Source organism: Mesorhizobium sp. M0983 (assembly GCF_040318975.1).
Classification (GTDB): Bacteria; Pseudomonadota; Alphaproteobacteria; order Rhizobiales; family Rhizobiaceae; genus Mesorhizobium.
This window is the reverse complement of the sequence record NZ_JAMYNH010000008.1, coordinates 1-56341: the sequence shown is the minus strand read 5'-3', so window position 1 is coordinate 56341 and position 56341 is coordinate 1. Positions and strand designations below refer to the sequence as shown.

The following is a 56341-nucleotide window of genomic DNA, read 5'->3' as shown; positions in this document are numbered from 1 at the left end:
GACAGTCTGGCCGGGAGTGATGTTCAGATGGTCGAAAACCAATGCCCAAAGCGACGGCAAGCCGCTGTTCAGTCCGCGTTTTTCGTCAAGCAAGACCAGAACGTCGTGGTAAATCTCATGAAGTGCGGCTGAAGGGCTGGTATGGACCGCCCCGATTTGCAATCTCGAATGGATACGCCAAGGCCCGTTGCCAAGGTAGTGTTCGCGCGGAACCTTTGCGAAGGCCTCGATGACCGCAGGGTTGTGCAAGACAGGTGATGAGACACGCAGATCTTCGGCAAACCACCGGCGCGCTTCACTAGCATCGATTCTTGTCGGCATGGAATATCGGCTCCGGATCGCACGTACTCAATCATGCTCTCAGAAAACCGAACGACGGCAAAGGGGCGCTATCCCCGCATTGAAGGGCAATGCCCGCTATCCGTTTGCCATAGAGCGCAGCTTTGCCGAGTGCCCTGCCCTCTTTGCCTGTGGACCCGCCCGTTTCGGCGCCTGGCGTCTGACCGAATTTGGCGCACGGGTGCCCGGAACGACGCCAGGACATCAACTCGCGCGGCGGATTGATACTCATTCTCGTGACATAGGGGGATTTTATAGCAAAGCGCGGACACCGGCGGCAACCTCGGCCAAGTCGTCATTGAGCTGGTGGTTGCGGCCGTCGAGCCGATGCAGGAGCGCGCTGGGTATCGCTGCTGATAGAGATCAATATGCGCAAAAGCGCAAGTTCGTCCCTGCTGCCGTGATGGCTTTTTCGTGGGCGAGAACCATCAAAATTTCTGGCATTGTTCCGAAGGCCGACCGCGAGGCTGTAAGGCGTGGCGATATGGAAGACACGCAACGCTCCGCCCGACGATCACATCCTCCGGCTGGCCAGCAGCCTTGTGAGCCAGTTCGGATCCATTTCCGGCACGGAGGATAAAAGCCGCTCGGTATAGGGGCCGTGCGGCGGCGTGAGAATTTCGCTCTTTAATGCCCGCTCAACGACTTTACCTTGGTGCACCCCAATTTCGTCGGCGATCGCCCGCACGGTGGCAATGTCATGGGTGATGAAAATGCAGCTCATGCCGAGTTCGCGCTGAAGCCGCATTAAGAGCTTGAGGATTTCCTCTTGCACAATCTGGTCGAGCGCGGACGTGATTTCGTCGCAGATGATGAGTTCCGGATCGGCGGCCAACGCCCGGGCGCAAACGCGCTGCTTCTGACCCCCCCCGACAGTTCGGCCGGCAGACGATCCAGGTAAGTTTCGCTCATCTCGACCATGTGCATGCGTTCGCCGATCCCCCGATCCCACAACCAAGCCGTACTACTGCGCGGCAAGGTGATTGGCGGTTCGGAGCCTGTTGCCGGACCTTAACCCGGAGACTTAACCGCCCTTGTACACCCTAAGTTAAACGCAGTTTACCAAACAGACGAGGACAGTAGGCAAACCCGCCCCTAGGGTAAGAGGTCGTTCTGTCGATTTATCCGGGAGATACTATTGTCAGTCGTGTGGAAACAGAAGCAAACTTGCGATTCTCCATGCAGACACTATTGCAGTTCATGTGCTCTCATCCCATAGGGGGACGTTGTCGAAGAATGAGTGGGGGAACAACAATTTTCTCGGTGTTACCGCAAAAATCTATAAACCCCATTCGGTGATATGCCGGCAGGAGGACGACAACAGTGAGATATTCATTGTAAAATCGGGCTGGGGCATACTTTATCAGGCACTGCCGGACGGAGAGCGGCAGATCATAGACACTCCCCTCAAAGGGGATGTCGTCGGTTTCCGTGGCTTGGACGGACCCCGTCTTGCGTCGCTGGCGTCCATAACCGAACTAGCTGTTTATGAAATTTCCAGTAAGGAACTGGTCGAGGCCATCCTGTCGGACGGCCGAATCGGGAAGAAGATCGCCTGTTCGCTGGCGCGCCTGAACGCCATCCTTGCCGAACATCTGACAAATACCGGGCGACGGAACGCGATGAGGCGTACCGCCCATTTCCTGCTGGAGTTGGAAGAGAGGCTCTCCATGGTTGAGCTGTCGGTTGATGGAAGATATGAGTGTCCTCTTGCCCAGCATGAACTGGCCGACATCCTCGGAATGACCACGGTTCACGTCAACCGAACGTTAAGGGAGCTGCGCAAGGCCGATCTCGTCTCTTTCAAGTCAGGCCATGTAGAGGTGATCAACCGCAAGAAGCTGGTCGAAACAGCCGGATTCGACAGCGAGTATCTCAGGTAGCGGCTATATCTCTTTGAACGCCAGCGCATGGACACCAAAATGAAGACGGTCGTTCCGTCGCCGGAACAGTTCGAGACGACATTTACGGAGGGCTGGTCGTGCGCGGGACGCCTGACGTCTCGACGACAGCGGTATGCGGCTCGAGGCGGTCGACGGTTGGGCTGAGCGGAACGCAACCCAGCTCGTGCCGAGCAAAGCAAAGTGTGCGAAGGGAGATCATCATGACCCGACGGCAACACTTGTGAATCGGCGTGCAAAATTCGACGCCGATTTTGCACGCCGATTCACAGGCCGAAGCCTCCCAGACCGAGGACCGGGCGGTATGGGCTGCGAGAGGCTTGGCGGCGAAACACGCTGGCGTCATTGCCGTGGTCGCGCGATGCTAACCCTGCATTAGGCGAATACGGCGAGCCGACGACATTGTTCGTCAGCCGCGACGTGCCTGATATGGAATGAGCTTCCTTCGGAGACAAGAGCTACGGCGGCAGTAGCTTTCCCTCCTCTTTGGCGGCCTCAAGGAACGCTCTGCGAACCACATCGGGCTTCACCTGATCGATCATTGCATCCATGCAGAGTTGCACCGCGCTATGCCACTTAGGGCCGCGCTTGCTCCACTTCAGGAGCTGCTCAGCGGCCCTTCGACGTTGCTGCATTGGTAGATGACGCCGGGACGGCCGGTCTTTACGGGAATCGACGGTGAAAACCAATGGAGCGACATTTGTACATAAGCCTTATCTAAACTAAGAGTTCCGTCAGCCACGCCCCGGTTCGAGCCAAGGATCGGAAAACCGGCTATGGCCCAGCCCCGCGCAGCCCCTTCTGGCTGGCCATATCGGGGTAGGGACGCAGCGTAGACATCTATTTTAGGATGCATTGCCAACTCAGAGATGATCATTGCGGTGATGCGAGCCGCTTGGCTAAAGCCGTCGTGGCAACGCTGATGCAGCGGGGCCGGTGATGACGGTTGTAGTCTCGCGTCTCGGCCGCGGTGCGTTTCTCAGAGCCCCTTAGAGACTGCCCCAGCCATAGACCGTTGCGGCCGGGTCAGACGGCCTCGCGGTTGAGATGAACTGCAATTGAATTGCGCTCCACCAAGCGGGCCGCAAGGACACGGTGCTCGAAAGGTAACGTGGCCTCCGCCAACCTCTTCAAGAGAAGCTCCGCTGCCGCCGCTCCAATCAAATGTGCCGGCTGCGCGATGGCTGTGATACCCTGGGTCACGAACTGCATCCAGTCGAGATCGTCGAAGCAGAGCAGCGAAACGTCTCCTGGAATCGCAAGCTTCAATGCGGAAATGGCCTCCAGAACCCCTGTCGACATCACACCATCGGCCGTAAACAGAGCGGACGGTGCATTGCGCATTGTCAGCAGATCGAGCGCCTCCTTGCGGGCTGCCTCGCTAGAATAGACCGCCACGCGACGGATCAACTGCGGATCCGGCGTAATGCCCGCGGCGCGATGGGCTTCGAGATAACCCAATAGTCTCTGCCAGCTTGGATGATGGTAGCGAAGATCAGCGCTGGAGAGATCAACGTTTGCCACAAACGAGCCAACATCGTCGCGTTGGCCCGGCCCGAGTTCCGCCAATATTCCGATGCGGCTGTGTCCGGCCGCTATCATCGCCGCGATGCTGCTATGCGTTACAGAAACGTTGTCGACCACGACTGAATCGGTTTCCAGGCCCGCCACCATGCGGTCGAACTGCACGACGGGACAGCGAGCCGCGACTGCTTCACGAAGATGATCCGGCTCGTCCACGAAGGTCGATGAGACAATTAAACCGTCGACCTGCTTTTCCAGCAGCAGTTGCACCGCCTCTTGCTCGAGTTCGGCATTTTCATCACTGTTCGTAACGATAACCCCGAAGCCGCCACGGCGCGCGACATCCCCTATTCCGCGCAGCACGCTGGCGTAGAATGGGCTTTCGATGTCGCCAACCACAACGCCGATAGTCTGCGTTTTACCGGTGATCAGACCTTTGGCAAGGCGATTGGGGCGGTAGCCCAGCTCAGCTGCTGCGGCCCGCACCTTCTCCTGAACCTCGGGGCTGCTGTAGCCGTAGTCACCAAGAACACGCCCGGCCGTGGCGGAACTCACCCCGGCCCGGCGAGCGACCTCTATGATAGTTGCGTTTTTGGGTAATCTTTGAGTCACTCGGCAAACCTACCGCCCATGCGCGCGTTGTGCCGGCGACCTAGCGGCAGTTAAGCCCGCCCCGCAAGGCCGAACACCGGAACAGCCGCCGTTGCGCACACCATTGCAATCATAGCACCTCGGACAAAAAGCGCCCAAGACGCGGGCTTTGCGGGTTATCAAATAGGTCCTCTGGTCGGCCTGCCTCGACAATTCGCCCCTCGTCCATGAATACGACCTGGTTCGCGACCTTGCGGGCGAAATTCATCTCGTGTGTTACGACCACCATCGTCATCCCGCCCCGACCGAGATCGGCCATCAAGTTCAGGACGCCTTTGACCAATTCCGGATCGAGCGCGCTGGTGACCTCGTCGAACAGCATAATCTCGGGTTCGAGGGCCAGGGCGCGCGCGATGGCCACCCGCTGCTGTTGCCCGCCCGAGAGATTGGCCGGCCGATGGTCCTTACGCTCCAGCAGTCCGACTTCATTCAGCCTCGCCAAGGCCGCGCCCTCAGCCTCCTCGCGCGACATGCGTTTAACTTTGCGAAGCGCCAAGGTGATGTTGGCGAGCGCGCTGCGGTCGGGGAACAGATTGAACTGCTGGAAAACCATGCCGACGCGCCGCCGGAGTTGGTCAGGGGTCTGTTTGTAGATGCTTTCGCCATCGAGCAGAATGTCACCGGCTCGACACTCTACGAGGCGGTTGAGGCAACGCAGCAAGGTCGACTTGCCCGAGCCGGATGGACCGATGAGGCAGGTGACGGTCCCCGGCTCCACTTTCAGACTGACGTCATGGAGGACCTGGACGGCGCCATAGGCCATGTCGATATTCTTGACCTCAATACCGCCACCCTTGAAGCGTGTGGGCTCTGCTGCAGGCAACGTCGCTGTGCCCGGCACGCCCGCTTCGGCAAGCTCGGCGACTTCCTTGAGGCCACTTTGCACAGCGGTGATACGTTTGCCGACGCGCATGCGCGCGTCGATGTAATTGACGAGGTGGATTAGCGGCACCGTGATCACGAGATAGAACACGCCGGCCAGCAACAGCGGCGACAAGTTGCCGGTCAGCACGGCTTGGTCCTGGCCGACGCGGAACAGTTCGCGTTCGGAGGCGAGCAGACCAAGGAAATAGACCAGGCTGGAGTCCTTTACGTTGCCGATGAACTGGTTGACCAGTGCGGGCAGGACGCGGCGGATGCCTTGCGGGATCACCACCAAGCGCATGCCTTGGCCATAGGTCATGCCGAGAGTGCGGGTGGCGTCGATCTGACCACGCTCGACGCTCTGAATGCCGGCGCGGAAAATCTCCCCGATATAGGCGCCGGCGATCAGGCTGAGCGCCAGAATGCCCAGCGGATAAGGCGATGGACCGAACAGATCTCGGCCCAATCGCGCGAAGCCTTGGCCAATGATTAGGATTGTGACGATGGCAGGAAGCCCGCGGAAGATATCGGTGTAGACTCGGGCAAGGAGTTTCAGCGGCCGGTTCTCGGAAATCCCCATCACGGCGAGTACGATACCGATCAGCGTCCCGAAAAACGTCGAGGCAAGGGCCAGGATCAGGGTGTTCTTGAGGCCGACCATCACCATGTTCGGCAGAACTTCTGCCATCGCCTGGAAATCAAGAAAGCTGCGGGCGAAGTTGTCGAACCAGCTCATATCAAGTCCATCTATAACTCGGCCGGGCACCGTTGCTCACGGGCCCGGCCGGAAACGCTAACGAATACGCGCGAATTTACTTCTTTGGCAGATATTGATCCGGCATCGGGGTACCCGGGAACCATTTCTCGTGAAGCCGTTTCCAGGTGCCATCGTCCATGGCCTCTCGCAATGCCTTGTTGAGCGCTTCTCGGAAGGCGTCGTTGCCCTTCTTGACCACGAAACCGGCTGGCGCATCGAAGGACGGCACGTTCATTGTTATCTTCAGGTTCTTATAGCGCTCCACATACTGCTTGGCCGACTCATAGTCAGTGAAATGCCCATCGATCGTCCCGTTGTTCAGCGCCGCCACGGCAGTGTTGTTGTCCGGGAATTTGACGATGTCGCCCTTCAGATTCTTCTCGGCATAGATTTCCTGCAACGTCCCCTGGATCACGCCAATGCGCTTTCCGGCGGTGCTCTCATTGCTCGTCAGAGCCGGATCAGGCGAAATGATCGACAGGTAGCCAGCGAGATAGCCGTCGCCAAAATCCACGGTCTTCTTGCGCTCCGCGGTCGTGCCAATGGCGGCGACAGCGACGTCGAAGCGACCGTTGGCGACAGAGGGCAGCAGGGCCGAGAATTCCTGACCGGTGAAAACGACCTGCTCCTCCTTGAACCCGAGCCGGCGCGCTACGTCGCGGAAGAGTTCAGCGTCGAAACCGGTGAAGTTGCCGTTGGCGTCGGTGAAGACATAGGGTTTCGCATCGCCCATGGTTCCGACGCTGATCACCGTCGGGTCGATGAGGTTGTAGGGGTTGTCGGCCGCTTTTGCCTGCGTTGATGCGGCCAACGTGCCAAGTCCTGTCACCAGCGCGATCGTCAGCGCCAGACCGGATTTCACAAATTGGCGCCTGCTCGAATTCGTTTGCATGTCTTCTCCTCTTACGATTGGCCGAAGTCGGCCTGCGGTCCCACTCGACGACCCATCCATCAAAACGCTCTTTCATGGCGTTGGTTAGATGAATGATAACGTTATCACTTTGACTAGCATTGTCCATTTCTCGCGTCAATTGCTCAGTTGAATTCCCCAACTAGACGGTTCTCTCGTCTTGAATGCGCCGAGCTCCGCGGAGGACCTCCGGCGTGATCTTTCCTAGATCAATTGCTGCCGCATAGCCGATCGCCCCGTAGTACCGGCAGGTAGCAGCCGCCGCCTCCGCGGCTTGGCTAAGAATGTCCTGAGGCGCCTCTTTCTTAAGCAGGCCGAATAGCGTTCTTGCGATGAAGGTGTCGCCCGCGCCCAGGGTGTCGACGGGTTCGACCAACCGCGCCGGGGTTCGGTAAGAGACGGTGTCGCCGTGAAGCACCGCGCCGGCCCGACCGCGAGTCACAAGAACCCACCTTGAACCAAATGCGAGCAATTCGGCTGCGATTGCGGCCAATTCCTTGTCGTCGAGACCGTCACCCGAGACACAAGCCAGATAGCAATAGGGCCCAATCTCGCGTCGGTGTCCCGGTTCCCGGCGGGTGGAAAAATCATAAGACAACAGTGACTTACTTGATACAGCGGCAACCCACGGGTCCAAACCGCTGGACTGGCCGATGTGGACGGCCTGAAAACCCGAGAGAAAATCCAGATCTTCTTGCGTCGGCGTGAACACCGAAACTCCGAGATCGAAGTCCAGGAAAATCCGATCGGCGTTGCGGTGACCTATGAGGCAGCAGGCGGTCGGCCCTTCAAGGCGCCGCAATCGGGTGATGTCCACGCGGTCGGACTTGAGTGCGGCGTGGATCAAGTCCCCTGCCCGGTCTTTGCCGATCGCCCCAACATAGGCCGACTGCCCGCCGAAGCGGCTGACATACACCGAGACATTGAGGCAATTTCCGCCAGGATACATCTCGCCGCGAGCGAGATAACAATCGACCACGTTGTCGCCCATCGCGGCAATCTTGACCATCGCAGGACTTTCAGTTTAAAGGGTGTGATAACGTTCGCACAATGGCCCGCCATTGTCAATTGTGCGCCGGCCCAAGCTCTGTCAACGAGAAGAGGAACCTAATGATTTTCGCCCTCCCCGCCGACGTTGAACGCGCCCTGGCCGCTACGGCGGGCAGGCAGTTTTCGCATCTATTCCTCGTGGCGTGCGGCGGCTCGCTCTCGATCATGATGGCAGGCAAATACTTTGTCGACCGTCACAGCGGCACATTCGCCTGCGATATCTACAACGCGGATGAGTTCGTCTGCCGAGATCCGCGACGGTTGGGACCTGACGCGCTCGTTGTCCTTTGCTCGCAGACAGGCACCACCCAGGAGACCGTGCGAGCGGCCAATCATGCAAAGGATCAAGGCGCGACGACAATCGGCATGACGCTCGACCAGATATCGCCCCTCGCGCAGGCGGTCGACCACGCAGTCGCCTACCAGGCCTCCTACACGACGGGCAAACCGATCGATGCAGCCCGCAGCAACTACGGCGTGCTCTACATGTTGCTCGCCGGCCTAATCGATGCTCGGGAGGATGCCGGGCTGACCGCCGATCTGCTGATGAGCCTGAGCCATCTTCAGCCGGCGATCGAACGTGCGCACCGGACCTATGCCGACCGGTTTAAGGCCTTCGTACCCCGTTTCGCGCCGCGCAAAGCGATCTACACACTGGCCAGCGGTGCAAGCTACGGTGCGGCGTATTCCTACGCCATCTGCGTGTTGATGGAGATGCAGTGGTACGACTCGCAAGCCATACACGCCAACGAGTTCTTTCACGGCCCGTTCGAGGTGGTGGACCGGGATACTTGCTTCGTGGTCTTGATGGGTTTGGACGAGACGAGGCACCTTACGGAACGCGCTCGCGATTTCCTTTTCAAGCACGGCAGCCGGGAAAACATCCTGGTGCTCGATGGAGCGGAACTCGACCTCAGCGGTATGTCCGAACACATCAAACCCTATCTCGTGCCCTTGGTCTTCTTCGACACTCTATGGCGTTTTGCCTATACGCTGGCTGGTCTGCGCGGCCAGCCGATGCTCGAGGGCCGGCGCTACATGAAGAAGCTCACGGACTACTAGTTCCGCCGCGCTCTGCAGCCATCCAACAACTCCCAGCCCGGCTTCTGCGTAGAAGGATTTTTCTATGACTGCATCCCCAAAACCGCGCCAAGTCGTCGTCATCGGCGCTGGCATCTTCGGCATCTCTTCCGCGCTGCACCTCGCTCGTCTTGGCTTTGATGTAACCATTGTCAACGACGGCGCGCCGGCCAACGGTGCATCCGGCCGTTCACTTTCCTGGCTGAACTCAGCGCGACGTGCTGACACTGCTTACCACCGCTTGAGGCTTGCGGGCATCGACCGTTATCGGACCCTGGCGGCCACAAGGCCGGAAACGGCGTCGTGGCTTCGCTTTGACGGCGGCCTCACCTGGGATGCGGATGATGGGACGAACCAGATCGCCTCCATCTGCCAGCTGGAGCAGGATATTGGTTATGACGCGCTTCTGCTCGGCCCTGCCGAAGTCGGCGCAGTGACGCCCGGTGTCAACGCCAGCGCAATCACCCCGCAGGGTGCCATCTTCAATCCTGGCGAAGGATGGGTTGACCTGCCCTGCCTGATCGATCTGCTGCTCAATGAGTTCCGCTCCCGCGGCGGCAAGCTCGTCCAGAACGCCGGACGCGTGCGGATAGATGCCACAGGTGGTCGCGCGCGTGGCGTCGTCACTGCCGACGGTGTGCCGTTAAAGGCGGATGCAGTGGTCCTTGCCGTTGGGCCAGCGACGCCTGCCATGCTTGCGGAGATCGGAGTTCGTGTCCCCGACGCCACGCCGATTTCACTCCTCTTGAAAACCAAGCCGATCAAGACCGAGCTCCGTGCCGTGCTGAATACGCCGCGCGTGGCGGTGCGCCCGACGCCGGATGGCGAACTTGTTTTGGATTCGGCGTGGTCGGAGGAAGAAGTCGTGGTCAACTCTGATGGAACTTACACCGTGCACGACAAGACCGTCAAAGGACTGCTCGACGAGGCTAGTGCGGTGCTCGAGGGCAATCGGCGGCTCCAACTCGCTACCTATGCAGTTGGCCCGAAGCCCATCCCGGGCGACGGCGAGCCAGTGCTTGGCTCCGTCGAGACCGTCGCCGGGCTTCACGTCGCCTTTAGCCACAGCGGCGCCACGCTTGGATTGATCGTCGGCGAATTGCTTGCCAAAGAAATCGCCTCAGGCAATCCGCATCCCATGCTTGCAACGTTTCGCGCTAGTCGATTCAGCTGAAAGGGCAATTGCGGCAAGGCCGAACTGTCCAAGCGCGGACGCTCAAGGGAGAAGATGAATGCCCCGCAAACTATGGCCAGATAGCCGCTCGCGATCCACTGGAGTGCGCTGAGCGCGACAAGTTGCGCAAGCCTCAATTCAAAGCCAAGAAGATCGAAAGGCAGACTGCACCGAAGAGCCCGGCGGTCTACCTTGTGTGAATTAGGTGCAGTGCAGACTTCCCGCCCTTCACGGGCGCCGCTGACAGCTTGCGGTCAAAGCTGGCAAGTTGGCCGCCTCGCGCCTTGGCGAGCGCGAGAAGGTACGTATCCGTGACCTGTGCCGAAGTCAGGATTTTCGCTGCATCGATGTCGCCGGAGCCAACCAGGCTCACATCGTCGGGCCAGAAGCTGTGCCCGTGCAGAGCCCGCAACTTGGTAACGATTTGCGCAACGATGGCGGGCGAGCCGGGAGAATTAGGATATCTTTGGTTCCCGACGATGCGCAGGACGCCGTTTTCGGTGATCGGACAAGTAGCCCATGCCGCGTTGCCCGTCTCTTCGAACCAGCCATGCGCGTCGCCATAGGCGACGTGACCAGGATCGATCAGTGCGATCAGCACATTGACACCGAGCAGGAAGGTCAAGGCAGTTCGTTTCGCAAGGCGTTGACCGTCTCAAGCGTGACAGGAGGTGCATGCGGCCGAGGCGACAGAAGAGGAATCCCGTTGCGCTCGCCGCCAGCTTGAGGCCGGCGCAGCGAGCGCCGGGCGAGATCGCTAATGACCTCGCCGAGGCTACGACCCTGCTGCCGGGCCATGGCCCTGGCCGCGACCAGGACGTCGTCATCAATCGCCAGTGTGGTTCTCATATCACTCTCCTGACGCGCATCAAACATCACGCATGATGTGGACTAGCTACGTCGGACACTCAAGCGGTGCGAATACCCGGCGGATTTGCGTGGAACACGTTTTGCCGGAAAGATCGTCGCTCCGCGGCTTCAACCTTTATGCGACGAAAACTGCGCCCGCGGTAATCAGCGAAACGCCAAGCCAGTTCGGCAGGGACAATTGTTATCTGAGGAAAACCGCACGGAATACCGTGTCAAGCGCGACGCTTAGCGTGGCGTCACCGAGCAACTCGCCCTCCCACAATGCAGCACCAGGGCTGCGATGACATGTCTTGATCGTGTTGCTGAAGTCAGCCAGATCCTACGTCGATAACGGCCTTGATCAGACCGGACTTCTGCTGCGCCCAGATTGCGATGTCGCGTGGGCTGTCGCGCAGGGTGGTGCGGTGGGTGACAAGCTGGTCGATTGGTATTTTTCCAGCGCGGATCGAGGCAATGACGTGCTGGAAATCGCTACGAGTCGCGTTGCGACTGCCGATCAGCATCATTTCCCGTTTGTGGAACTCTGGATCGGAGAAAGTTATGTCGTCCGGCACGACGCTGACCATCACCATGACGCCGCCATGAGCAACATAGGCAAGGCAGACTGCATCGAACGGCTGTTTCCCGTTGCGTCGAAGACGACGTCGAAACCTGCTCCCGCAGTTCGCGCCGCTATCGTTTCGATGATCGAAGGTCAGCCGCTCGGTATCGACGTCCATGACGGTCACGTTCTGTTGCGCGATTCGCGCAAAAAGCGCCGTGCCGAGGCCGATCGGCCCGGCGCCGATAACCAAGGTGCGAATGCCCGGCCCCGCCATGCATCTGCGGACTGCGTGGGCACCGATGGCCAGAAACTCGACCGTGGCCGCCTCCACCAGTGACAGGCCGGCCGCTGGAATCAAGTTTTGCGCCGGCACGAGAATCTGCTCACTCATGGCACCGTCACGGTGCACGCCAAGCACCTCGATCGACATGCAGCAGTTAGGCTTGCCCTGGCGGCAGGCGGCACAATGTCCGCAGGCAAGATAGGGATTGACGAGGATTTGCTCTCCGACCGACAGGTCCACGGGCGCGTTGATTGCCGCGATTGTTCCCGAAACCTCATGGCCCATGATGCGCAGATAGGCGAGATAAGGATGCCTGCCCTCGAAGATGTGGTAGTCGGTTTCGCATATCCCGACAAAGGCGACATTGACCAGTGCCCAGCCTTCGGGCGGAGCGTCTGGTGCCTGCTGCTCCTCAAACACCAGTCTGCCGGGCTCGGAGCATCGCACGACTTTGATGGTGGGATCCATGACGGCAATTCCCCCCTTGCTAAGCTGGAGTCCGGCAACAGGAAGTGGTCCGGCGGTGCAATCCGGACCGCTGGTGGATCACTCGAAGTCCTTGACGTTCTGCAGCGTCACCAGTCCGGCGCCGGTATCCACATTGGCCTCGACGGGTTCCCCACGGATGGCCCTGACGACGGTGTCGATGCCAAGCTCGCCCATTTTTGCAGGAAATTGAGCTACGCTGGCGTCCTCCGCCCCTGACTTGATCGCTTCGATCTCACCGCAGCAGGCGTCAAAGCCGACCACTATGAGGTTGTCGTTGGCAATGCCTGCATTGCTGATCGACTTGACGGCTCCAGGGATCGGCGGGCCGCAGGCCGCGTAGATTGCCTTGAGATCAGGATTGGCCGTCAGAATGTCTTCGGTCACTGACGTGCCAAGTTCCAGCGTGCAGTTGGTTGCACCTTTGCCGACGACCTCGACCTTTACCTCACCCAGTCCCTCCATCATGCCCGTGACCCGGTCATCCAGAGCCGGCACCCCGGGAACGCCTTGCAGAATACCGATCTTGTCACCGCTCTTGAGCACCGTCTTCAGGTATTCTCCGGCGATCTTGCCGCCATTGAGGTTATTGGTCGATACCAACGCCGTCTGGCCTTTCCAGTTGGGGATGCTGTTGTCGACGAGAACCACCTTGATGCCGGCGGCCACCGCCTTGTCGAGCGCCGGCGCGACCGTCGGGTCGACCGGAGTGATTGCAAGCCCTTTGACGCCTTGCGTGATCATGGATTCGATCAGAGCGATCTGGCCTTCAATGTCGGTGGCCGCCTGGCCCTGGCCGGTGACCAGTTCGATCTCCGGATGAGCGGCCGCGTATTTTTTGGCGGCGTCCTCCATGGTCGAGTAGAACGGCACCGGGAATTTCGTGATCAGGCCGATCTTGATCTTGTCTGCGGCCGAAGCCGGCATAGAAAACGCAACGGCGATCGCCAGCCCTGCGAACAGTTTTCGGTTCATTGGCATTGTTTTCCTCCCTTGGATTGAGACGCCTCCCTGCGGGAGACGCTTCAGGCATTTGCGGACCGGAACGGTCCCCAAATCTCGAACGGGTCAGGCTCCAACGATCATGGAAACCAGCTCCTGTTTGTTGTCCTTGGTCGGCACCAGTTCGCCGACCCTGCGGCCCTGGCGAAGCACCACCGCGCGATCGGCGAGTTCGACGACGTGTTCCATGTTGTGAGTGATCAGGATGACGGCATTGCCCTGGTCGCGGAGCGCAGCAACCAGATTGAGCACCTGCCGTGATTCACGCAGGCCGAGTGCGGCGGTCGGCTCATCCAGAATGACAACCTTGCGGGCGAATACGGTCGAGCGGGCCACGGCAATGGCTTGTCTTTGTCCACCCGACATCATGGCGACGACGGCATCCAGCCGCGGCAACGTGACCTTGAGATTCACCAACAGAGCGCGGGTCTCGGCGTCCATTCGGCGCTGCTGCAGAAATCGCAGGCCGCGCGGAAGCCATTGCGGGCCAGCCAGCTCGCGGCCGGCAAAGAAGTTCTGTCCCGGTGTCAGATTGTCGAACAGCGCCAGGTCCTGATAGACGGTCTCGATGCCGGCGAAGCGCGCATCCGCAGGGGAGCGTATCTGCGTTGGCGCACCATCCAAAAAGATCGCGCCGGCATCGAGTTGGTGCACCCCGCTGATGCATTTGGTTAGCGTCGATTTACCCGCGCCATTGTCGCCGAGCAGGCCGACGATCTCGCCTCGCCGCACCTCGATGCTGACATCGTCCAGAGCCAGAACCGAACCGAAACGCTTGGTCGCACCGCGTACCGCCAGCACGGGATTGTCCGCGGTGACCGCATGATCGACGTTGGCCGCAGCAGCGCTCATGACTGCCTCCCGGCTTGCATGACACGCACACGCCCTTCGAGGTAATTGCGCAGCACGTCGGACTCGACCGCTATGACGATGACCACGCCGATGACGATGAGCTGGAAAAAGACGTTGACGTTGAGCAGGTTGAGCGCGTTGCGGATAACGCCGATCATGATGGCGCCGATCAAGGCATGGCCGAGGTGGCCGCGACCACCAAGAAAGCTGGCGCCGCCAATGATCACCGCCGCGATCGTATCCAGTTCCAGCAGATTGCCGAAGAGCGGCGAACCGGCGTCGGTGCGGCCGGCAAGGATGACTGAACCCATGCCGGCGCACAGCCCTGAGATGACATAGACGGAAACCAGGACCCAGGACACGGGAATACCCATGCGCAACGCAGCGTCGGGCCGGCCGCCAACCGCATAAATCCAGCGCCCCCAGACCATGGTTTTAGCCATGACAAAAAGCACCGCGGCAACGCCGGCAACAACGAAAACCGATCCAGGCAGACCCCAGACCGCGTCGCGGCCAAGCGCATCGATCGAATCCGGCATGCCAGGGATGGCGCGGCCATCGGCCAGTTGCAGCGCCAACCCCTTGGCGATGCTCAATGTTGCCAGCGTGATGATGAAAGGATGCGGCAGTCGGCCGAAGACATAGAAGAGCCCGTTGATCGCGCCGACCGCGGCACCGCAGCCAACCATCACCGCGATCACAACGATGGCGGGGGCGCCAGCATGAAAGCTCAGCGCGCCAACGACGGAAGCCAGCGCAAGGTTCGAGCCGACGGAGAGATCGATGCCGCGTGTCAGGATGACCAGATGCTGGCCCATCGCCACAACCGAGATGACGGCCGTCTGGGCGAGGATGTTGCTGAGATTGCGTCCTGTCAGGAAATAGGGTGACAGAAAGCTGAGGACGGCGACCAGCAGCACCAGGATGACGACCGGACCAGCGCTCAGCAGCATCAGGCCAAGCGCAAGGCCGGGGACGGCTTCTGACTTCCTGGATGCTGGCAACGCGGCCTCGCCGACAGTCGTGCCGGTGTTTCCCGTCTCAGGCAAATTTCCCCTCCCCGCCGCAGCTTGTGCGAGCCGCGTCGTCAAAAACTCAATTCGTGCCTCTTCTTATCGATAAAAAACAACCAGCAGGGCCGGGTCAAGTTGTTTTTTATGGATAAAGTTCATGCTAAAAAGGACAAGGTATTGTTCCAAAGGAAAATCCGATGAGAACGGACACCGTCTACAAGAAGGCCTTCAATCGAGCTGCAAATATGCTGCGCGACGGACAATTGGCCGGCGAACTTCCTTCCGAAAATGAGCTTAGACGGCGAATGTGCGTCAGCCGCACAACCGTCCGAAAGGTTTTGCGAGAACTTGTTAACCGCGAACTTGTCACCGAACGCCACGGCCTCAGAGCGACGGGCCGCGCGGTCGACGACAACGACTACTATCCGGACGCCGAAACTACGCCTCGCGCCAAACATGTCGAACAGCAGTTCATGGAGTGGATGCTGCGGGGTGACACCAGGCCCGGAACCAGCATCAATGAGCTTGAGCTTGCACGGCAATTCGGTGTTGCGACCAATGGAATTCGCGAATTCCTGATCCGCTTCAGCCGGTTTGGACTGATCGAGAAAAGGCCGAATACAGGCTGGCTTTTCAAGGGTTTCACTGAAGACTTTGCACTTGAGTTCTTCGAGATCCGGGTGATGTTTGAACTGCGTTCGGCACAACTGTTTTCACTGCAGCCGAACAGCTCTCCGCTATGGTCGAAACTCGCCGCGCTCAAGATGGCGCATGCCGACCTGCTGGAGCGAATTGAGAGCCGCTTTCACGACTTCTCCGGCCTGGACAACCGGTTCCACCGGCTCATAAACGAGGCATCACCGAACCGCTTCATCGATGATTTCTACGACATCATCACGTTTATTTTTCACTACCACTATCAGTGGAACAAGCAGGACGAAAAGCAGCGCAACCTTGCCGCAATCCACGAACACATCGCCTATATAGATGCGCTTGAGAGCCGCAACTCCACTCGGATTGAGGTAGCCTGCCGAGCGCATCTGGCTTCAGCAAGGGAAACACTGATGCGTTCGCTTACGGGATTTGATGAAACCAGTATCAATGCATAGCGAAAGACCTTTGATCCTGGGAGAAAACTCAGCGCGATGCAGGCGTTTTGTGATCCGAGGCCGAATTGGCGGTGACAAGTTCTCCTTCCAGAAAGGGAACCGACGCACCCCTTTGAGACGCGTCGGAAGAAGGTCTACGCGTGGCGGATTTCTGTCCCAAGCACGTTCAGGCACTCGCGGATAAACGCTGCAAGCGCCGTCCAGCCCTTGGCTGAAACCATCGTGCCGTCGACATATGCCTCCGTTGGAGACAGGTCGATATAAGTGCCGCCCGCAAGCGTCACTTCGGGCTCGCACGCCGCCAGTGCGCCGACCTTCTTGCCACGCACGACGCCGTCTACCGCAATCAGGATCTGCACGCCGTGGCAGATCGTGAAAATGGGTTTTTTGCTCTCGTGGAAGTGGCGCACCATCGCCTGCACGCGCTTGTCGGTGCGGATGTATTCGGGGCCGCGACCGCCGGCGCAGTACACAGCGTGGTATTGCTCCAGCTGCTTCTCAGCGTCGGAGAAGGTCTTGTTGATCAGCGCATAGTGGCCGAGCTTTTCGGTGTAGGTCTGATCGCCCTCGAAATCGTGCAGCGATGTTTTGATCACGTCTCCGGCGCTTTTGTCTGGGCACACGACATGGACAGTGTGGCCCACCGCTTCCATCGCCTGCTGGTAGACGAAGATTTCGTATTCCTCGGTGAACTCACCGGTCAGCATTAGGATCTTTTTGCCTGGCATGGTCGTTTCCTTTCCTATGACAACGGCCCGGCGAGCCATATGCTCGCCCGGTATTTGAGTTTTCAAAGGGTGAATCGGGGGAGTATTCCTTGGCATTGGCCTGCGTGATCAAAGTGGCGTCCAGCTTCACGTTGCCCCGAACCGGTGCCTGCCCAATCAGGTTGGCGACGGTCATGTAGACAGCCGATACGCCTGCCTTCCCTGCATGGATACGAACCGCAATGGACATCGGGACCGTCTCAGTCGAACGCCAGCAACAAGCGGTCGCGGGAATGCTCGATATGGCGACGCATCGCCTGCTCGGCAGCGGCAGGATCGGCCGCAGCGAAAGCGGCCAGGATGGCCTCATGTTCGTCAAGCGCCTCTTCGGTGACGCGCGAATGGAACATCAGGCGAAATATGTGGAAGTGGGTATGCTGGTGCGCCAGCGTTTCGCGCACGAGTTCGTTGTTGGCGAATTCCATGACCTTGTCATGGAAAATGGCATCCTGGCGGGCGAAGTTGGAATACCTCAGGCGCTCGTCCTTGCCTTCACGGCGCGCCATGACGCCCGCCGATTCCTGAAGCTGTGCGAGCTTTACCTCGTCCATGAGCGCGGCTGCCTTGGCCGCGCCATGAGGCTCGAGCAGCAGGCGAAGCTCGTAGAGTTCGTCAAACCGTCGTTTCGTGATCTGCGGCGCAGCGCGGTAACCGATCAGATGCGTCTTCAGCACCAGGCCTTCGCCTTCGAGCCGGCCGAGCGCCTCGCGGATCGGCGTGTGGGAGACGTTGAATTCCTTGACCAGACTGTCGACCGTGATGCGCGAGCCCGGCGCAATCTTCAGCGACATGAGTTGCGCAAAAATCGCTTCGTAGACGTCCTCAACCAGGCTGCTGGAGCGCTGGATACGCCCGCCGGCGAGGTTCGCTTCGTCTAGACTGGCTAAGTTCATGGCCTGCATGTTTTGCCTCTTGACACATTGAGTTGCTAACACGATGCTCCGACCAATGCAATCCTATATCCTATACGATTTTATAGAGGATATAATTTGAGGCTGTTTCAAGACAAAGCAATCGTACTTGCGATGGCCCTGCTGGAGCAGCGGGCCGACTCCGCGGTCCGGGCTTCCTCACCGTCCGAGCCTGAACGGACCGTCAGCGCTCCGGGCGATGGTTCAACGCGTCGGAACGCAAGCGCGCTGCAACTGGGGTTTGGCGTCAAACCCAGCCTTTGGGCCGAGTTGAACGGCCTTTCGCATTCCAATCCAGACATCATCACAGGATGCAGATAATGAGCCTTTTCGCTGCCATAAGGCTGCCGCGCGAAATCCTCTTCGGGAAGGGCCAACGCCACGTCATTCCGGTTGTCGCGGCCAGGCTCGGGCGTCGCGTGCTCGTCTGCACCGATGAACGTTTTGCCGCAACGGGCCCGTTTGGAGAGATCGTCGCGGCGCTGCGAGCCGCCTCGATAGACGTACTGGTGCATGATCGCGTGCTACCCGACGTTCCCCGGGACACCGTTGCCGTCTGCATTGAGGAAGCACGGAGGTTCGCGCCCGACATGGTGATCGGCATTGGCGGCGGCAGTTGTCTCGATATGGCCAAATGCGCCGCGTTGCTCATCACTCACGGCGGTCAGCTCCAGGATTACTACGGCGAGTTCAAGGTGCCCGGCCCGACGCTGCCGCTGATCGCGGTGCCGACAACAGCCGGCACGGGCTCTGAAGTGACCCCGGTCGCCGTAATCTCCGATCCGGATCGCACTCTGAAGGTCGGCATCTCCAGCCCATATCTGATCGCGGCCGCGGCCATCTGCGATCCTGAACTGACGATGACATGCCCGCCGGCATTGACGGCGATCGCAGGCGCCGATGCGCTGACGCATGCAATCGAGGCCTTCACGGCCGTCAGGCGGGGGACCGATCCCCGCCTTCCGCAGAAACATGTCTTTATCGGCAAAACCGCTTTGACCGATCATTTCGCCCTGCTGGCGATCAAGCTGCTTGGCCGAAGCCTTGAAACGGCATACCGCCAGCCCTCTGACGAGGACGCCCGGGCCGACGTGATGATGGGTGCACTGGCCGCCGGCTGTGCGTTCGGAACGGCCGGCACAGCGGCAGCGCACGCCGTGCAATACCCGGTTGGCGCGATAACCCACACCCCTCACGGATTGGGTGTCGCCACCATGCTGCCATACGTCATGAAGTACAACAGAACAGCCGCAGCGACCGAGATGGCCGAGATCGCCAACGCGCTCTGCCTCGATGGTAAAGGCCGGACGCCCGAAGAGTTGGCCGACGCGACCATTGGCGAGGTCAGTCGGCTGTTTGGGGCAATCGGGATCACCCCCTCGTTGGCCGAACTGGGGCTGCCCGCCGATAAGCTCGATTGGACGGCCGAACAAGCGATTGGTATCGAGCGCCTCATCAAGAACAATCCGCGTCCATTCGACTTGGGGTCCATGCGCCGCCTGGTCCAGGCCGCCTTTGATGGCGACCTCGCCAGCATCATGTAACAATCGGGAATATCGAGATGAACACGTTTTCACAGGTTCTGTCGGATGATCAGGGCATCAGCGACTTCCACACAATCTCGCACGGGCTGTATATTGGCGGCCAATGGCGCCAGTCCGCGGATGGCAGGGTGATTCCGGTCGTCGATCCTTCGACCGAGGCTGTCATCGCCGCTGTGCCCGATGCGACCGTGAACGACGCGGCCGCTGCCGTTGACGCCGCTGCCAAGGCAGCCCATGGCTGGCGGACAACGTCGCCGCGAAAGCGTTCCGAGATCCTCAGACGCTGCTTTGAACTGATGACGGAACGATCAGAGGCGCTCGCGACTCTCATCGCATTGGAAAACGGCAAGGCTCTGCGGGATGCCCGCGGCGAGATCGCTTATGCCGCGGAATTTTTCCGTTGGAATGCCGAGGAGGCCGTTCGCATTACTGGCGAATTCGGTATTGCGCCTTCCGGCACCAATCGCATCGTGGTCGACTACGAACCGATCGGTATCTGCGTCCTGATCACGCCTTGGAATTTTCCTGCCGCGATGGCGACCCGCAAGATCGCGCCAGCACTTGCCGCTGGATGCACGGTGATCTTGAAGCCAGCCAGCGAGACCCCGCTTACCGCCTACGCGCTGGCCGCGCTCTATCAGGACGCAGGCGTGCCACCGGGGGTGGTCAACGTCCTGACGACCTCCAGTCCCGGCCCTTTGACAGCCGCCATGCTGGCCGACCCGCGAGTGCGCAAGCTCTCCTTCACCGGTTCGACGGGTGTGGGTCGCGCTCTGCTGGCAGAGGCTGCCAGGCATGTGGTTTCGTGTTCGATGGAACTCGGCGGCAACGCACCGTTCATTGTGTTCGACGACGCTGATCTCGAAGCGGCGCTCGATGGCGCAATGGTAGCCAAGATGCGTAACGCCGGTGAGGCCTGTACGGCCGCCAACCGCCTCTACGTGCAATCTGGCATTTACGAAGCCTTCTCGGACGGCCTCAAGAAGCGGATGTCGTCGCTCAAGGTCGGCCCTGGCACCGACCCGGACACGGAATGCGGACCCATGATCACGAAAAAGGCGGTCGAGAAGATAGATCGCCTTGTCATCGACGCGGTCGCACGCGGCGCGCGGGTCATGTGCGGCGGCTCAGTCCTGTCCGGAACTGGTTTCTTCTACCCTCCTACAGTGCTTCGCGACGTGCCAGGCGACGCAAAGATGGCGCATGAGGAGATATTCGGGCCCGTGGCGCCGATCTCGAGCTTCGACACCGAGGCTGAGGTCATCACACGCGCCAATGACACCGAATATGGGCTTGCTGCCTACATCTACACGCGCGATCTGGCGCGCGGCATGCGGGTGGCCTCCCGCATCGAGGCCGGGATGATCGCTGTCAACCGGGGGCTGATGTCCGATCCGGCGGCCCCCTTCGGCGGCGTTAAGCAGAGTGGGCTCGGCCGCGAGGGAGGGCAGCATCACGGCATTGCCGAGTTCATGGAGGCGAAATACCTCGCCATCAGCATGTGAGCGGAGAAAGCATGCAAGACGATCCCTTTCGCATCCGCGACCACGTCGCGGATTTTGACGAAATCGTGCAGGACTTCGTTGGCCGCAGCGAGGCCGCCCGCGCCACCATTGCGATGACCGCGGACGTGGCCTGCGGACCGGATCCGACCGAAACCATGGATCTGTTCTTTCCCCCGGGGAAAAGAACGGCGCTGCCGGTGCACATCTTTGTCCATGGCGGCTACTGGAGAATGTTCTCCAAGCGCGACTATTCATATGTCGCGACGACGATTACCCAGGCCGGGGCCATTGCCGTCATCCTTGATTATGCTCTGATGCCCAAGGTCCGAATGGCGACGATCGTCGACCAGGTGCGCCGCGCCAAGCAGTGGATCCTGGCCAACATCGCCGATCATGGCGGAAACCCGGCGGCCCTGACTGTCAGTGGTCATTCGGCTGGAGCACATCTTGCAACGTTTCTGTTCAACGACGAGCATACCCCCTCGAATGTAAGGGCAGCTCTTCTGCTGAGCGGGCTCTACGATTTGAAACCGCTCCAGGATTCCTTTCTCGCCCACGAGATTGGAATAACCGACGAGGAAGTCGCCATGTTTACGCCGCTCGCCTGTCGGCATGATCCTCAAACCAGGGCGGCGGTTCTGGTCGGAGCCAATGAGACGCCACCCTTCCATCAGCAAGCCGATCGATTCAAAGCAAGCTTGGTGCGGCAGGGATCGTTGGTAACGTCGCATGTGCTCCCGAACCGCAACCACATGGACAGTGTCAGAGATCTTGGCGTGCCAGGGACGGAGGCTGCTGATTGCCTGACAGAACTGATCGCCAAGGCCCGCTGACTACCCTGCCGAGATACCGCTCACCCAGCGCAGCTTGACCGCAAGCGGTCCGCATTCGCTCCGGATGAGTTCGAGGCGACATCGCGGATCCCTGCGCCACTGCGTCCAGCCGCTGGTATCCACGTCCTAAATGTCGATGCGCTGCTCGCTATCCGGATCGAACAGGTTGACGCTCGCCGGATCGACGGCAAGAAATATTGGCTCTTTGCGCCGGCCGGCAAACCTCGGCGGCAGGCGCGCGATGATCGCGTTCTCGCCGACCTGCACAGTCACCATGGTTTCAGGCCCGGTGGGCTCTACCACGTCGATCTCCCCAATGATCGAAGCTCGATTCTCCGCAACGGTTCTCAGCTCTTCAGGCCGTATGCCCAACATCACCGGTCGCTCAGAGTCCACCTGCCGGTTCCGCGTCGGCAACACGATCGATACACCGCTCGCTTGAAACCGGACACCTTCCGAATCCGGGACCAGTCGTCCGGCAAGGAAGTTCATTGCCGGAGATCCGATGAAACTTGCCACGAACATATTGGCGGGCCGTTCATAGATGGTGCGCGGATCGCCCAATTGCTGGATGTAGCCGCTTTTCATGACGGCCACCTTGGTGCCCAGCGTCATCGCCTCGATCTGATCATGCGTGACATAGACGATGCTCGTGCCGAGACGCTCGTGCAGGCGCTTGATCTCCGTGCGCATTTCCACGCGAAGCTTGGCATCGAGATTGGACAATGGCTCGTCGAAGAGGAACAGCTCCGGGTCGCGCACGATCGCGCGGCCCATCGCAACGCGCTGCCGCTGTCCGCCCGAAAGGTTGGCGGGGCGTCGATCGAGCAGATGGGAGATTTGCAACATGCGCGCGGCATCTTCCACGGCACGCGTGCGCTGGTCGGCGCCCACGCCACGCATTTCCAATCCGAAGCCGATATTCCTCGCGACCGACATGGTGGGATAAAGCGCGTAGGATTGGAACACCATCGCGATATTGCGGTCCTTGGGCGCAAGGTCGAGGACCGAGCGTCCACCGATCAGGATGTCACCGCTGGACGTGTCGTCGAGGCCGGCAATCATGTTGAGCAAGGTCGACTTGCCGCATCCGGACGGCCCGAGCAGAACCAGAAAGCCTCCGTCCTCGAGCTCGATGTCGACCCCGTGAAGAACCTGTACGGAGCCATAGGACTTGCGCACGTCCCTGATGGAAAGTGTCGCCATGCGAAACTCCTAACCTTTGATGGCGCCTGCAGTCAGCCCCTGGACCATGGTTCGCTGGACAATCCCGAAGAGAACGATGACAGGGATGATGCTGAGAATGCCGCCTGCCGCCAGAACGCCCCAAGGAAGCTGGAACTCTCCGACCATCAGTTGCAGGCCCACGGGCCAGGTGCGAGACCCCTGCCCCGTCGTGAGCATCAGGGCGAACAGGAACTCATTCCAGGCCGCAATGGCAATGAACACCGAACTTGCGACCAGGCCGTTCCGCGCAAGGGGCATGACAATACGGACCATGGCGCCAAGCCTTGTCGAGCCGTCGATGCGTGCCGCGCTCTCGAGTTCCTTAGGTGCCGAATCGAAGAACCCCTTGAGCATCCATACAAACAGCGGCAGCAGGAAACTCGTATAGGCAAGCGCTAGGCCGAAACGGCTGTCGACGAGCCCCACACCGCGCATAACAACATAAAGGGGAATGATCATCATGACTGCGGGAAACATGCGAACGACAAGATAGCCGAGCATGAGCTGATCTCGGCCTCGAAACGCGAAGCGAGAAAATGCATAGGCGGCAAGCGTGCCCGTGACGACGCAGATCGTCACCGTCAGCAAGGTAACGACGAGGCTGTTGCCTATAAGCCGTGGGAAACCCGACTGCGTCCAGATGGCGACATAATTGTCGAAGGTAACGCGGCTCGGGAGGTACTGCATCGTCTGGGTGACAATGTCGGCCTCATATTTGAGGGATGTCAGGAACATCCAGATCATCGGACCGATGCAGAACACCGTCAGGCTTGCGAGCACGATGTAGGTGGCGATGTTCGCGATCATCCGCCGGTGACGCTTGCTTTCAATCATCGCCCTGTCCTTTGGTAATCCTGGAGATGCGGATATACCCGGCCGCGAAGATCATCAGGGTCACGAACATCACCACCGACAGGGCGGATGCGTAGCCGAAATTGAACTCCTTGTAGGCAGTCTGAAAGGCGTACAACGACAGCACTTGCGTGGCATCTCCCGGTCCGCCACCGGTGAGAATGAGGAGCAGATCGGGCGAATTGACCAGACCGATGACGCGCAGGATCACTGCCGCCGCGATGACGGTCTTGAGCATGGGCAAGGTGATCAGCCTGAGCTGCGCCGCCAGGCCTGCGCCGTCGACCGCCGCTGCCCTGTAGAGATCCTCGGGAATACCCTTCAGGCCCGCGAGCAGCAGCAGCGCGAAGAATGGAAACCCATGCCAGGCCTCGACGAGAATGGTCGCCGCAAGCGCAGTATTGGGATCAGCAAACCATGCCTTGTAGGCCTGCAGGACGCCTAGCCGGACAAGAAGATCGTTGATGACTCCGAGCCGCGGATCGAGCAGCAAGGCCCACATATGGCCCGCTACGACATTGGGCAGGAAGTAGGGAAGCAGGATGAGCACGGCGAAGATTTTCGTGCCCGGCAAATCCCTGTTGAGAGCTGTCGCGGCGAGCAGACCAAGCGATAGTTCCAGCACGACCGCGGCAGCAACCCACACGACGGTGTTCTTCAATGCGATCCAGAATACCGGGTCTGACCACATCGCTAGATAATGTTTGAAGCCGACCCAGCCATCCAACCCGGGACGCGTCAGACGCATCTCGCGAAAGCTGATTGCCATGCCGTAAAGCGTCGGATAGGCGATCACGAGAAGGATAAGGGCGAGGCTGGGAAGGAGCAGCAAATACATCCAGTATCGGGTCTCGGATAGTTCGCCGAGAGCCCGCATAGGCAGATATCTGCTCGAGCTTATTATCATGAATCTGCGATGCGAAAGCACCGTCCCGTTGCGTTCTGAGCACGGCTGCACGTCCGGGGATCAGCGGAGCGCCGCCTCCAGGCCCTGGATCATGCGGTCTACTGCCTGTTCCGGCGTCGACTGACCCGTCAGCACCGACTGGAAAGCGGGATTGACGACATTTTCGGACCAGCCCGCGGCGCCGACGAAATTGTTCGGCAGGCGTCCGAACTTGAGCGTTTCCGTCGCCGCATTATAGATCGGATTGCCGGTGATCCGCTGATCCTGCAGCGCAGCGGCGGAGGCCGGAAAATAGCCGGTCCCCTCGAGCAGGGCCAGGGCAGCGTCCGTTTGGCCCCAGAAGCTCACCCACCGCCAGGCAGCCTCGATATTGTCTTCCTTCATGACGCCGTTGCCGGCGTACGCGACGCGAGCAACATGCGCCTTCGGACCGGCCGGCATCGGCGCGGTCGAGAATTGTTCACCCTGCTTCATCGCACTCGAGATTTCGTTCAGCGAACCGGTATGATGCCACACCATCGCAGTCTGCCCGGTGCGGAAGGCTTCCATGATCTGACGGTAGCTGTCGTGGGGCGCGCTCGGCGGCACGACCTTTTCCTTCAGGAAGAGATCGGAATAGAACGTTATCGCCTCGATCGCCGCGGCCCTGTCGATGGCCGGCTGCCCATCCTTGACGATCGGCGAGCCGAACGCCTCCATGACATCGATGACATATTTGAAACCGCCGGCGCCGGCGCGCATGCCGAAGGCATACCTGCCCTTCGAAGGATTGGTCAGTTTGCGGGATGCCTGAAGGAATTCGTCGAAATTTCGGGGTGGCCCCGTCAGTCCAGCTTCCTCGAAATAGTCTGCGCGGTAGTACATCCAGTCAACGAAGGCGAAGGCGGGAACCGCATAAATGGCGCCATTGCTGGAAAGCCCGGTCCAGCGATTGTCGGGAAAGTTCGCCTTGCCCTCCCACCCATTCACGCGCTCGGTAAGATCGATCAATCCCTCCATCGCGGTAAGATCGGCGAAGCGCTCGGCAATCACCATGGCGGTATCGGGACGCCCGCCGGCCAGCACGGCCGATGAAACCTTGGCCATATATTCCGAGTTCGGGATGTTTTCCTGGGTCACCGCCACATCTGCATTGGCCGCCTGAAACAATCCGATGATCTTGAGTAAGCTGGCCATTTCCGACTGACTGGTGAAGTGGTGCCAGTAACTGATGGCACTCGCGGCACGGGCACCACCAATGCGCCCTGCCATCGCGAGGGCCGCCGAACCCACGAGAAACTGCCTTTTGTTCAACCGCATGCGAACCTCCAAGATATCAGATCAGCAGACTGATCGATCAGTTGGAGTGTTGGGTAACATCATTTCCCAAGCCGTGCAACCGCGCCGGAGAGGCAAGCAACGACGTGTCAGACCAGACCAAGGTTCCGCTGCATGGCCGCCTGGAAATGGGACTGCAGCTTTGCTTCGGCAGCGTCGGCATTCCTGGTGCTGCAAGCCTCAAGGATGTCGAGGTGTTCCTTCAGTGTCCGGATCATGATTGGCGAGGTGAGTTTGCTGTCCAGCCGCAACAGACGTAGATAATTGTGCATGCGCCGATAGGTGCTATCGATCAAGGGATTGCGCAGCGCGCCGATGATTGCGCCATGCAGCTCTCCCTCCAGCGCATCCATCTCCTCCAGTTGCTCCTTTCCCACACCCTCCCGTTCGATGCGCCGGACCAGCCGGGAGTGCCGCATTTCCAAGGCATTCATGACGGCTTCATCGCCCTGCTCGGCAAAGACGCGAATTGCCGATCGCTCTATGATGGCGCGGAATTGGTAGGTGGCGCGCGTGAGCTCCATGCCAGGTTTTATGAACTGGATTCCGGAGCGTGGATGGATGGTGAGAATTCCTTCCGCCTCGAGCTTGCGCAGAGCGTCACGAAGCGGAGCGACGGGCACGTCAACGATCGCGGACAGTTCGCTCTGCGAAACGAATGCCCCGACCGGAACGCGCCTGTCGAACAAGCGTTCCAGAATTCGTTCGTAGGCAACATCGCTCATACGGGTGGCCGCCACCAGGGTATGAGAGATGGCTTTTGCTTTGCCCGCCACTTGCGGCACCTCCATTGATTCGGTACTGAGACATCTTAGCTGATAGATCAGTGCGTTATACTAAACGATCAGAAAGCCCCTGTGATGAGCCTTTCGCATTTTCGTATAACCCGATTTCAGTTCGCCCGCGACCGGGTAATCGGGGACAGTCAGGTTCGAGCCGAAGATGTAAACGTCGCTGCGCTGGAACTCGTTTCGAAAAGTGGTGAAGTGGGACTGGGCTTCATCCAGACGCTCTTCAATCCCCTGCCCGACCAGACTGAGATTGAGACCGTTTTCGAAAACGAGGTTTGGCCGGGGCTGAAAGGACATAAGGCGATCGCGCTGGTTCATCGTGTGAACCGCCCGCGCGGTGGCAATCAGCGGGCGTACTCCCTGCCTTTTCATGAAGCGATCCAGGTGGCGCTTTGGGATCTTGCGGCAAAGGAAGCTGGCCTACCCCTTCACGTGCTGCTCGGCAGTCGTCGCAACCGTGTGAAAGCCTACGCCAGTGGCCTCGATTTTCACCTCGACGACGATGCTTTCGTCTCCTTGTTTTCCCACGCGGCGTCGCTTGGCTATTCCGCTTTCAAGATCAAGGTCGGCCACCCGGATTTCGATCGCGATCTGCGGCGCCTGGAGCTGTTGAAAACCTGCGTGCCGGCAGGCTCGGAAATCATGATCGACCCGAACGAGGCGTGGACCTCGAAGGAAGCGCTAATGAAATTGGTGGCGATCCGCGATGCCGGCCACGATCTTCTCTGGGTCGAGGATCCAATCCTGCGTCACGACCACGAAGGATTGAGAATGCTCAGGCAGGCAATGACATGGACTCAGATCAACAGCGGCGAGTATCTGGATCTTCAAGGCAAACGGCTTCTTCTGGAAGCCCACGCAGCCGACATCCTGAATGTCCACGGTCAAGTCACCGATGTTATGCACATTGGTTGGCTGGCCGCCGAGCTCGGCATCCCGGTCAGCATCGGCAACACCTTTCTGGAGATCGGCGTGCACATGGCGGTCGCGCTGCCGGAAGTCGAATGGCTGGAATATTCGTTTCAGAACTTCGATCATCTGGTGGAACAGCCCATCGAAATCCGGGACGGCTACGTCTATGCGCCCGATCGACCTGGCCATGGATTGGTACTGTCCGAAAGAGCGCGCGGCGAATGGATGAGACCAAGGCGCCTGATACGGTCGGAACTGGGTACCGCGCCAGAAAATGCACGCCTCCCTGGCAAGTGAGTGAATGACCGAGCCAGCTTGGGAGTTGGCGATGCATGGCACAATTCACGCCACCTCGAAGACCACATGTCCGAAGAACGTGCCGACACGATGCGCGCGATCATCTCCTGGGGCGCTACGCGGAGTTGTTCGGCTACGACGAGCCGTCGAAGCAATTCGACCTCGAGAACCCGGCGTGAGCGAGTTCGCAGGGCTGTCTTCTCAGGAACATTCCATGATTTCGATCGAACAGGCTGCCAATTAATTTGGGCATCGTCCTGCCGCGCGGGTCCGGGATCGGGTTCCTCGGTGCTGGAATTATGTTTCTCAAGAAGGAACTGAACGTGTGCGACCTCAATACTGCGCCGACCCGCTGGTCTTCCGCCGCGTTCGGCGTCCTCGCCAAGCCCGCCGGACGCTCCTCGCCGCGGTCGCGGCTGGTTAACCGAGTTCGAGCCCAGTTTCTCGTCCGTGTGGTCTGCCGCAATCCCGACGTCGGCATCGGTCATCTGAGCCTTCGGCGCCTCGACCGCCCCGATCTGAAGAGCACCCGCGCGTTTCGAGGTAACGTCCAGCAATCGGCGACAACCCGCAACCAATGCCGGTTGAAGCTGTTGTGGGACGGCTCGGCCTCGAGCCTGCGGTTTCGGCAGCGCGATAGTCTAGGGCGTCGAGACCTTGATAGAGTGTCGAAGATAGCTTCCGGCCTGGTTTCCACCGCCATACGAACTGCGGCGGGTGATCAATTGGCTGTCACATGAACCAGCTCATGAGCATTCCGACCATGCACATCGCCATAGCGATCGTGGAGGCCCATCCCAGCCAGCGCAGCCAGCCCTTGACGGTGAAGTCGCCCATGACCTTTGGCTGGGCTGTCATTATCATCATGACCGTCATGACCGGAACGGCGACGACACCGTTGACGACGGCTGTCCAATACAGCGCCTTGATCGGATCGATTGGACCGAACGTGATCGCTGCTCCGAGCCCCGTGGCCGCGGCAAGAGTGCTGTAAAACGCCACAGCCTCCCCAGGTCTGCGCGACAACCCCACGGGCCATCGTCTCGCCTCGCCAATGGCGTAAGCCGCCGCGCCGGCCAGGATTGGTACCGCCAGCAACCCTGTCCCGACGATGCCGAAAGCGAAGATAGCAAAGGCAAAATCGCCGACGATCGGCCGCAGCGCCTCGGCCGCCTGAGCGGATGTCTCGACGTCGGTGATGCCGGCTTTGTTCAAGGTCGCCGCGGTCGCGAAGATGATCGCCAGCGCGATGACGTTGGAGAATGCCATGCCTATGAGAGTGTCGGCGCGTATTCGCGAGAACGCGTCGACCGCCTGACGTGGAGCCCTCAACAACGATTTTCTGCGATGATTTGCGTGGACCTCTTCGGCCTCCTCTGACGCCTGCCAGAAGAAGAGATAGGGCGAAATCGTCGTGCCGAAGATAGCGAGAAGCGTAGTGAAGAACTCGTTGCTCCAGACAATTCGCGGGACCAGCACGCCACCCAGTGCTTCGGCCCAGGGAACTTGCACAGCAAACACGACAGCGACATACGAGAACAGGCTCAACGTCATCCATTTCAAGATGAGCGCGTAGCGATCGTAGTTCACGAAAACGATTCCAATTACGCAAATGGCTGCGAACAGGACGACATAGAGAACGGTCGGGCCGCCGATTAGAAGCTTCGTCGCATCGGCCATGGCGCTGAGATCGGCGCCGATGTTGACGGTATTTGCGATGAACAGAAGAGTTACGATGGACTGTAGAAGCCAATTCGGATAGTGGCGGCATAGATTGCCTGCGATGCCGTGGCCGGTGGTCCTTCCGATGCGCGCACTGATTTCCTGAATCGCGACCATCAGAGGATAGGTCAGCAGCATCGTCCATCCGATTGCGAACCCGAGTTGGGCCCCCGCCTGGCTATAGGTGCCGATCCCGGATGGATCATCGTCCGACGCGCCAGTGATGAGGCCCGGCCCCAGTCTGCGGAGGATCGTCTTCTTCACGGGAGAGACAGATGAACTCGGTCGATTTTTCTTGGAAGCCGCCAGCTCATCCATTGCGTCGGGTCCACAGAGCAAAGCCAGCAGCACCAGTAGCTGCCGCGATTTCGCCAATACCAATACCGTAGAAACGTGCCACTTTGGCGGAGGATCTCCGCCCTCCGAAGGCAGAAGTTACAGGTTCGAATCCTGTCGGGTGCAGCATTGCCGCAGTTCGCTTGCGACAACTATTCCTGCTGGAATTGACAGGGCCAATCTTCAGGCCTCGTCAAGCCAGAAGTCAACTCGGTCCGGGCGTCTCCGCAAGCCATGTTGAGCTGCCACTGGGACAGACCCACCGAATTGGAAAGGTCGAGGCCCTCGATACGGGTCAGAAACAAAAAAGCGCGGTCAAAGTCTACCGGCGCGGTGAACGTCGCTCCTCGGAAGTCCGCCCGTGCGAGATTGGCAAACGAGAAGCGGCTGCCGCTGATATCGGCGTCATGGAACTGCGCACGCCCCAATTCTGCCTTTGTGAAATCAACATTGGTCAGATTGGCGTCCTGGAAATTCGAGCGCTGCATTTCCGCGCTCGCAAACACAGCGCCCTGCGCGTCCATACGGCTGAAGTCGGTCCTGTAGGCCTCGATTCTGTCGAACCGGGCGCCTTTGGCGGTCGAGTCGGCCAGGGAAGCACGCACAAGCGTTGCCTTCTCAAGATTTGCGGCAACGAGATTGCTGTTCCTGAGGTCGGTCGAAGTGAAATCAACACCGAACAGGTTCGCCCCGCTCAGGTCCTGTCCTTCTAGGATGAGAAGCTTCTTGTCACACTCGCGCCAATTGACGCCAGGCGTCGCGGCTGCGTCGCAATTTTGAGCGGCAGTGGCGTTCTGCCAAGCAAACACAGTGCAAAGCGCTAGAACCAAGCCGGATGCGCCGTAAGCTCTGATTCGCCTCAAAGTCATTGTTGCTGGACCTCTGCTACTCGCCGACACTCAACCTTACCACATCTGCTGACACACGAGCCACGGTGACCACCGCGGTCACAGTTAGCGCATTTCTCATATTCACGATTTGATGTTGATCAACCGATCAACCCGCGCGTGGGGCGCGATTTGCGAGCGCCTCCCCATATCATCGCCGGTCCAGCAGAGCGCCCTGAAAGAATCGCCAGCCCGAAAGCGGACTATAACGCTAGCATCGACTACGCGCGCGCAGAAGCAAGCCGTGAAAACGTGGTTGTGAAGATCATCGAGTAGCGTGCCGGCTAAGCGTATCTCTAGGGAGCGAGGATGATCACGCCGCCAAGACGACACGGCGTGCCGATCGCGAGATACTGCCAGGAGGCCATGGGGCCGGGATTCCAAGCCATCGTAGGTTGCCTGCTTGGGCCGGATGGACGCGAGGCGAAATCATGCAATCCCCGCGACGGCTCATCGCCGCCGACAATATGGACCCAGAAAGAGAGGCGAGGACGGAAGCGGAGCTTGCGATTGCCGAGCGATGGTCTTCTTGCTCGTCGGTCCTCTCTAGCGGGTTCCCGGGAGGGCGATGCAAAGCTAAGTCTCTGCGCGGCGACGCCACCACGTGAGCCCGCAAGCGAAGACCCAGTTGAAATAGATGAGGGCGATAACCGGCCCGGCCAGGGGACCTTGCAGGTGCCAATAATCAAGGAAGTACCGTGCGCCTTCTGATAGCGTTCCATACGCCGTACCTACGAGCACGACGCATGCGGTAACAAGCAATCCGTTAGCGATATGGAGTGAAGGTATAGTGCGCAGTGCGTTGAGCCAAGCGGCAAACGAGACCGCACCTAATGGCAGGCAACTCAACGCGCCCGCGATCCACCCGTGGCCAGCGCCAGCCAACGCGATGAAACCGAACAGCAGCAAGGCGCCGAACAGCGAGGCGATGACGTATTTCATGCGTCTAGTTCCGGGACTCCGAGTCCTTCTTAGCTACGGCCATCCCATTCTCCTCGCGGAAATCCTTTAGCGAAGCGTGCCGCAAATCCTATTCACCGCGCAAGTACTTTACGCGGCCAGCCCGTACTTGCCAGGATGCGACCTCTAGGAGAAGCCGTCAGCTAATTTCTTTGTCCAGCTTGCAATCGCGAGCCCGCACGCGATGCCGACACAATCGGCAAACCAGTCGAAGATATCCATGTCGCGACTTATTATTTGCATGCCCTGCAGTATCTCGATCGCGCCGCCAGTAAGGGCGAGAAAAACTATCAGCCTTGCTCTGTGCTCTGGCCAACCAAGACTGCCGATAGCCGTCAACACGACGAACGCTGCGGCGTGATTGAGCTTGTCATCGTGAGAGGTGAACCCGAAACCAAAATTCTGCAAAAGCCACACCGGTGAGAGCGCGAGCACGAGGACACCGGCCAGTGTGACCAGAAAAGCAATCCTTGCCACGATGGGAAAAGGTCTCGCACGCAACAAATCAGGCCACTCCTTTTATCCGAACCTAGGACGCCGCTACTTCGAACATAGCCATCCGCACGTGGCGGCACATTGGGGAACAGAGTCCATTGCCGCAGATGGCTGGGAAAAAGGTAAATTGGAATCTCGGTAGGCTTCTGCGTTTAATACGGCAGTATCAGGGCGGGCGTCAGAAGCGGGCTGCGATCGGTGCCACCGACCAATGCAGCAATCGGAGGGGGAGTTTGCTGCGCGTACCGAACCGGCCACCCGGTTGTTCACCAACGGCGGCCGCGCCAGCAAGAGCTGCAGCGGAAAAACCAAAACGAGCTGCTCGGGCGGCAGCAGCGACAAGACAGCCGCAACCGCAATCAAGTCGCGGGGCGCCTCGGAGATCCCTGCGTCCGAAAATCAACGATTCAGCCACGGTCAGCCCGTGAGGCGCGCACGAAAGAGCGTGGAGCCGTCCGCCAGGCGCGACCTCGAAATATCCCGGAATCCAGCCTCGGTCATCCACGCGCGATACTGACCTTCAGTGTACGATTCGCCGTGGCGATAGAGGTTCAAGAAAGTGACATTCAGAAAGACACCCTCAGGCGGGCCGAGGCGGTCGTCATCGACGACACCCCACCCCGCAATTGCGATCTCGCCTCCGGGTTTGAGGCAACGTGCCGCGTTCAGGATCGAACTGCGCGCCTGGTCCGGCGGAGGCACCTGGACGACGGCCTTCAGGATCGCCAGATCGTGCCGACCGATCGATGGAGCGACAGTTATGTCCCCCTCTTCGACGACCACGTCGTCTGCACCGTATTCTGACAGGATCGCTGGCGCGACCGCTGCGACCGTTGGGAGCTCCATCAGCGTCGCCGCAATCTGCGGCCACCGCTCCCGAAGTCCGACAAGAATGGTCCCGGAGCCCCCGCCGATGTCGATCACCGAACTGATCGCCGAGAGGTCCATCTCCCGGGCCAAATGTCGGCCGAAAATCACCCCGCCCGGTGCGAGCCTGCGGCTGAAGGCCGCCGCGGCCTCGGCCCGCGCTTCGGAGAAGTCGTGCAGCGCAGCCGGCCGGTTCTGTCGCAGCGACTCTGCCGTCAGCAAGTCGGCTCCCCAGAGCTCCCGCAGGAGGGCATGATCGCCGCCGCGATAGGTTGGCTTGGACGCGTCGAGGAAGGCTGACGCTTCGGCTCCGTTGCGAAATTGACCATCGTTGACTTCGAGAAGACCAATGCTGGCGAGCGCGTAGAGGAGCCGCGACAGACGATCGGGCTCGACTTGGAGCGCGGCCCCAAGGCCGTCAGCGGTCACCGCGCTGCTCCCGAGCCGGGTGAAGATGCCGAGGTCCAGCCCGGCGCGAAGCGCCAAGGCCGCGGGCACCGCTGCGATCAGTTTGTCGATCCGATCAGAACCAACCATGCCACATCTCCTTGCGCAATCCAGGACCGAGTTTGAGGCTCGGAAGATCGGATTGGACCGAGGCGGCGCTGTCCTCACCTATCCAAGCTGAAGAGTTGTGCGACCGACCGTGAAAAACACGCCGCACTCTACAGCACGACCGGTCTATCAGGCATTGCACCACGCCAGTGGCGTGGAATTGGGTTGGGCTGTACCCGGTGCGCGGGTTTGTGAAAGATCATACCCGCGCCGCTGCTTAGCTACTGAAATTTGGGACTTCAAAATGCCGTTCAAACGAGCCGTCCATACCATTCCGATCTTCATCGCGGTGACTTTCACCAGATCCTGGCTTCGCAGCGCGCCACCGGAAAGAAGATATCGATAGCCGTTGATGGTCATCCAGTGCGCGCGCGCTAGATGCGTCTGCCAGGCTGTGAAGGCCCGCTCCGGCTCCTTGTCCGAATCCACGTGCAGAACGATCCTAGAACCTTCCCTCCAATCGGCCCCTTCGTCAGAAGCATCAAGCAGGCGGATAAAGGTAAGCAGGTGCTCTTCGTCGTAGCCAGGCGCCTCGTCGGCAACGTCGGTGTCTAGCAAGGGCTTGAGCATGGCCCAAGAGAAAAACGCACCCGTGGCAAAGCGTCAAGCGAGAAAAGCTCGCCAGAACGCTATCGTAATCACGATCAGATTGCGCACCAACTCCGGATGCTGGATGGCCGTTCTGAAGCGCCGAGGCACCCGAACAGCCGGGGATGTCTGCCTGGCGATGCCGAGGGCGCGAGAGTTCGGCGATATCATCGCCGCTGCTTCCGCGGGCTCATGCGCGTGTCGCGCAGACCGGTCCGGCTGTAGCCTTCGACGTCAATGGGACGCTGACCTGGCACTTCTCAGACAGCGGGCCCAGTGATCTGGGCCTCGTTCCTGCCGCTGCCGATCGGTGGCATTGTGTCGGACCTCGACCCCGCCGAATAAGCTGCTGTTGCATTGCTTCATCAGCAGGCTGCCGACCTCGAGCGCCTCCCAACCTTGTCTGGAGCTGATGAAAGCGAAGCGTGCCGGTTGATATTTGCAACGAATGAGGTTTGTTGGCGGAAACGACGAATTGTTTGCCTGATTCCGAAATAAACAGCTCATCCGTTTCAACGCGTGCCATTAGACAAGAGGAAAACTCGATGAACGTTTCTCCGGACCGAAACAACCAGGCTGATCTCACATCAATTACGGCCGACATCGTTTCCGCCTACGTGTCGAACAATCCCTTGCCGGTCGGCGAGTTGTCGAAGCTGATTGGGGACACCTATGTTGCTTTGCAAGGGATCGGCACGCCTGTCGTTCCGGCCGCAGTCAAGCTGGAGCCGGCGGTGTCGATCAAGAAATCAGTGTCACCTGATTTCATCATCTGCCTGGAAGACGGGAAGAAGTTCAAATCCCTCAAGAGGCACATCGGAGTTCATTACAATTTAACGCCCGACGCGTACCGCCAGAAATGGAGCCTGCCGTCCGACTATCCGATGGTGGCGCCGAACTACGCAGCCACCCGCTCGGCTCTTGCGAAATCAATTGGGCTCGGGCGCAAGGCGGCGCCCGCACCAGCAGCGGCAGAAAAACCAAAACGAGCTGCTCGCGCCGCGGCGGCGACAACAACCGCAACGGCCGTCAAGTCGCCGGTGAAGAAGGCGCGCAAGGCACTCGTCAAAGCGTAGCGTGCTGCACCCGATAAGGAGCTCCAAGCAGTGTCGTACCTGAACGTGGCGAAGCCCGCCTTTTGCGACGGGGCTCCGTGTTGGGGCGGATCACTCTGCGGCGCGGCGGGAAAATGATGAGCGAGAACTCGTTTTTTGTCTGGGTATCGACCACGCTTGCATAAATCGGAGCAGGAAAGCTTGGATCGTCGAGCTTGACCGAGTGATATTCGCGGCTTTCGCGACGTCTTCCATGCGGTGCCGACGCGCTCGTTCTGATTGACCTGCTTCCGGCCCGCTCAGATGAACCTCGCGGGTAGGGTGGAGGCGCTGGCCGGCTTCGGGCTTAGCACGGGCGACATTGCCTGCGTGCTCGCCACAGACGAGCAGGTTTAAGGCGACCTATGCCCATAAGCTCGAGAGCGGCGCCATCAAGGCCGACGCACGGGTCGCCGAGAACCTATACCGCAAGGCGAGCGGTGAAGGTCGAGGGCCGTCACTGAAGCAATCTTCTGGCTGAAGACCAGGGCGCGCCGGAAGGAGACGTCGATCCATGAGCTAGAGGGAGACACATCAGTGACCTTCGTCACCACCTTCAGCGCTGGTCCAGCTTCTTCGCAGTCTCCCGCTGCTTCGATTCGATCTCGTCCAGTACTGCTTCTGGCGCAATGTCTCTCTTAATCTCGCCGACTTCTATATCGCTTAAGGCTGGTTTTACACTCAACCGATCCGCAATTGAATCGACAAGTTCAGTAAGCTTTGTGAGTTCGTGCTCCGTTAGCAGGCTCACCTGAAGGTCCAGATCCGCCCGTTTATCTGCGGCAACTGACATCCGGTTTTGGCTGATCAGTACAAAGGTCGAGAGGAATATGGCCTCGACGGAAGCTACCATAGCCAATATCACGAATGTCGGATCAAATGGCGGAGTGATCGGTATCCAGCCCAAGTTCAAGACGATCCAGCCGCCATACACGGCCAAGTGAAGGTACACGAAACGCATACTGCCCGTAAAAGAAGTAATCGCCTCAGCGATTTTCTCTTCCAAAGTTGCATCGCTTGCTTCCTTCGCCCGGCGCTCCTCAATCGCTTGGATATTGCGTTTCAGTGTTTGGCTGAGTTCAGTCGGAGGTGGCGGAGGCAACGTTGGAGAATCCATGGAACACCCGTTGGATAGCTATCGGTACTGCCACTCAGGGCAACGTACAAAATCATGGATATTCGACTTTGTTCCCGACTAGAGCCATCTAATCATTGGCTCCGCTTTTTACCGGGGCCCGGGGTCTTAGACGCTTGGCGCCACCAAACGGTGGTTTGCAGTTTGCGCACCCTTGGGGAGGTCAAGTTGCCGAGCGCAGTGGTGTCTCCACGCGGCGGTAAGGCCGCTCGGGACTGGGCATCGAGGCTCAGCGCACCGCGGTCGTCCAGGGGGTGCTACGGCCCTCTGTTTAGGGCTCGGAGTGCCCGATGTCCGGTTCCGCCTCTACATCGTGACGCGTGCCCCTCATGGGAACATCGCCCAGGACCGATGAGCACCACGTGCTGCAGCCTTCCGACTGATCCTTCCCGGCAACCGCCGTCACGACTATACCGAATGCAAGCGAAATGGCGAGGGCGACACCCATTGGGAGATGATGCATGCCTGCCCGCCTACCGAGCGCTTGGAAGACGGTCGATGGAACGTTTGGAGATAGTCCCATCACCGCCTCAACATGCCTAACGAACCGTTATGCGGCTGGCGGCACGGTGCTGCTTGATCGAACCATCGTCGCAGGCGGGGGTTCTGCCCAAGACAACAAAAGCCCGCCGACCGAAGCCGACGGGCCAAGTGCAACCAACAGCTGATCACAATTTGCTGTCTGGCCGGAGTACAGGCACCAACACGCGAAAGGGCCGAAAGTTCCGCAGATGCTAATATACAACATGTGCGAGGCTGGCCCGGAATTCCGGTGGGAGATCCGACCCGGCGGAACCTTTCAGAGCCGCATGCCTTGTCCCTTTTGGATGAAGGAGACGACAAATGAGCCTTGACATAGGAAAGGTCGCCATAGCGTTGCTTGGCCTGCTTGCCTACAAGAACAAGGACAAGATCGGCGAGCTGATCGCGGGAAAGAGATCGACAGATCCCAATAGTGCCGGCTCGCCCGGCGGCCTCGGCGACATCCTGGACCGCCTCAGGAATGCAGGTGCCGGCGACCAGGTTGATTCGTGGGTAAGTAAAGGATCAAACCGACCCGTTCAGCGGGAGCAGGTTGAAAAAGCAATCGACCCGCAAACGTTGAACGATCTGGCCGAGCAGACCGGATTGTCCCATGACGAGCTTCTCGATCGGCTCACAAGAGAACTCCCTGACGCAGTGGACAAGCTCACTCCCGACGGCCAGTTGCCACCGAGCAAAGGTCCAAGTCTCCTGGACGAGGTCCCAAGGACTGGTCGCACTTAGCGCCACCTCGCCACGACATGTCAGGTCATCCCGGGTCGCTATCGCTCGCGGCCCTTCGCGAACGCGGCTTTGAATGCCGCAAAGGTCTCTGGCGGAACACCCTCAAACTCGTACCGCTTGCCGCTGGCCACGAACCACACCGAAAGTACCTTCCGCTCGGGATCGTACTCCGTTTTGCGAATCGAGGTAGAGGGCATAAAGGATCAACGAGCGGAAAAGCCGTCGCGTTCCTCGTCTTTGATGGCGGGGCGCAAAGGAAGCCCGGCGGCGCGACCGTCCCTCTAGTTCAGCGCCGGCGGCTGCCCTGGCCTGAAACTTTTCAGAGCGGCAGCGATGCCCATCATGATGGACGGGTCAGGAAAGTCGAGCAAGCGCAACGTGCCCGGCTCCTCGCCGCAAACGCAACGGATTGGCACGATTTGGTAGTCATCGTCGAACGGCGTGCCGCAGCCGTTTGCAAGAAAATCATATTCCGGGAAGCAGGCCTTCAGGAATGCTTCGACCTCGCGCAACACCGCTTCGGACCGAGCCCCTGAAGGTGGCAGGATGACGAAGCTATCGACCTCGTCGCTTGCCGGAGTACCGGAAGTATTGATGGCAGTAAGCATGAAGAACCCGACATAGCTCCTGGCGACTTTGGAACCAAACGCGGCATCTCGCGCGTTCCGTGAGGCTGCCCGCCGCCGTATGCCGGCGGCGGGCGCATCGTCCGCTACCATGCTTGGCGGCTGTACCAGTCATCGACGTCGGATCGGACCCTGTCCTTTTCGATGCCGTAGCGTTCCTGAATTTTGCCTTCGAGCTGGTCACGCTTTCCGGCAATTAGATCGAGATCGTCATCAGTGAGCTTGCCCCACTGTTCTTTAACTTTGCCTTTGACCTGCTTCCAGTTTCCTTCCACGCGGTTCCAGTCCATGGTTTTCTCCATCAGGCGGGATCGCCATGGTTACGAAACGATTGTCACCGGTTTTGGTTCTACGAAACGAAAGGCTTCCCGATCAGTTGCTTGGATCGGCTGAACGCAAAAAGCCCGCCGCACCTTTTCGGCACGGCGGGCTTCAGGTAGAAAATCAGTCGTAGATCTTAAAAGTTTTGCGGGTACCTGGATCAACCAGGACGGTTCGTCCCTCGGCAACTACATAGCGGTACTGAACGTCCGGCACTTCGTAAAGCTCTGACTGTGTCGGGCAGAGCGGTGCCAATGTTGAGCTCAGCACAGGGAAGGCTCAGGGATGCTATCGGCTTCTTCTTTACATATTCCCGGATCACCATGTCTTGCTCAGGCTGAATGATGACGTCCTGAGCGGCGGCGGTTCCGATACCTACGAATAGAAAGATTCCTGTGGCAGCAGATAAAAGTTGCTTTCCCATATAGCAATCCTCCAGCGAGGCAACCTTCCGCTACGGTGCTTGATGCTTCCGTGCGAGGCTACTTACCTAAACGGGCAGAAGGACTTGTTGGAGCGCTCCTCGCCTGGGCCATATCCAAGGGCCTCAAGCTCGCTGATCTCTTGGGCCGGGGGCATGGTGCCGATGCGGTCCCAGAACGCCTTTCGCTTCTCCGCCAGCGGGTCAGCCTTTGGATCGAGCTTGTCGCCCACCTCTTTTCGCCAGCTGAGCTTGTCGGCGTCGGTGTGGATGTAGGGCAGCTGCTGCGCACGAAGCGTCGCCGGCCCGACATACACATGACTTGAGCGGGTCGATCGTCTGCGCCAGGGCCTCCAACGTATACGGATAGTCTTCTGGCGCCTCCGTGAAGCTGAACCCGGGCAGATCGGGCGCGACGACCCGTGCCACTTCCGCCAGCGGGTTGATGACGTCGCGGAAGCTGTACGATGAGCTGGGCTGGCCGTGGAGCAGCAGGACACCGGGCGCATCGCGCCGCCCCGCCTCGCGATCGAACAAGTTCACCCCGTCCACTTCGACCGTATGATGCTTGGCTTTATGAACGTTCAGCATGGCCGTTTTCCGTCTTTGGTTTGCAGCGAGCGAAGAAACCTGATAAATCGGTCAATCCGGTTACGTTTTGTAACCATGTAACGGAATATTAAAGGTTAAGTTCCCTGTCGCGCGATCCCACGGCCTGGGTGCCAGAGCACTTCATAGGCGGCCACGCCGCCCTCGACCTTTCGAACGCCGTGTATGACCGGCGAAACCCGCCCCTGCACAATGAACTCTTCAACTCCCCTCGCGATATCGGGACGTGGTTGCTCGCCGCGGGGTTGGCAGACGAACAGGAAGCAGTGGCCGTTGCCGAGATACGGGATCGGCACTTCCTCCACGAAGTTCGTGACATACGGGAATCGTCATACGCGCTCTTCGACGCGATCGCCTCAAATCTGGAGCCTCCCTCGCAACCGCTTGGTCTTTTATGCTCACGCGCCGCAAACAGGTTGGGAGCCCAGCAAGTCGCGTGGGATGGGACACGGCTCGCTCTGGCGTCTGATCAATGGGAAGACCCAGCCTTGGTGACCGCATTCCTTGCGTTCTTGTCCATCGAGGCGTTTTTTACGCTACCCCGCGCAAGGCTCCGCGTGTGCCCACGATGTGGGTGGCTCTTCGTAGACATCTCACGGGGCGGAAAACGTCGCTGGTGCAATATGCGGGTTTGCGGGAATCGCGAAAAGGTAGCCCGCCATCGGGGCCAAGTGGCATCGTACGAGGTAAGATGACAACGCATCCCGCGCCATGGCCTCATTCGTCGCATATTGTGGGCTCCGGATTCAAACATCATGGCGCGTCGTTGTGCCACCGGCGAGCTCGGCGCGAGCTGACTATTCGTTTGTTACAGGTTTGTTGAGGTTTCCCCCGGCACCGAAGGTGTCCCCGGATGCCAGTTCGCAGAGCTGGCGATCAGTGCAGCAAAGGCAAAGACCAAGCTTGCACCGCTGATGCCTGCCCAGCCGGCCTGGGCCCAGCATACTCCAGCGAGACTGGAGCCGGCCGACCCACCCAAGAAGAACAACCCGGTGAAAAGCGCATTCATGCGTCCGCGCGCCTCCGGTCGGACTGTGTTGATGGCGATGCGGCCGAGCACCTGGTCGGCGACAGTACCGAGATTAAGCAGAACCGCCCCAATGGCCAACGCCGCGAGCGACAGCCAGGGGAAGCGATCCGCCTCCCAGAGACCCCAGCCGCCGGAAGTTGGCAATCCGATGAGCACGACGCCGATGAAAGCCGACAGGTGTGCAAATCGCGTTGCGCCATCTGACCAGCCTCGATCGGCGATCCGGCCCGTGAAAGGCGCAATCAACGCAGCGGGTATGCCGACCAGTGCGAAGGCTGCAATGCCAATCTGGTCGAGCCCGAATGGTGGCTCAGCAAGCCTCAGGGCGACCGCCGTCCAGAAAATATTGAAGGCAGCCATCAGCAGGAACTGATAAAGCACGCGACGGCGCAGCAATGGCTCTTCACGGATCAGCTTCCAAAGCGATCCGATGAGAGCGCCGTACTGAAGACCGGTCGCCGGGCGATGAGCCTTGACAACGCGCGCAAGGATCAGGCCGAGCACAGCAACCAATACGGCCATGATACCATAGAATGCACGCCATCCAAGAAACTCGGCAGCCAGGCTTGCGGACGGGCGCGACAGGAGGACGCCCACCACGATGCCGCTCTGCACCGTGCCCACGATGCGGCCCCGATCTTTTTCCGCCGCCAGTCTCGCGATGACCGGAACGAGCATCTGCGCGACCGTGGAGGTGATGCCGACGGAGGTCGAGGCGACAAGAAAAAGTGCCGCCGTTGGGGCAAGCGCGCTGGCAATCAGCGAAAGCACCATGAGGACAAGTGTCAGCCCGATAAGCCAACGGTTCTCCATCAGATCGATGAGCGGGACCAGGAAGATCAGTCCGGCTGCGTAACCAAGCAGTGTGACGGTCGGAACCAACCCCGCCATTTCCGGACCAACCTCGAATGTAGTCCCAATCAAGCCGAGCAACGGTTGAGAGGCATAGAGGCTCAATACGATTGCGGCGATGGCGGCGGTGAAAACTGGGACCAAGCGGCCCTCGGTGGCAGAGGCATTGCTTCTGCCAGGGTAATCGAGAGATGACGTTCCGTGTCTGCGCCGTGGCACGAGTTGGAAGATCAATTGGGAGACCGACATCGGAGATACCCTCTTTGCGAGAAAATGGCCGAAGGCGTCGATGAGATCAGGCGGCCGCGGCCGCCCCGCGCGACGCTGCAGCAAGTTCCTCGAAAAACTGATGCAACGTGCGGGGCTGGCGTCCGAGGATGGCACGCAAGGTCAGGCTGTTTCCGGCGGAACCGAAGTCGGAATAGGACTGAAATACCCGTTCGAGCTGAGCAAGCTGCTCCCCCCGGAAGGGCGGCTTCGCGACAGCGGTCCATTGCTCGAACGTCACCTCGGCTGCCTCCACGGGCCGGCCAAGGGCGACGCTCATCATCCCCGCAATTTCAACGCGATCGTGCATACTTTCTGCCGCAAGCTCGAAAGAGCCGTAGGCGAGCCGGTCGGACGTCAGGGCCTCGGCCGCCACTTCGGCGACGTCGCGGTAGTCGACACGCGCCAGGCGCGCCGTTTTCGCAAACGGCTCGGCAAAGACGCCGGTTTCCACCACGCCTTTCCAAGCAGCTGCCATGTTCTGAAACAGCGTCGCCGGATAGAGGATGGTGTAATCCAAATTCGCGCGGAGAATGGCCTGCTCAACGGGCAGCTTGCTTGCGTGGTTTGCAAGTCCGTTCGCCGGGTGGATAACTGAAGAGAAAACGAACTTGCGGATACCGGCACGCTTTGCGGCCTTGACCATGGTTATGCCTAGGTCCGCTTCATCGGCCACGAACGGCGGTCCGACATGATAGACTCCGTCGACGTTTCTCAGCGCTGCCTTTAGGCTCTCCGGATCTCGAAGGTCACCTGAAGCAATTTCGGTCGCTCCGCTCGCGCGTGCCGTCGCAGCAGCGTACTCACTGCGGACCAACGCCCTCACCGCTATGCCCCGCCGGGCAAGCTCGGCCGCGACGAAGCCGCCGCTGCGGCCGGACGCACCGACAACCAGAACAGTTCGTTTCTTGGGTTCTGACATGAGTTCTTCCTTTCGTAGCGAGGTGGCGTCCCTGCCCCATCGAGTGAAATATCGAGTTCCGCTTTTCGGATGGTAGGCGCGGAAAATGTGATATGGTCTCTCTAAATTTGAGAGATCATCATGGGCGGATTTCGAGACATTGAGGCGTTTCTCGCTGTCGTGGAGCGCGGCAATCTCTCAGCCGCGGCGCGGCACCTCAGCCGCTCCTTGCAATCTGTCAGCCGGTCGCTTGCCGCGCTTGAAACCAGCGTCGGCGTCGAATTGGTCCGCCGAACCACCCACAACACGCAAACGACTGAGGCAGGCCACGACTTTTATCGACGGGTGAAACCGGCACTGTCTGAGATTGTCGAAGCAAAGGCCGAAGCCGGCAAGCGCAGTGCCGAACCTTTCGGACTCCTAAGAGTAGGAGCGCCGGTGCTCTTCGGCCCCACTTACCTGGTACCCGTCGTGGCCCGCTTCATGGAGCGCTATCCGAGGATCGAGGTCGACCTCAAACTGTCGGACCGATTCGTCGATCTCATTGAAGATGAACTCGACCTTGCTGTTCGCATCGGGGAACTCCGCGACTACGATCTCAAGGCCCGGCGCCTTGGAGCGATGCGTCTCGTCATTTTCGGCGCTCCGTCGTATTTCGCCACGTACGGGCGGCCACAACATCCGAAGGAGCTAGCGAACCATCAGTGCATCTTCCGCAACACCGACCGCGATGCTGGAAAATGGCAATTCCTGGAAGCCGGCAAGCAGCTGAGCGTCAATGTGGGTGCGCGATTTCACGTCGACAATGCCGCCGCAAGCCATGCGGCGGTCGCTGCGGGGTTGGGCATCGGTCGGGTACCACTCTGGCAAGTAAGAGACCTGGTAGACGACGGGGCGGTTGAGGTTATCCTGGCAGCGTTCGAACAACCGCCGATCCCGATTCATGTGGTGTGGCCAGCGACCCGGCTTCCACTTGCCAAGATGCGCGTCTTCATCGACTTCCTGGTTCAGAACCTAGTCATTGGGGACAGCGAGCGAAATTGAACCGACATCTGATTTTCTGTTAAGCCTGCCGCCGTTTGTCGCCTTCAGGAGCTCTTTCGAACTAGACTAGGCTGATCGTGCCTCGTACCGGCGGACGCCGAAAAAGCGTTTCGACGCGCCTAGAGACTAGGTGATCCGCGCTGCGAGAAGGATCAGCAGCCGCCTCCTGGCGTGTCTTGGCGATACATGAGGTTACTCTGCAGCAGCCCGTACAAGCTTCGTCACGCCTTCGCCAATGGCGTCGATCGTCGCGGAACTCGGCTGCCGAACGCCCGGTGCTACGTCAGCTTCTAGGCGCTGATGAGGCTTCCGGTTAGCCATTGGAGGTCCGCATGGTGTAACGCTTGGTGCCCGCACGAGATGGCGGGAGCCGGACCGTCTCGATCGTTCAGTGCAGTGCAGTGGGCGCCCGACGACGAAACTCGACTCCCCGGCCCCGCCACGAGGTAGTTGATGCGCTAACTCGGGTTTTCCAAGCGATTTGCTTTGCGCCACTCCTCGTACTCCCCGCGGGCATCGTCATGCAGCGGATAGTAGCGTTGCAATGGGCCCCCCTCCATGAGCTTGGCTCGCGAAAACTCCTCCCAATCGTGATGCTTCTGTGATTCTTCGATCACCTTCGGGGCCATCACGACGGGAAGCACCACCACGCCGTCGTCGTCAGCGACGATGATGTCGCCGGGGATCACCGTGACACCGCCGCAGGCAATCGGAACGTTGACGGCATTGGGATAGATGCTGGTCTGCACATGATAGTTTGGCGTCCAGCCGCGCAGCCATAGGGGTAGATCGAGCTTTTCGACATTGGGCCGGTCGCGCATGCACCCGTCGATGACGATACCCGCCCCGCCCCTGCCCTTGAAATAAGTCGACATCATATCGCCAAAGACACCCGAGCTCATGTCGCCGCGCGCGTCGACCACGACCACATCGCCCTCCTGCGCGTGGTAGAGCACGTGCCGGTGAAGTTGGGTCTCCGGATCGGCATATTCTCCCTCGGTGAACAGGTCCGGCCGCTGCGGCAGGAACTGCAGCGTCAATGCCGGCCCGACGATCGACTTCCCATGGTTTTGCGCCACCGGACCGACCATGTGCGGATTGCGGAAGCCCATTTGGCCAAGCGTGCCGGCAACCGTCGCGGCGCCGATCTCCCTCAGCGCGTCGATCAGGTCTTTAGGCGGCCGCGTGATGTCGGAAGTATGCGTCATTGTCGACTCCGGATGAATGGAACTACCAGTTCGTAACAGAACCATCGCGGCGCTTAAGGTGAGGCGCTTCCCAGAAACGCAAACTCTGCGCCTGGACCGCCACTTCGTTGACCTCGACGCCGAGCCCCGGCAGATCGCCGACCGGGTAATCGGTCCCGTCGAGCCGTGGTTGCACGGGGAAGAAGTCGGAACTGTCGAAGCCCAGCTTTGTTTCGGGCGCCCTGGTCTCGAGCCACGCGAAGTTGGGTACTGCGGCGGCGAGATGCACGGTAGCGGCCGTGCACACTGGACCAAGCGGATTGTGCGGCATCAGGTCCACATAGTGCGCCTCGCTCCAGCCAGCGATTTTCATTGCCTCGGTGAGCCCGCCGACGTTGCAAACATCGAGCCGGTTGAACTGGTGGATGCCGCGCTCGATGTAGGGCAGGAACTGCCACTTGCTGGCAAATTCCTCGCCGATGGCAAAGGGGATGTGGGTCATCGTGCGCAGCGATTCATAGGCCTCCGGCGTCTCGTCCCGTATTGGCTCCTCGAGGAAATCAAGCACGCCGCGGCCGAGCTTGTTGCAGAAGCTCGCCGCCTCTGCCACCGACAGCCGATGGTGATAGTCGATGCCGAGAACGGCGTCGTCGCCCAGCGCCTCGCGCGCCTTGTTCAGCATACCCGCGGTAGCGCCGATGGACTCGCGCGGCTCGAAGATGTCCTTGCTGTTTTGCCCGAAGGGGAAGAAGCGGATCGCCTGCCACCCCTGTGCGCGAAGTTCGCGGGCCCGTTCGATGGCAACATCGCCCTCGGCCTCGTCGCCGGTCGAGGCGAAGGTGGGGACGCGGTCGCGCTGCTTGCCGCCTAGCAGCTCGTAGACCGGCACGCCCAGCGCCTTGCCCTTGATGTCGTGAAGGGCGATGTCGATGGCGGAAATCGCCGCCTGCAGGACTCGCCCGCCTTCGAAGTACTGGCTGCGATAAACCTCCTGCCAGATCCGCCCGATCTGCATCGGGTCGCGACCGATGAGAAACTCGCGATAGTGCTCGACCGCGCCGGCCACGGCCCTCTCGCGACCGCTCAAGCCGCTCTCGCCCCAGCCGAAGATGCCCTGGTTGGTCTCGACCTTGACGAGCATCTGGTTGCGCGTTCCTACCCAAACCGGATAGGGCTTGATCGCGGTGATCTTAAGCTTCTCAGTCATCCACGCCCACGTTCCACACGCATCGGCCCTATCTCAGTTGGCTTTGAGGGCCATTTCAGTTTCGCCGTCGAACAGATGCATCCGCTCCTGGTCGAACTCGAGCCAGATCTGCTCGTCGGGCGAGACGGCAATGTTCGGCGGCACGCTGACGTTGACGATGGCGCCGGACAGGAACGCCTGCACGAAGGTGACGTCTCCGGTCGGTTCCACGGTGTAGGCCTTGGCCGGAATGGAACCGGGGACCGCGCTCTTGTGGAGCTTGATCGTCGAGTGACGTGCGCCGAGCACGACTTTCATGGTCGTCGCTCTCACGACCTTCTGGGCATTGCGCGGCGAGAGCTCAAGGCGCCAGCCCTCGGCGCCGGTCAACACCGTGTTTCCGTTTGCCGTCGACGCCTCCAGCGGAATAAGGCTCATCGCCGGGCTGCCGATGAAGCTGGCGACGAACATGTTCACCGGATGGGCAAAGACCTGCGCCGGTGAATCGTATTGCTGCAGGTAGCCGCCATTCATCACCGCCATCTTGTCAGCCATGGTCACGGCCTCGAGCTGGTCGTGCGTCACATAGATGATCGTCGCCTTGAGGTCCTGGTGGAAGCGCTTGATCTCCGACCGCATCTGCACGCGCAGTTTGGCATCGAGGTTAGACAGTGGCTCGTCCATGAGGAACACCGCAGGGTCGCGGACGAGGGCACGGCCAAGGGCCACGCGCTGCTGCTGCCCGCCCGAAAGTTCGCGCGGCTTGCGCTCGAGCAGATGCGTCATGTCGAGCACTCGCGCCGCTTCCTTGACCTTCTTGTCGATCTCGTCCCTAGGGAGTTTGCGCATCTGAAGCGGGAACGCCAGGTTCTTGTAGACCGATTTCTGCGGGTAGAGCGCGTAGTTCTGGAACACCATTGCGATATCCCGGTCCTTGGGGTCGAGGTCGTTGACCACCCGCTCGCCGATGATGATGTCGCCCGATGTGATCGGGGTCAGCCCGGCGACGAGATTGAGCGTGGTTGTCTTGCCGCAGCCTGAAGGGCCGACGAGCGCAACGAACTCGCCGTCATTGACCGTCAGCGAGACGTGGTTGACAGCTTTGAAGCCGCCATAGCTCTTGACGAGATCTTGGAGGACCACGTGGGCCATCGGCAACTCCCTAGTGCTTGACCGCGCCTTCTGTAAGGGCGCGTACAAAGTATCGTTGCAGGACCAGGAACAGCACCACGACGGGCACGCTCATCATGAAGCTGGCCGCCATCAGGCCCGGAAAGTCCGTCGTATTTTCCGAGAAGAAGCGCTGGATGCCAACCGGAAGGGTCAACTGCTCGTTCTTGGAGAGGAAGGTGTAGGCGTAGATGTACTCGTTCCACGCGCCGATAAAGGAATAGATTGCGGTGGCGATGATCCCCGGCGTCGAGAGCGGCATCACGATCATGATGAAGGCCTGGAACCGTGTGGCGCCATCGATGCGCGCCGCCTGCTCCAGCTGCACCGGGATGTTGTCATAAAAGCCCTTGAGCAGCCAGATCGCCAGCGGCAGGCCGAAGGTGAGATAGGTGAGTATCAGCGAGCCGTGCGTGTTCACCAGCCCGATCGCGCGCATCAGGATGAAGAGTGGCACGAGAAAGATCACCGCCGGGAACATATTGCGCAGCAGCACGGCAAAAAACAGGAAATTCCGGCCGGGGAAACTGAAGCGCGAAAACGCGTAGGCCGCAGGGACAGCCACGATCACCGAAAGGATTGTCGTAACCGTCGACACGAAAAGGCTGTTCCAGAAGAAGCGGAGGAAATCCTGGCCGACGCTGTTCTGCGGATCGAGCAGCTTCTGGTAACTGGCGAGGGTAGGCTCGTCCGGCCACCATTGCGGCGGGAATTGCGTCGCCGCGAATCCGGACTTGATCGAGGTGATCAGCATCCAGATCATCGGCAACGCAGTATAAAGCAGCATGAACACGAGGAATATGCGCCCGGCCCACCGCCAACCGTCGACGCGCATGCGGCGACGGGTCGGGGCTCGAGAGGCTGTCTCGGCAATCGTGCTCATGCGCTGCCCTCTTTCCGCTCGTTGCCGCTTAGCGCACGGACGTAGAAGTAGCCCAGTGTCATCAGTGTGAGGAACAGGAGCACTGAATAGGCCGATGCCACGCCCCAGCGCTGCCGTCCGAAGGCGAGCTCATAAATGTGGGTTATCCAGATATGCGATGCGTTCGACGGCCCGCCGCCGGTCATGATCCAGGGGATGATGAAGGAATTGAAGTTGGCCACTGCGAGCAGCAGCATCGTCACCACCGAGACGTTGCGCAAGTGCGGGAAGGTGACGTGCCAAAAGCGCTGCCATGCACTGGCACCGTCGACTTTTGCGGCGCGCAGCAATTGGTCGGGGACTGTCTGCAGGCCGGCCATCATCATAATCATGGCGAACGGAAACTCGCGCCAGATATTGACGACGATCAGGGAGGGCAGCACCGTGCTGACATTGTCGATAAAATTCGGCGGCCGGTCGGCCAATCCGAGGCCGACCAGCACCGCGCCGATGATCCCGAAGTCCGAATGGTAGATCCACTTCCAGATATAGGAGGCGGCGACGGCACTGATGACCCAAGGGATGATCAGGATAGCGCGCAAGACACCACGGCCGATGAAGTCGCGGTGGAGCGCCAGCGCCGTTGCAAACCCCAGGACAAAGGAGATGAAAGTGGACCCCAGCGTCCAGATCAGTGTGTTCCAGGTGACCTTCCAGAACACCTGACTGGTGAGGATCGTCGTGTAGTTGTCGAAGCCGATGAAGGTCTTGTCGCGGAGCTGCAGACCAGGCGGTGTCTTAAAGAACGACAGCTCGACCGTGTAGTAGATCGGATAGGCGATGACGATGAGCATCACGGCGATCGCCGGGAGCACATACGCGTAGTCCGCGCGATGCTCCCAGATCTTCCGCAGCGTGCCGGCTGTACCGGGTTGCAATCTTCGGCGAGCCTCGGCCTTGCCGGTCACGATCGTCACTTGTGGCGTGCCCTTATTCTTCGGAACGAGGCGGCTGCGCCAGCGGCGCAGCCGGTCAGGTCGTAGGTCAGGCTTGGACTAGAGTCCGCCCATCACGTCTTTTACCTTCTTGGCCGCGTCGTCCGCCGCCTCGTCGACGGTCATCGCTCCGGTCAGGGCATTCTGCAGCATGTCCGGGATGATGATGTTCATGATCTCGGGGGCCTGCGGCAGCGCTGGGAACGGAATGCCGTATGGCAGCATCGAGGTCGTGACATCGAGGAACTTGATGTTGTCCAGACGTTCCTTCATCCACTTGGTCTTGAAGCCGTTAAGGTTGCCTGGGTTTGATCCGGCGTAGGCCATCTTCAGCGACCATTCAGGGCTCGTCCACATGCAGATGATAGCCTTTGCAGCAGGCTCGTCTACCTTGCCGCCCTCGACATATTCGGGCTTCAGGATGTGAATGTTCGAGCCGCCGAACACGACGGCGCGCTTGCCGTCGGGGCCAGTTGGAATCAGGCCGTAGCGCATATTGTCGATGACCGTCTGCGCCTTGTCCTTGTCGGTGCCCGTCGCCTTTTTCTGCAGGTCGAGCATGACGTTGTAATCGGACGGGTGCGAGATCATCATGCCGAGCTGGCCGGCGACGAACAGGGGCTGGTTATCGGCCTGCTGGTTGGTGAGCGCCGAAACCGGAACCGACTTGTCGCGAACATACATGTCGTAGGAGGCTTGCAGCGCCGCCTTGCTCTGGGGACTATCGAGCTGGACCTGCTCATAGGTCGGATTCGCGGTGGCTTCGTCGAAGACGCCGCCGCCATAGGCCCACAGCTGTGGCATGAAACGGTACGGCGTATTGCCGGCATTCTTGCGCGCCACGAGGCCGTAGCCGGCAATGCCGAGCTTGTCGTGGATCTGCTTGGAATATTTGACGACGTCTTCCCAGGTTGCCGGAGCCTTGTCCGGATCGAGACCCGCACGCTTGAAGATGTCGGCGTTCCAGATGAACGCCATCGTCTCGTTGTTGGTCGGAATGCCGTAGGTCACGCCCTCCCAGGTCACGGCCTTCATGGCGCCGGGCCAGAAATCCTCGGTCGAATACCCCACATCCTCTGGCTTGAGCGGCGCCAGATAGCCCTTTGAGGCGAACTCGGTACCACCCAGGATTTGCAGGCGGACCGCCATCGGCGCGGCATTGCCCAGGAGCGCCGTGCGGAACTTGTCGAGAAGGTCGTTATAGGTGAGGGCTTGTTCCTCGAGCTGGATGTTCGGATAGGTTTTGCGGAAGGTCTCGAAGAAATCCTTGTAGTACTGGCGCAGGAGGTCGGGGTCGCCCTCGAACACGCCCTGATACCAGAAAGTCAGCCGCCCCTTGTAGTCGAGCGGGGTGACCTTGGCGCAATCGGCCGCCGTGTCAAAATCCTGTGTGCCGGCGATGGAGCGCACATATTCCGGCGACCACTTGCTGAGGTCGACCGGTGGCGCAGCCAGCGCCGATGTGGGCATCAGGGATGCCATCAAAGCAGTGACGACAGTGCCGCGCAGGACCGCACTGCCGAGCGTAATCCTCGTCATAGGTATCCTCCCTGGTTCTCCCATGCCGCCCTGCGCCAAGGCAAAGCGGTCCTTGCTCGTTTCGATCGCGAGGATGCTCAATGTATCCTCCCGATCCCTTGGTACGTTTTCAGATCATGGATTGCCTGTCAACGCGCAGGATCGTACATTGTTTGCGAAAGCCGTGTGTGATATCGGGCAAGGTATGTATTAAGTTGGGGAGCCGGCCTTGGCCGAAATAAGCGATTTCAAAGCTATGCCACCTGTGGGCACCGATCCCATCGGAGCCTCCAGCGAGGGCGCCTCGCTTTATGAATTGATCAGGGAAGACATCATCGAGGGACGGCTCGCCGCCAACGAACGGCTTGTGGTCACCGATCTGGCCCGGCGTCACGGCACCTCGACCAATCCTGTGCGCGAGGCCCTGCAGCTGTTGCGCGGCGAAGGCTTTGTCATCTTTGTCGCCAACCGCGGGGCACGCGTCCGACCCATTGATCAGGATTTTGTCCGGGATATCTACGAGATCGGTGTTCTGATCGAGCCAGCCCTGACACGATGGTTTGTGAATATGGCTACCGGCGAGGACATTGCCGAACTCGAACGTCTCCAAGGCCTGATTGAAGAGAACAACTTCGCCGACACATTCAGGCACAGTGAGCTGGATACCGCTTTCCACACCGTGATGTACCAGCGGCACTATAACCGCCACGCCGCCGAGCTTTGGTGGAAGCATCGCGAAGTGCTGCGAGCCGTGAGCCGTCGTTTCAACTTCACGCTGGCGCGACGTGCCGCGATCATGCGCGAGCACCGCGAGCTCATCGCGCTCGTAAAGGCGGGAGAGGCCGACAAGGCGGCCGAACTCGTCTCCCGCCATGTCGAGGGCTCGGGCCGGCATATTCTCGAACAGATGCGTGCGCGCAACGCCGCCCGGGCCGGATAGAATGTCCAGTCCAGAACCTCGTTAGGCTGACCATTCTCAGACAAAGGTTGTTGAGATGAAAATCACGAGCATTCGGCCGTGGCTGATCAAGTCCGATGCTTCTTATTGGGGAGAGTTCCTGTTCGTCGAAGTGACGACCGACGAGGGAGTGAGTGGCTGGGGAGAGATCACCACCACCACAAGGCTCGCCAACCGCGCGCTCTGCACGATCCTGCGGCAGATCGGCGTCGCCGTGACAGGCGAGGATCCGGCGCGTATCGAGCATCTCTGGCACAAGATCTTCCGCAGCTTCACCTACATGGGAAGCCGCGGCGCCGCCGTCGAATGCGTGAGCGCCATCGACATAGCCCTCTGGGACATCCGGGGCAAAGTCCTCGGCAAGCCGATTTACGAGCTGTTGGGCGGACCGGTACGCGATGAAATCGCGCTCTACACCCATCCCAACCAAGCCAAATTCACCAGCAAGGAAGCCGTGGTCCGCGAAATTCTAGACGTCGTCGAATCCGGACACACTGCGCTCAAGTTCGATCCGTACCCGCACCAGGGTCGCAGCGCCGATGGCCTGCCTCGCGAACAGCGGGACGGCTATCTCGATGGCAGCATGAACCGCAAGGACGAGCGCGAAGCCGCCGAACTCACGGCTCTGATCCGTGAAACGGCAGGGCCCGATGTCGACATTCTCATCGATGCGCATGGCCGTTTCGACGTTCCCACCGCCATTCGCCTCTGTCGAAGTCTCGAGGAAGCCGGTCAGATCGACTGGTTTGAGGAGCCCTGCCCGCCCGAGAGCCTTAACGCCCTCAAGCAGGTGCGTGAGAAGGTCAATACCGCCATCTCGTGGGGCGAGCGCGGCCACACGAAGTGGGATTTCGTGCCGGTACTTGAGAACAAGCTCGCCGACTACATCATGCCCGACGTCACCTGGACCGGCGGCATTACCGAACTCAAGAAGATTTCTGCCCTTTGCGAAGCCTACTACGTCCCGGTCTCGCCACATGACGCCGCGGGACCGATCAATGTGGTTGCGGGAGCGCAGGTGATGATGACTGTCCCCAACTTCTACAAACTCGAAACGTCGGAGTGGAACCTGGGCAAATACGATCACCTGATCGACAGACCGCTCGACATTTCGAACGGCAGCCTCAAGCTGACGTCGAAGCCTGGTCTCGGTATTGAGATGGACCGCGACTATCTGCAGGCCCACGAGATTGAGCTGGGCTAGCAACACTCTATGCCCAGGGTGCGGGGCGACAAGCCGAAAACGAGGATAAGTCATGGCAAAGACAGGTGGCGCCGACGAGGCGCTCAATCGGGTGAACGCGAACTCCAAGCCATCTCAGCTTCGCATCACCGACATGCGGGTAGCCGAAATCGTCGGCGCGCCGTTCACCTCAACCCTGCTCAAGATTTACACCAATCAGGGCATCGTCGGACTTGGCGAAGTGCGCGACGGCGCCAGCGCCACCTACGCGCTGATGCTGAAGAGCCGGCTGCTTGGCGAGAACCCCTGCGACATCGACCGCCTGTTTCGCCGGATCAAGCAGTTCGGAGGGCACGGCCGGCAAGGCGGCGGCGTCTCGGCGGTCGAAATCGCGTTGTGGGATCTCGCCGGCAAGGCGTATGGCGTGCCCATCTACCAGATGCTCGGCGGCCGGTTTCGGGAGAAGGTGCGCCTCTATTGCGATACCGATGCGACCGTGCCGAGCGGCACCGAGACCGGCAAGCGCCTCAAGCAGCGCATGGCGCTTGGCTTCACCTTCCTCAAGATGGATCTGGGGCTGATGCAGATCGCGGATGTACCCGGTGCGGTCGTATCCCCTGCCGGCTCACTTGAAGGGTACCGCGTCCACCCCGGCCGCGGCCCGGTCAAGACCACGGAGGAGCGGCGCGCCCGCAATGCCGCGTATGATTTGCATAATGTCCCCCACCCGTTTACTGGCCTCCACTTTTCCGACAAGGGCCTCGACCTGCTTGAGCAGTACATTGCCGAGGTTCGCGAAATTATCGGCATGGATGTTCCGCTCGCCATCGACCATGTCGGCCACATCTCACTGCAGAACGGTATTCGCCTCGCCAGGCGGATTGAAAAATACGTGCCAGCCTGGCTCGAGGATGTGATCCCATGGCAGTACACCGAGCAGTACCGACAACTGCAGGCCGCCACCACGGTGCCGATCTGCACCGGCGAGGACATCTACCTTAAGGAGGGCTTCGAGCCTCTGCTCAAGAGCGGCGGCCTCTCCGTTATCCACCCAGACCTGCTCACCAGCGGGGGCATTCTGGAGACCAAGAAGATCGGCGACATGGCACAGGATCACGGCGTCGCCATGGCCATCCATATGGCCGAAAGTCCTATCGCCGCAATGGCCGCGGCACATGTCGCGACCGCGACCGAAAACTTCATGGCGCTCGAATACCACTCTGCCGACGTCGACTGGTGGGACGATATCGTCGCCGGCGTTTCCAAGCCGCTCGTGAAGGACGGCTTTATCACTGTTCCGGACAAACCGGGCCTGGGGATTGACGACGTCGTCGACGAGGTGATCTCGCAGCATCTGCAGCCGGGTGTCACCGACATCTGGCAGCCCACGGATCACTGGGACAACGAGTATTCCTGGGACCGCACCTGGAGCTGAGGCGAAAAGAACCGAAGATGAAGATCACCGACCTCCGCTGTGCCGTTATCGGCAGGCACCCCATCGTCCGCATCGTTACCGACGAGGGCCTCTATGGCCTGGGCGAAGTCGAGTTCACCAAGACCTACCTCAAGCCCTGGGTCCTGCATTTCCGCGAGGCGCTGATCGGCGAGGACCCGACCGACGTCGAGCGGGTGATGCTGAAGATCCGCCAACGCGGCTCTTTCAAGCCCTATGGCGCGGCGGTAAGCGCCATCGAGCATGCGCTGTGGGACATTGCCGGCAAGGCTGCAGGCGTGCCGGCCTACAAACTGCTCGGCGGCAAGGTGCGCGACAAGGTGCGCGTCTATAACGGCTCGATCCGCCAGAAACGCACGGGCGACCGGCCGGAGGATTACGCCGCTGACGTCAAATGGATGATGGAGCAGCCGCAGAACTTCTTCATGATCAAGCAGGGAATCTCGTTCCACTCCGACATGAAGGACACCATCGAGGGCTTTCACTACGGCGTGACGCAGAAGAAGGCCGGCTATCACGGCGCCATGGACCAGGGCGTGATCAGCGAGCGCGGTTTCAACCACATGCTCGACTGCGTGATCGCGATGAAGGAAGTGCTGGGCGACAAGGTCAGCCTGGCGCTCGACTGCGGCCCGGGCTGGATGCTGCCCGATGCGATCAAATTCGCTCGCGCGGTCGAGAAGTACAATTTGATGTGGCTCGAGGACATGCTGACCGGCGACTATGTGCCGTGGGTCAATCCGCAGGCCTATCGGGAGCTGACCACCTCCACCTCGACGCCAATTCATACCGGCGAGCAGATCTACCTGCGGCACAATTTCAAGGAGCTGATCGAAACGCAGGCGGTGCGCGTCATCGGCCCCGATCCGGCCGATATTGGCGGCATTGCCGAGCTCAAATGGGTCGCCGAGCACGCCTATATGCACTCGATCCTGATGGCACCGCACGGCACCGCGAACGGCCTTCTCGGCCTCGGCGCGCTGATCAATGTCTGCGCCACCCTGCCCGCCAACTATATCGCGTTCGAATACCCGAGCGCCTCCGACCCCTGGTGGGAGGATCTCGTAATCGGCCTGCCGTCGCAGATCGTGAAGGACAGCATGGTGGAGCTGCTGGAAGCGCCGGGGCTGGGCCTCGATATCGACGCCGAAGCAGCCAGGAAGTATCTCGGGGAAGAGGATGCAGGCTTCTTCGACTGAACCATCCTTCTTGCGCCACCCAGCACCACGCGGACCGCTTCACGCAATCTGTCATCCGGAATGACCGTTTCGGGGCCGGAAGCAGATTGTCGGCTACGGGAGAATCCGCCCGACTCCTTCCGACAGGCGAAAGTTCGCTCTGGAAAGCACCGCGGGTGTCTTGAAATGGCACGACCGAGCCGGCGGGCGCATCGGCTCGGACTATACGTGTGGGAGCGCTCTACGTCTCGATCGGGCGGAAAGGTCGCACACGGGAGCTAGTTGTGTGCGTCAAGTTCTGCAAAAATGGCGTGGCAGTAGCTGTGACGTCGGCGTGTCCGCCGCGCAGCCCCCGTGTTTTTCGGGGCGGCGGGCACCCCGCGGGGGACAGGCCGGCAATGCT

The 56341-nt window shown here is 60.0% G+C and carries 57 protein-coding genes and 2 pseudogenes (1 of these 59 cut by a window edge); 17 read left to right on the top strand and 42 right to left on the bottom strand.

The annotated features are described in order from the left end of the window. A protein-coding gene (locus NKH71_RS16565; RefSeq protein WP_352496637.1) for a protein-L-isoaspartate O-methyltransferase family protein crosses the window boundary here: on the bottom strand, positions 1-321 show its 5' portion. The gene continues 537 nt to the left of window position 1, outside the view; the window shows 321 of its 858 coding nt (coding positions 1-321); its start codon is at positions 319-321; its stop codon lies beyond the left edge, outside the window. A 532-nt stretch (positions 322-853) separates the two neighbouring features. After that, positions 854-1174, bottom strand: a complete 321-nt coding sequence (locus NKH71_RS16560) for an ABC transporter ATP-binding protein (protein WP_023718503.1) — start codon at positions 1172-1174, stop codon at positions 854-856. A gap of 391 nt (positions 1175-1565) precedes the next feature. Between NKH71_RS16560 and NKH71_RS16555 the strand changes: the two genes are divergently transcribed. After that, positions 1566-2222 (top strand): Crp/Fnr family transcriptional regulator, encoded by a 657-nt coding sequence (locus tag NKH71_RS16555; protein WP_352483670.1) that lies wholly within the window; start codon positions 1566-1568, stop codon positions 2220-2222. A 476-nt stretch (positions 2223-2698) separates the two neighbouring features. Here NKH71_RS16555 and NKH71_RS16550 read toward each other — a convergent pair whose 3' ends face one another. From NKH71_RS16550 to NKH71_RS16530, 5 genes are all read right to left on the bottom strand, one after another. Beyond that, the gene (locus NKH71_RS16550) at positions 2699-2875 is read right to left on the bottom strand and encodes a DUF982 domain-containing protein (protein WP_023718504.1); all 177 of its coding nucleotides are present in this window, start codon (positions 2873-2875) and stop codon (positions 2699-2701) included. A 391-nt stretch (positions 2876-3266) separates the two neighbouring features. Continuing rightward, positions 3267-4376 carry a LacI family DNA-binding transcriptional regulator gene (locus tag NKH71_RS16545; RefSeq protein WP_023718505.1) on the bottom strand — a complete coding sequence of 370 codons (1110 nt, stop codon included), beginning with the start codon at positions 4374-4376 and terminating at the stop codon, positions 3267-3269. 109 nt (positions 4377-4485) lie between these two features. Then, positions 4486-6015 (bottom strand): amino acid ABC transporter permease/ATP-binding protein, encoded by a 1530-nt coding sequence (locus NKH71_RS16540; protein WP_352895175.1) that lies wholly within the window; start codon positions 6013-6015, stop codon positions 4486-4488. Between the two features lie 76 nt (positions 6016-6091). Continuing rightward, the gene (locus tag NKH71_RS16535; RefSeq protein ID WP_352483671.1) at positions 6092-6928 is read right to left on the bottom strand and encodes an ABC transporter substrate-binding protein; all 837 of its coding nucleotides are present in this window, start codon (positions 6926-6928) and stop codon (positions 6092-6094) included. A gap of 160 nt (positions 6929-7088) precedes the next feature. Beyond that, the gene (locus tag NKH71_RS16530) at positions 7089-7955 is read right to left on the bottom strand and encodes a PfkB family carbohydrate kinase (RefSeq protein WP_352895174.1); all 867 of its coding nucleotides are present in this window, start codon (positions 7953-7955) and stop codon (positions 7089-7091) included. A 101-nt stretch (positions 7956-8056) separates the two neighbouring features. Here NKH71_RS16530 and NKH71_RS16525 point away from each other — a divergent pair, with 101 nt between their 5' ends. Beyond that, positions 8057-9058 (top strand): SIS domain-containing protein, encoded by a 1002-nt coding sequence (locus tag NKH71_RS16525; RefSeq protein WP_023718509.1) that lies wholly within the window; start codon positions 8057-8059, stop codon positions 9056-9058. 64 nt (positions 9059-9122) lie between these two features. Beyond that, entirely contained in the window at positions 9123-10250 is a 1128-nt protein-coding gene (locus tag NKH71_RS16520; RefSeq protein ID WP_352483672.1) for an NAD(P)/FAD-dependent oxidoreductase, read from the top strand. 187 nt (positions 10251-10437) lie between these two features. Here NKH71_RS16520 and NKH71_RS16515 read toward each other — a convergent pair whose 3' ends face one another. From NKH71_RS16515 to NKH71_RS16490, 6 genes and pseudogenes are all read right to left on the bottom strand, one after another. Continuing rightward, entirely contained in the window at positions 10438-10875 is a 438-nt protein-coding gene (locus tag NKH71_RS16515) for a TA system VapC family ribonuclease toxin (protein ID WP_352483673.1), read from the bottom strand. Further along, positions 10872-11099 carry a ribbon-helix-helix domain-containing protein gene (locus NKH71_RS16510; RefSeq protein ID WP_023718512.1) on the bottom strand — a complete coding sequence of 76 codons (228 nt, stop codon included), beginning with the start codon at positions 11097-11099 and terminating at the stop codon, positions 10872-10874. Before NKH71_RS16510 ends, NKH71_RS16515 begins: the two co-directional genes overlap by 4 nt. Before the next feature lie 329 nt (positions 11100-11428). Continuing rightward, a pseudogene (locus NKH71_RS16505) lies at positions 11429-12403 on the bottom strand (zinc-binding alcohol dehydrogenase family protein). Between the two features lie 90 nt (positions 12404-12493). Further along, on the bottom strand, positions 12494-13408 hold the full coding sequence (locus tag NKH71_RS16500) for a sugar ABC transporter substrate-binding protein (protein WP_156948053.1): 915 nt from the start codon (positions 13406-13408) through the stop codon (positions 12494-12496). Between the two features lie 93 nt (positions 13409-13501). Next, on the bottom strand, positions 13502-14287 hold the full coding sequence (locus tag NKH71_RS16495; RefSeq protein WP_023718514.1) for an ATP-binding cassette domain-containing protein: 786 nt from the start codon (positions 14285-14287) through the stop codon (positions 13502-13504). After that, positions 14284-15336 (bottom strand): ABC transporter permease, encoded by a 1053-nt coding sequence (locus NKH71_RS16490; protein ID WP_352895173.1) that lies wholly within the window; start codon positions 15334-15336, stop codon positions 14284-14286. Before NKH71_RS16490 ends, NKH71_RS16495 begins: the two co-directional genes overlap by 4 nt. A gap of 161 nt (positions 15337-15497) precedes the next feature. On the opposite strand from NKH71_RS16490, the gene NKH71_RS16485 reads away from it, so the two are divergent. Further along, positions 15498-16409 carry a GntR family transcriptional regulator gene (locus tag NKH71_RS16485; protein ID WP_352895172.1) on the top strand — a complete coding sequence of 304 codons (912 nt, stop codon included), beginning with the start codon at positions 15498-15500 and terminating at the stop codon, positions 16407-16409. A gap of 134 nt (positions 16410-16543) precedes the next feature. On the opposite strand, the gene NKH71_RS16480 is transcribed toward NKH71_RS16485, so the two are convergent. Genes NKH71_RS16480 through NKH71_RS16470 form a run of 3 tightly spaced genes read right to left on the bottom strand, consistent with a single transcriptional unit; the run spans position 16544 to position 18069 of the window. Then, positions 16544-17137: a DJ-1/PfpI family protein gene (locus NKH71_RS16480; RefSeq protein ID WP_352549507.1), complete on the bottom strand. Its 594-nt coding sequence runs from the start codon at positions 17135-17137 to the stop codon at positions 16544-16546. Next, positions 17103-17366: a hypothetical protein gene (locus NKH71_RS33490; protein ID WP_502900380.1), complete on the bottom strand. Its 264-nt coding sequence runs from the start codon at positions 17364-17366 to the stop codon at positions 17103-17105. The genes NKH71_RS16480 and NKH71_RS33490 overlap by 35 nt, the downstream gene beginning before the upstream one ends. A gap of 10 nt (positions 17367-17376) precedes the next feature. After that, positions 17377-18069: a GntR family transcriptional regulator gene (locus tag NKH71_RS16470; protein WP_352895171.1), complete on the bottom strand. Its 693-nt coding sequence runs from the start codon at positions 18067-18069 to the stop codon at positions 17377-17379. A 338-nt stretch (positions 18070-18407) separates the two neighbouring features. Here NKH71_RS16470 and NKH71_RS16465 point away from each other — a divergent pair, with 338 nt between their 5' ends. From NKH71_RS16465 to NKH71_RS16455, 3 genes are read left to right on the top strand one after another with little or no spacing between them, the layout of a single operon-like run. Next, positions 18408-19631 carry an iron-containing alcohol dehydrogenase gene (locus NKH71_RS16465; protein ID WP_352588832.1) on the top strand — a complete coding sequence of 408 codons (1224 nt, stop codon included), beginning with the start codon at positions 18408-18410 and terminating at the stop codon, positions 19629-19631. 17 nt (positions 19632-19648) lie between these two features. Beyond that, the gene (locus tag NKH71_RS16460) at positions 19649-21136 is read left to right on the top strand and encodes an NAD-dependent succinate-semialdehyde dehydrogenase (protein WP_352791942.1); all 1488 of its coding nucleotides are present in this window, start codon (positions 19649-19651) and stop codon (positions 21134-21136) included. 11 nt (positions 21137-21147) lie between these two features. Then, positions 21148-21969, top strand: coding sequence for an alpha/beta hydrolase (locus tag NKH71_RS16455; protein WP_352496634.1), 822 nt, complete (start codon positions 21148-21150; stop codon positions 21967-21969). Between the two features lie 126 nt (positions 21970-22095). Here NKH71_RS16455 and NKH71_RS16450 read toward each other — a convergent pair whose 3' ends face one another. The 5 genes from NKH71_RS16450 to NKH71_RS16430 all read right to left on the bottom strand — a co-directional run bounded on the left by NKH71_RS16450 (position 22096) and on the right by NKH71_RS16430 (position 26997). Beyond that, positions 22096-23175 (bottom strand): ABC transporter ATP-binding protein, encoded by a 1080-nt coding sequence (locus tag NKH71_RS16450; RefSeq protein ID WP_352496633.1) that lies wholly within the window; start codon positions 23173-23175, stop codon positions 22096-22098. 9 nt (positions 23176-23184) lie between these two features. Next, the gene (locus NKH71_RS16445) at positions 23185-24030 is read right to left on the bottom strand and encodes a carbohydrate ABC transporter permease (RefSeq protein WP_352895170.1); all 846 of its coding nucleotides are present in this window, start codon (positions 24028-24030) and stop codon (positions 23185-23187) included. Beyond that, a complete protein-coding gene (locus tag NKH71_RS16440) occupies positions 24023-24886 on the bottom strand; it encodes a carbohydrate ABC transporter permease (RefSeq protein WP_245278558.1) in 864 nt (287 codons plus the stop codon). The genes NKH71_RS16445 and NKH71_RS16440 overlap by 8 nt, the downstream gene beginning before the upstream one ends. Positions 24887-25015: 129 nt before the next feature. Next, positions 25016-26254: an ABC transporter substrate-binding protein gene (locus NKH71_RS16435; RefSeq protein WP_352496631.1), complete on the bottom strand. Its 1239-nt coding sequence runs from the start codon at positions 26252-26254 to the stop codon at positions 25016-25018. Positions 26255-26361: 107 nt separating this feature from the next. Then, positions 26362-26997 carry a GntR family transcriptional regulator gene (locus tag NKH71_RS16430; protein WP_502895979.1) on the bottom strand — a complete coding sequence of 212 codons (636 nt, stop codon included), beginning with the start codon at positions 26995-26997 and terminating at the stop codon, positions 26362-26364. A gap of 135 nt (positions 26998-27132) precedes the next feature. Between NKH71_RS16430 and NKH71_RS16425 the strand changes: the two genes are divergently transcribed. Continuing rightward, complete coding sequence (locus tag NKH71_RS16425) at positions 27133-28272, top strand: mandelate racemase/muconate lactonizing enzyme family protein (RefSeq protein WP_352895169.1); 1140 nt, start codon at positions 27133-27135, stop codon at positions 28270-28272. Positions 28273-28571: 299 nt separating this feature from the next. Further along, positions 28572-29012 (top strand): hypothetical protein, encoded by a 441-nt coding sequence (locus NKH71_RS16420; protein ID WP_198030477.1) that lies wholly within the window; start codon positions 28572-28574, stop codon positions 29010-29012. On the opposite strand, the gene NKH71_RS16415 is transcribed toward NKH71_RS16420, so the two are convergent. The 6 genes from NKH71_RS16415 to NKH71_RS33485 all read right to left on the bottom strand — a co-directional run bounded on the left by NKH71_RS16415 (position 29005) and on the right by NKH71_RS33485 (position 34664). Next, complete coding sequence (locus NKH71_RS16415; RefSeq protein ID WP_352496629.1) at positions 29005-30312, bottom strand: NRAMP family divalent metal transporter; 1308 nt, start codon at positions 30310-30312, stop codon at positions 29005-29007. The two genes, NKH71_RS16420 and NKH71_RS16415, sit on opposite strands and share 8 nt — an antisense overlap. 170 nt (positions 30313-30482) lie before the next feature. After that, complete coding sequence (locus tag NKH71_RS16410; RefSeq protein WP_352496628.1) at positions 30483-31199, bottom strand: pentapeptide repeat-containing protein; 717 nt, start codon at positions 31197-31199, stop codon at positions 30483-30485. Between the two features lie 594 nt (positions 31200-31793). Then, entirely contained in the window at positions 31794-32159 is a 366-nt protein-coding gene (locus NKH71_RS16405; protein WP_352895168.1) for a hypothetical protein, read from the bottom strand. Positions 32160-32303: 144 nt separating this feature from the next. Then, a complete protein-coding gene (locus NKH71_RS16400) occupies positions 32304-32681 on the bottom strand; it encodes a VanZ family protein (RefSeq protein ID WP_245278716.1) in 378 nt (125 codons plus the stop codon). Positions 32682-33089: 408 nt separating this feature from the next. After that, the gene (locus NKH71_RS16395) at positions 33090-34076 is read right to left on the bottom strand and encodes a methyltransferase (RefSeq protein ID WP_352895167.1); all 987 of its coding nucleotides are present in this window, start codon (positions 34074-34076) and stop codon (positions 33090-33092) included. 147 nt (positions 34077-34223) lie between these two features. Next, a complete protein-coding gene (locus tag NKH71_RS33485) occupies positions 34224-34664 on the bottom strand; it encodes a hypothetical protein (protein WP_502900379.1) in 441 nt (146 codons plus the stop codon). Positions 34665-35227: 563 nt separating this feature from the next. Here NKH71_RS33485 and NKH71_RS16385 point away from each other — a divergent pair. After that, positions 35228-35758 (top strand): Ros/MucR family transcriptional regulator, encoded by a 531-nt coding sequence (locus tag NKH71_RS16385; RefSeq protein WP_023721808.1) that lies wholly within the window; start codon positions 35228-35230, stop codon positions 35756-35758. Here NKH71_RS16385 and NKH71_RS33480 read toward each other — a convergent pair. Then, positions 35748-36017, bottom strand: coding sequence for a DUF736 family protein (locus NKH71_RS33480; protein WP_084643003.1), 270 nt, complete (start codon positions 36015-36017; stop codon positions 35748-35750). The genes NKH71_RS16385 and NKH71_RS33480 overlap by 11 nt on opposite strands. A 315-nt stretch (positions 36018-36332) precedes the next feature. Continuing rightward, positions 36333-36893, bottom strand: coding sequence for a DUF1003 domain-containing protein (locus NKH71_RS16375; protein ID WP_023721810.1), 561 nt, complete (start codon positions 36891-36893; stop codon positions 36333-36335). 861 nt (positions 36894-37754) lie between these two features. Here NKH71_RS16375 and NKH71_RS16370 point away from each other — a divergent pair. Next, positions 37755-38177, top strand: coding sequence for a YidB family protein (locus tag NKH71_RS16370; protein WP_023721812.1), 423 nt, complete (start codon positions 37755-37757; stop codon positions 38175-38177). Between the two features lie 38 nt (positions 38178-38215). Here the strand turns inward: NKH71_RS16370 and NKH71_RS16365 are convergent, their stop codons facing one another. The 5 genes and pseudogenes from NKH71_RS16365 to NKH71_RS16345 all read right to left on the bottom strand — a co-directional run bounded on the left by NKH71_RS16365 (position 38216) and on the right by NKH71_RS16345 (position 40136). Next, positions 38216-38374: a KTSC domain-containing protein gene (locus NKH71_RS16365; RefSeq protein ID WP_023721813.1), complete on the bottom strand. Its 159-nt coding sequence runs from the start codon at positions 38372-38374 to the stop codon at positions 38216-38218. Positions 38375-38458: 84 nt separating this feature from the next. Then, a complete protein-coding gene (locus NKH71_RS16360; protein WP_352496536.1) occupies positions 38459-38689 on the bottom strand; it encodes a hypothetical protein in 231 nt (76 codons plus the stop codon). 200 nt (positions 38690-38889) lie between these two features. Beyond that, positions 38890-39093 (bottom strand): CsbD family protein, encoded by a 204-nt coding sequence (locus NKH71_RS16355; protein ID WP_352895166.1) that lies wholly within the window; start codon positions 39091-39093, stop codon positions 38890-38892. 154 nt (positions 39094-39247) lie between these two features. Next, positions 39248-39548: pseudogene (locus tag NKH71_RS16350) on the bottom strand (DUF1236 domain-containing protein). A 201-nt stretch (positions 39549-39749) separates the two neighbouring features. Then, entirely contained in the window at positions 39750-40136 is a 387-nt protein-coding gene (locus tag NKH71_RS16345) for an alpha/beta fold hydrolase (protein ID WP_245278717.1), read from the bottom strand. 128 nt (positions 40137-40264) lie between these two features. Here NKH71_RS16345 and NKH71_RS16340 point away from each other — a divergent pair, with 128 nt between their 5' ends. Further along, complete coding sequence (locus NKH71_RS16340) at positions 40265-40849, top strand: CGNR zinc finger domain-containing protein (protein WP_023721817.1); 585 nt, start codon at positions 40265-40267, stop codon at positions 40847-40849. Between the two features lie 113 nt (positions 40850-40962). Here the strand turns inward: NKH71_RS16340 and NKH71_RS16335 are convergent, their stop codons facing one another. Then, positions 40963-42180: an MFS transporter gene (locus NKH71_RS16335; RefSeq protein WP_051409750.1), complete on the bottom strand. Its 1218-nt coding sequence runs from the start codon at positions 42178-42180 to the stop codon at positions 40963-40965. 151 nt (positions 42181-42331) lie between these two features. Beyond that, positions 42332-43225, bottom strand: coding sequence for an NmrA family NAD(P)-binding protein (locus tag NKH71_RS16330; protein ID WP_352483889.1), 894 nt, complete (start codon positions 43223-43225; stop codon positions 42332-42334). 120 nt (positions 43226-43345) lie between these two features. On the opposite strand from NKH71_RS16330, the gene NKH71_RS16325 reads away from it, so the two are divergent. Then, positions 43346-44248 (top strand): LysR family transcriptional regulator, encoded by a 903-nt coding sequence (locus NKH71_RS16325; protein ID WP_023721820.1) that lies wholly within the window; start codon positions 43346-43348, stop codon positions 44246-44248. A 458-nt stretch (positions 44249-44706) separates the two neighbouring features. On the opposite strand, the gene NKH71_RS16320 is transcribed toward NKH71_RS16325, so the two are convergent. The 6 genes from NKH71_RS16320 to NKH71_RS16295 all read right to left on the bottom strand — a co-directional run bounded on the left by NKH71_RS16320 (position 44707) and on the right by NKH71_RS16295 (position 51187). Next, on the bottom strand, positions 44707-45456 hold the full coding sequence (locus NKH71_RS16320) for a ribonuclease activity regulator RraA (protein WP_023721821.1): 750 nt from the start codon (positions 45454-45456) through the stop codon (positions 44707-44709). A gap of 22 nt (positions 45457-45478) precedes the next feature. After that, positions 45479-46642 (bottom strand): mandelate racemase/muconate lactonizing enzyme family protein, encoded by a 1164-nt coding sequence (locus tag NKH71_RS16315; protein ID WP_352895165.1) that lies wholly within the window; start codon positions 46640-46642, stop codon positions 45479-45481. A 33-nt stretch (positions 46643-46675) separates the two neighbouring features. Further along, positions 46676-47773 carry an ABC transporter ATP-binding protein gene (locus NKH71_RS16310; RefSeq protein WP_023721823.1) on the bottom strand — a complete coding sequence of 366 codons (1098 nt, stop codon included), beginning with the start codon at positions 47771-47773 and terminating at the stop codon, positions 46676-46678. 10 nt (positions 47774-47783) lie between these two features. After that, on the bottom strand, positions 47784-48674 hold the full coding sequence (locus NKH71_RS16305) for a carbohydrate ABC transporter permease (protein WP_031194860.1): 891 nt from the start codon (positions 48672-48674) through the stop codon (positions 47784-47786). Beyond that, entirely contained in the window at positions 48671-49630 is a 960-nt protein-coding gene (locus NKH71_RS16300) for a carbohydrate ABC transporter permease (RefSeq protein WP_023721825.1), read from the bottom strand. The genes NKH71_RS16305 and NKH71_RS16300 overlap by 4 nt, the downstream gene beginning before the upstream one ends. A gap of 78 nt (positions 49631-49708) precedes the next feature. Beyond that, positions 49709-51187 carry an ABC transporter substrate-binding protein gene (locus NKH71_RS16295; protein WP_031194862.1) on the bottom strand — a complete coding sequence of 493 codons (1479 nt, stop codon included), beginning with the start codon at positions 51185-51187 and terminating at the stop codon, positions 49709-49711. 208 nt (positions 51188-51395) lie between these two features. Between NKH71_RS16295 and NKH71_RS16290 the strand changes: the two genes are divergently transcribed. From NKH71_RS16290 to NKH71_RS16275, 4 genes are read left to right on the top strand one after another with little or no spacing between them, the layout of a single operon-like run. Then, positions 51396-52106: a GntR family transcriptional regulator gene (locus NKH71_RS16290; RefSeq protein ID WP_023721827.1), complete on the top strand. Its 711-nt coding sequence runs from the start codon at positions 51396-51398 to the stop codon at positions 52104-52106. 55 nt (positions 52107-52161) lie between these two features. Then, a complete protein-coding gene (locus NKH71_RS16285) occupies positions 52162-53328 on the top strand; it encodes a mandelate racemase/muconate lactonizing enzyme family protein (protein WP_352895164.1) in 1167 nt (388 codons plus the stop codon). 52 nt (positions 53329-53380) lie between these two features. After that, the gene (locus tag NKH71_RS16280; RefSeq protein WP_352496535.1) at positions 53381-54742 is read left to right on the top strand and encodes a mandelate racemase/muconate lactonizing enzyme family protein; all 1362 of its coding nucleotides are present in this window, start codon (positions 53381-53383) and stop codon (positions 54740-54742) included. Between the two features lie 17 nt (positions 54743-54759). Continuing rightward, positions 54760-55959 (top strand): mandelate racemase/muconate lactonizing enzyme family protein, encoded by a 1200-nt coding sequence (locus NKH71_RS16275; RefSeq protein ID WP_023721831.1) that lies wholly within the window; start codon positions 54760-54762, stop codon positions 55957-55959. Positions 55960-56341: the final 382 nt, after the last annotated feature.

Coding starts and splice junctions, on each gene's coding strand:
- NKH71_RS16550 (WP_023718504.1), bottom strand. CDS start 2,875: ATGCAGCAACGTCGAAGGGCCGCTGAGCAGCTCCTGAAGTGGAGCAAG.
- NKH71_RS16540 (WP_352895175.1), bottom strand. CDS start 6,015: ATGAGCTGGTTCGACAACTTCGCCCGCAGCTTTCTTGATTTCCAGGCG.
- NKH71_RS16535 (WP_352483671.1), bottom strand. CDS start 6,928: ATGCAAACGAATTCGAGCAGGCGCCAATTTGTGAAATCCGGTCTGGCG.
- NKH71_RS16530 (WP_352895174.1), bottom strand. CDS start 7,955: ATGGTCAAGATTGCCGCGATGGGCGACAACGTGGTCGATTGTTATCTC.
- NKH71_RS16525 (WP_023718509.1), top strand. CDS start 8,057: ATGATTTTCGCCCTCCCCGCCGACGTTGAACGCGCCCTGGCCGCTACG.
- NKH71_RS16520 (WP_352483672.1), top strand. CDS start 9,123: ATGACTGCATCCCCAAAACCGCGCCAAGTCGTCGTCATCGGCGCTGGC.
- NKH71_RS16510 (WP_023718512.1), bottom strand. CDS start 11,099: ATGAGAACCACACTGGCGATTGATGACGACGTCCTGGTCGCGGCCAGG.
- NKH71_RS16500 (WP_156948053.1), bottom strand. CDS start 13,408: ATGAACCGAAAACTGTTCGCAGGGCTGGCGATCGCCGTTGCGTTTTCT.
- NKH71_RS16495 (WP_023718514.1), bottom strand. CDS start 14,287: ATGAGCGCTGCTGCGGCCAACGTCGATCATGCGGTCACCGCGGACAAT.
- NKH71_RS16485 (WP_352895172.1), top strand. CDS start 15,498: ATGAGAACGGACACCGTCTACAAGAAGGCCTTCAATCGAGCTGCAAAT.
- NKH71_RS16480 (WP_352549507.1), bottom strand. CDS start 17,137: ATGCCAGGCAAAAAGATCCTAATGCTGACCGGTGAGTTCACCGAGGAA.
- NKH71_RS33490 (WP_502900380.1), bottom strand. CDS start 17,366: ATGTCCATTGCGGTTCGTATCCATGCAGGGAAGGCAGGCGTATCGGCT.
- NKH71_RS16470 (WP_352895171.1), bottom strand. CDS start 18,069: ATGAACTTAGCCAGTCTAGACGAAGCGAACCTCGCCGGCGGGCGTATC.
- NKH71_RS16465 (WP_352588832.1), top strand. CDS start 18,408: ATGAGCCTTTTCGCTGCCATAAGGCTGCCGCGCGAAATCCTCTTCGGG.
- NKH71_RS16460 (WP_352791942.1), top strand. CDS start 19,649: ATGAACACGTTTTCACAGGTTCTGTCGGATGATCAGGGCATCAGCGAC.
- NKH71_RS16455 (WP_352496634.1), top strand. CDS start 21,148: ATGCAAGACGATCCCTTTCGCATCCGCGACCACGTCGCGGATTTTGAC.
- NKH71_RS16450 (WP_352496633.1), bottom strand. CDS start 23,175: ATGGCGACACTTTCCATCAGGGACGTGCGCAAGTCCTATGGCTCCGTA.
- NKH71_RS16445 (WP_352895170.1), bottom strand. CDS start 24,030: ATGATTGAAAGCAAGCGTCACCGGCGGATGATCGCGAACATCGCCACC.
- NKH71_RS16440 (WP_245278558.1), bottom strand. CDS start 24,886: ATGTATTTGCTGCTCCTTCCCAGCCTCGCCCTTATCCTTCTCGTGATC.
- NKH71_RS16435 (WP_352496631.1), bottom strand. CDS start 26,254: ATGCGGTTGAACAAAAGGCAGTTTCTCGTGGGTTCGGCGGCCCTCGCG.
- NKH71_RS16430 (WP_502895979.1), bottom strand. CDS start 26,997: ATGAGCGATGTTGCCTACGAACGAATTCTGGAACGCTTGTTCGACAGG.
- NKH71_RS16425 (WP_352895169.1), top strand. CDS start 27,133: ATGAGCCTTTCGCATTTTCGTATAACCCGATTTCAGTTCGCCCGCGAC.
- NKH71_RS16420 (WP_198030477.1), top strand. CDS start 28,572: ATGTTTCTCAAGAAGGAACTGAACGTGTGCGACCTCAATACTGCGCCG.
- NKH71_RS16415 (WP_352496629.1), bottom strand. CDS start 30,312: ATGGATGAGCTGGCGGCTTCCAAGAAAAATCGACCGAGTTCATCTGTC.
- NKH71_RS16410 (WP_352496628.1), bottom strand. CDS start 31,199: ATGACTTTGAGGCGAATCAGAGCTTACGGCGCATCCGGCTTGGTTCTA.
- NKH71_RS16405 (WP_352895168.1), bottom strand. CDS start 32,159: ATGAAATACGTCATCGCCTCGCTGTTCGGCGCCTTGCTGCTGTTCGGT.
- NKH71_RS16395 (WP_352895167.1), bottom strand. CDS start 34,076: ATGGTTGGTTCTGATCGGATCGACAAACTGATCGCAGCGGTGCCCGCG.
- NKH71_RS33485 (WP_502900379.1), bottom strand. CDS start 34,664: ATGCTCAAGCCCTTGCTAGACACCGACGTTGCCGACGAGGCGCCTGGC.
- NKH71_RS16385 (WP_023721808.1), top strand. CDS start 35,228: ATGAACGTTTCTCCGGACCGAAACAACCAGGCTGATCTCACATCAATT.
- NKH71_RS16375 (WP_023721810.1), bottom strand. CDS start 36,893: ATGGATTCTCCAACGTTGCCTCCGCCACCTCCGACTGAACTCAGCCAA.
- NKH71_RS16370 (WP_023721812.1), top strand. CDS start 37,755: ATGAGCCTTGACATAGGAAAGGTCGCCATAGCGTTGCTTGGCCTGCTT.
- NKH71_RS16365 (WP_023721813.1), bottom strand. CDS start 38,374: ATGCCCTCTACCTCGATTCGCAAAACGGAGTACGATCCCGAGCGGAAG.
- NKH71_RS16355 (WP_352895166.1), bottom strand. CDS start 39,093: ATGGACTGGAACCGCGTGGAAGGAAACTGGAAGCAGGTCAAAGGCAAA.
- NKH71_RS16345 (WP_245278717.1), bottom strand. CDS start 40,136: ATGCTGAACGTTCATAAAGCCAAGCATCATACGGTCGAAGTGGACGGG.
- NKH71_RS16330 (WP_352483889.1), bottom strand. CDS start 43,225: ATGTCAGAACCCAAGAAACGAACTGTTCTGGTTGTCGGTGCGTCCGGC.
- NKH71_RS16325 (WP_023721820.1), top strand. CDS start 43,346: ATGGGCGGATTTCGAGACATTGAGGCGTTTCTCGCTGTCGTGGAGCGC.
- NKH71_RS16320 (WP_023721821.1), bottom strand. CDS start 45,456: ATGACGCATACTTCCGACATCACGCGGCCGCCTAAAGACCTGATCGAC.
- NKH71_RS16315 (WP_352895165.1), bottom strand. CDS start 46,642: ATGACTGAGAAGCTTAAGATCACCGCGATCAAGCCCTATCCGGTTTGG.
- NKH71_RS16310 (WP_023721823.1), bottom strand. CDS start 47,773: ATGGCCCACGTGGTCCTCCAAGATCTCGTCAAGAGCTATGGCGGCTTC.
- NKH71_RS16305 (WP_031194860.1), bottom strand. CDS start 48,674: ATGAGCACGATTGCCGAGACAGCCTCTCGAGCCCCGACCCGTCGCCGC.
- NKH71_RS16295 (WP_031194862.1), bottom strand. CDS start 51,187: ATGACGAGGATTACGCTCGGCAGTGCGGTCCTGCGCGGCACTGTCGTC.
- NKH71_RS16285 (WP_352895164.1), top strand. CDS start 52,162: ATGAAAATCACGAGCATTCGGCCGTGGCTGATCAAGTCCGATGCTTCT.
- NKH71_RS16280 (WP_352496535.1), top strand. CDS start 53,381: ATGGCAAAGACAGGTGGCGCCGACGAGGCGCTCAATCGGGTGAACGCG.
- NKH71_RS16275 (WP_023721831.1), top strand. CDS start 54,760: ATGAAGATCACCGACCTCCGCTGTGCCGTTATCGGCAGGCACCCCATC.